The sequence below is a fragment of the Streptomyces sp. NPDC005784 genome (assembly GCF_042871525.1).
Lineage (GTDB): Bacteria > Actinomycetota > Actinomycetes > Streptomycetales > Streptomycetaceae > Streptomyces.
Genome location: NZ_JBIAIQ010000011.1, coordinates 56732 through 112543 on the forward strand (window position 1 = coordinate 56732; position 55812 = coordinate 112543).

The 55812-nt window shown below is 70.0% G+C and carries 55 protein-coding genes (2 of these 55 only partly in view); 36 read left to right on the forward strand and 19 right to left on the reverse strand.

Translation table 11 applies throughout. The features are described from left to right. Positions 1-104, reverse strand: partial view of a hypothetical protein gene (locus tag ACFYR3_RS19580; protein ID WP_355840890.1) — the 5' portion only. 448 nt of this gene lie to the left of the window's left edge; the window shows 104 of its 552 coding nt (coding positions 1-104); the start codon lies at positions 102-104; its stop codon lies beyond the left edge, outside the window. A gap of 604 nt (positions 105-708) precedes the next feature. Between ACFYR3_RS19580 and kdpF the strand changes: the two genes are divergently transcribed. The 6 genes from kdpF to ACFYR3_RS19610 all read left to right on the forward strand — a co-directional run bounded on the left by kdpF (position 709) and on the right by ACFYR3_RS19610 (position 6941). Beyond that, complete coding sequence (gene kdpF / locus ACFYR3_RS19585; RefSeq protein ID WP_033264828.1) at positions 709-798, forward strand: K(+)-transporting ATPase subunit F; 90 nt, start codon at positions 709-711, stop codon at positions 796-798. A 32-nt stretch (positions 799-830) separates the two neighbouring features. Further along, complete coding sequence (gene kdpA, locus ACFYR3_RS19590; RefSeq protein WP_355840888.1) at positions 831-2495, forward strand: potassium-transporting ATPase subunit KdpA; 1665 nt, start codon at positions 831-833, stop codon at positions 2493-2495. Then, positions 2492-4624, forward strand: a complete 2133-nt coding sequence (gene kdpB, locus ACFYR3_RS19595) for a potassium-transporting ATPase subunit KdpB (RefSeq protein WP_389284025.1) — start codon at positions 2492-2494, stop codon at positions 4622-4624. Before kdpA ends, kdpB begins: the two co-directional genes overlap by 4 nt. A gap of 24 nt (positions 4625-4648) precedes the next feature. Then, positions 4649-5317 carry a potassium-transporting ATPase subunit C gene (locus ACFYR3_RS19600; protein ID WP_389284027.1) on the forward strand — a complete coding sequence of 223 codons (669 nt, stop codon included), beginning with the start codon at positions 4649-4651 and terminating at the stop codon, positions 5315-5317. 214 nt (positions 5318-5531) lie between these two features. Beyond that, positions 5532-6215 carry a response regulator gene (locus ACFYR3_RS19605; RefSeq protein WP_355840882.1) on the forward strand — a complete coding sequence of 228 codons (684 nt, stop codon included), beginning with the start codon at positions 5532-5534 and terminating at the stop codon, positions 6213-6215. A 219-nt stretch (positions 6216-6434) separates the two neighbouring features. After that, positions 6435-6941: a GNAT family N-acetyltransferase gene (locus tag ACFYR3_RS19610; RefSeq protein WP_355840880.1), complete on the forward strand. Its 507-nt coding sequence runs from the start codon at positions 6435-6437 to the stop codon at positions 6939-6941. Positions 6942-7006: 65 nt separating this feature from the next. Here the strand turns inward: ACFYR3_RS19610 and ACFYR3_RS19615 are convergent, their stop codons facing one another. Together ACFYR3_RS19615 and ACFYR3_RS19620 are read right to left on the reverse strand one after the other, a co-directional pair. Then, positions 7007-7723 (reverse strand): class F sortase, encoded by a 717-nt coding sequence (locus ACFYR3_RS19615; protein WP_389284030.1) that lies wholly within the window; start codon positions 7721-7723, stop codon positions 7007-7009. Positions 7724-8044: 321 nt separating this feature from the next. After that, the gene (locus ACFYR3_RS19620; protein WP_355840876.1) at positions 8045-8731 is read right to left on the reverse strand and encodes a hypothetical protein; all 687 of its coding nucleotides are present in this window, start codon (positions 8729-8731) and stop codon (positions 8045-8047) included. A 608-nt stretch (positions 8732-9339) separates the two neighbouring features. Here ACFYR3_RS19620 and ACFYR3_RS19625 point away from each other — a divergent pair. From ACFYR3_RS19625 to ACFYR3_RS19635, 3 genes are all read left to right on the forward strand, one after another. Then, complete coding sequence (locus ACFYR3_RS19625) at positions 9340-10077, forward strand: SDR family NAD(P)-dependent oxidoreductase (RefSeq protein ID WP_389284032.1); 738 nt, start codon at positions 9340-9342, stop codon at positions 10075-10077. A 29-nt stretch (positions 10078-10106) separates the two neighbouring features. Beyond that, positions 10107-10298 carry a hypothetical protein gene (locus ACFYR3_RS19630; protein WP_355841006.1) on the forward strand — a complete coding sequence of 64 codons (192 nt, stop codon included), beginning with the start codon at positions 10107-10109 and terminating at the stop codon, positions 10296-10298. Between the two features lie 121 nt (positions 10299-10419). Continuing rightward, the gene (locus ACFYR3_RS19635) at positions 10420-10938 is read left to right on the forward strand and encodes a DUF2231 domain-containing protein (RefSeq protein WP_355840872.1); all 519 of its coding nucleotides are present in this window, start codon (positions 10420-10422) and stop codon (positions 10936-10938) included. Between the two features lie 163 nt (positions 10939-11101). On the opposite strand, the gene ACFYR3_RS19640 is transcribed toward ACFYR3_RS19635, so the two are convergent. Next, positions 11102-11722, reverse strand: a complete 621-nt coding sequence (locus ACFYR3_RS19640) for a hypothetical protein (protein ID WP_355840870.1) — start codon at positions 11720-11722, stop codon at positions 11102-11104. Between the two features lie 384 nt (positions 11723-12106). Between ACFYR3_RS19640 and hemL the strand changes: the two genes are divergently transcribed. The 7 genes from hemL (at position 12107) to ccsB (ending at position 19982) form a co-directional block, all read left to right on the forward strand. Then, complete coding sequence (gene hemL / locus ACFYR3_RS19645; protein WP_355840869.1) at positions 12107-13423, forward strand: glutamate-1-semialdehyde 2,1-aminomutase; 1317 nt, start codon at positions 12107-12109, stop codon at positions 13421-13423. After that, the gene (locus ACFYR3_RS19650) at positions 13420-14136 is read left to right on the forward strand and encodes a histidine phosphatase family protein (RefSeq protein ID WP_355840867.1); all 717 of its coding nucleotides are present in this window, start codon (positions 13420-13422) and stop codon (positions 14134-14136) included. Before hemL ends, ACFYR3_RS19650 begins: the two co-directional genes overlap by 4 nt. A 151-nt stretch (positions 14137-14287) precedes the next feature. Continuing rightward, positions 14288-15550 carry a hypothetical protein gene (locus ACFYR3_RS19655; RefSeq protein WP_355840866.1) on the forward strand — a complete coding sequence of 421 codons (1263 nt, stop codon included), beginning with the start codon at positions 14288-14290 and terminating at the stop codon, positions 15548-15550. A gap of 66 nt (positions 15551-15616) precedes the next feature. Further along, positions 15617-16234 (forward strand): TlpA disulfide reductase family protein, encoded by a 618-nt coding sequence (locus tag ACFYR3_RS19660; protein WP_356784298.1) that lies wholly within the window; start codon positions 15617-15619, stop codon positions 16232-16234. A gap of 50 nt (positions 16235-16284) precedes the next feature. Next, positions 16285-17022 (forward strand): cytochrome c biogenesis protein CcdA, encoded by a 738-nt coding sequence (locus tag ACFYR3_RS19665; RefSeq protein WP_355840998.1) that lies wholly within the window; start codon positions 16285-16287, stop codon positions 17020-17022. Between the two features lie 3 nt (positions 17023-17025). After that, a complete protein-coding gene (locus ACFYR3_RS19670; RefSeq protein WP_356784299.1) occupies positions 17026-18864 on the forward strand; it encodes a cytochrome c biogenesis protein ResB in 1839 nt (612 codons plus the stop codon). Continuing rightward, a complete protein-coding gene (ccsB, locus tag ACFYR3_RS19675) occupies positions 18861-19982 on the forward strand; it encodes a c-type cytochrome biogenesis protein CcsB (RefSeq protein ID WP_389284036.1) in 1122 nt (373 codons plus the stop codon). The genes ACFYR3_RS19670 and ccsB overlap by 4 nt, the downstream gene beginning before the upstream one ends. A 39-nt stretch (positions 19983-20021) precedes the next feature. On the opposite strand, the gene ACFYR3_RS19680 is transcribed toward ccsB, so the two are convergent. From ACFYR3_RS19680 to ACFYR3_RS19700, 5 genes are all read right to left on the reverse strand, one after another. Then, the gene (locus tag ACFYR3_RS19680) at positions 20022-21131 is read right to left on the reverse strand and encodes a hypothetical protein (RefSeq protein WP_389284038.1); all 1110 of its coding nucleotides are present in this window, start codon (positions 21129-21131) and stop codon (positions 20022-20024) included. Positions 21132-21272: 141 nt separating this feature from the next. Next, positions 21273-22223, reverse strand: coding sequence for an isopenicillin N synthase family dioxygenase (locus tag ACFYR3_RS19685; protein WP_389284189.1), 951 nt, complete (start codon positions 22221-22223; stop codon positions 21273-21275). A gap of 289 nt (positions 22224-22512) precedes the next feature. After that, positions 22513-22971: a nucleoside deaminase gene (locus tag ACFYR3_RS19690; protein ID WP_355840856.1), complete on the reverse strand. Its 459-nt coding sequence runs from the start codon at positions 22969-22971 to the stop codon at positions 22513-22515. Between the two features lie 107 nt (positions 22972-23078). Beyond that, a complete protein-coding gene (locus ACFYR3_RS19695) occupies positions 23079-23723 on the reverse strand; it encodes a class I SAM-dependent methyltransferase (RefSeq protein WP_355840854.1) in 645 nt (214 codons plus the stop codon). A 31-nt stretch (positions 23724-23754) separates the two neighbouring features. Beyond that, positions 23755-24747, reverse strand: coding sequence for a zinc-binding alcohol dehydrogenase family protein (locus ACFYR3_RS19700; protein ID WP_389284040.1), 993 nt, complete (start codon positions 24745-24747; stop codon positions 23755-23757). A 150-nt stretch (positions 24748-24897) separates the two neighbouring features. On the opposite strand from ACFYR3_RS19700, the gene ACFYR3_RS19705 reads away from it, so the two are divergent. Both ACFYR3_RS19705 and ACFYR3_RS19710 read left to right on the forward strand, forming a co-directional pair. Beyond that, positions 24898-25233: a helix-turn-helix transcriptional regulator gene (locus ACFYR3_RS19705; protein ID WP_355840850.1), complete on the forward strand. Its 336-nt coding sequence runs from the start codon at positions 24898-24900 to the stop codon at positions 25231-25233. A 245-nt stretch (positions 25234-25478) separates the two neighbouring features. Next, positions 25479-26537, forward strand: a complete 1059-nt coding sequence (locus tag ACFYR3_RS19710; protein WP_389284042.1) for a DMT family transporter — start codon at positions 25479-25481, stop codon at positions 26535-26537. On the opposite strand, the gene ACFYR3_RS19715 is transcribed toward ACFYR3_RS19710, so the two are convergent. Next, positions 26422-27327 carry a LysR family transcriptional regulator gene (locus tag ACFYR3_RS19715; RefSeq protein ID WP_355840846.1) on the reverse strand — a complete coding sequence of 302 codons (906 nt, stop codon included), beginning with the start codon at positions 27325-27327 and terminating at the stop codon, positions 26422-26424. The genes ACFYR3_RS19710 and ACFYR3_RS19715 overlap by 116 nt on opposite strands. 10 nt (positions 27328-27337) lie before the next feature. Further along, on the reverse strand, positions 27338-27736 hold the full coding sequence (locus tag ACFYR3_RS19720) for a PLD nuclease N-terminal domain-containing protein (RefSeq protein WP_355840844.1): 399 nt from the start codon (positions 27734-27736) through the stop codon (positions 27338-27340). Positions 27737-27825: 89 nt separating this feature from the next. On the opposite strand from ACFYR3_RS19720, the gene ACFYR3_RS19725 reads away from it, so the two are divergent. From ACFYR3_RS19725 to ACFYR3_RS19760, 8 genes are all read left to right on the forward strand, one after another. After that, positions 27826-29277: a menaquinone biosynthesis decarboxylase gene (locus ACFYR3_RS19725; protein WP_389284044.1), complete on the forward strand. Its 1452-nt coding sequence runs from the start codon at positions 27826-27828 to the stop codon at positions 29275-29277. After that, positions 29274-30176 (forward strand): menaquinone biosynthesis prenyltransferase MqnP, encoded by a 903-nt coding sequence (gene mqnP / locus ACFYR3_RS19730; protein WP_355840840.1) that lies wholly within the window; start codon positions 29274-29276, stop codon positions 30174-30176. Before ACFYR3_RS19725 ends, mqnP begins: the two co-directional genes overlap by 4 nt. A gap of 31 nt (positions 30177-30207) precedes the next feature. Further along, positions 30208-30897: a UbiX family flavin prenyltransferase gene (locus ACFYR3_RS19735; RefSeq protein WP_355840838.1), complete on the forward strand. Its 690-nt coding sequence runs from the start codon at positions 30208-30210 to the stop codon at positions 30895-30897. Positions 30898-30977: 80 nt separating this feature from the next. Then, entirely contained in the window at positions 30978-31433 is a 456-nt protein-coding gene (locus ACFYR3_RS19740; protein WP_355840994.1) for an Lrp/AsnC family transcriptional regulator, read from the forward strand. 95 nt (positions 31434-31528) lie between these two features. Continuing rightward, the gene (gene mqnE / locus ACFYR3_RS19745; protein WP_261704864.1) at positions 31529-32692 is read left to right on the forward strand and encodes an aminofutalosine synthase MqnE; all 1164 of its coding nucleotides are present in this window, start codon (positions 31529-31531) and stop codon (positions 32690-32692) included. A gap of 1 nt (position 32693) precedes the next feature. Next, on the forward strand, positions 32694-33227 hold the full coding sequence (locus ACFYR3_RS19750) for a GNAT family N-acetyltransferase (protein ID WP_355840836.1): 534 nt from the start codon (positions 32694-32696) through the stop codon (positions 33225-33227). 128 nt (positions 33228-33355) lie between these two features. Continuing rightward, entirely contained in the window at positions 33356-33661 is a 306-nt protein-coding gene (locus ACFYR3_RS19755; RefSeq protein ID WP_355840834.1) for a DUF4229 domain-containing protein, read from the forward strand. Positions 33662-33708: 47 nt separating this feature from the next. Next, positions 33709-34383 (forward strand): TetR/AcrR family transcriptional regulator, encoded by a 675-nt coding sequence (locus ACFYR3_RS19760; RefSeq protein ID WP_355840832.1) that lies wholly within the window; start codon positions 33709-33711, stop codon positions 34381-34383. A gap of 41 nt (positions 34384-34424) precedes the next feature. Here the strand turns inward: ACFYR3_RS19760 and ACFYR3_RS19765 are convergent, their stop codons facing one another. Both ACFYR3_RS19765 and ACFYR3_RS19770 read right to left on the reverse strand, forming a co-directional pair. After that, positions 34425-34787: a hypothetical protein gene (locus tag ACFYR3_RS19765; RefSeq protein ID WP_355840830.1), complete on the reverse strand. Its 363-nt coding sequence runs from the start codon at positions 34785-34787 to the stop codon at positions 34425-34427. Positions 34788-34805: 18 nt separating this feature from the next. Further along, positions 34806-35918 carry a MaoC family dehydratase gene (locus ACFYR3_RS19770; RefSeq protein WP_389284046.1) on the reverse strand — a complete coding sequence of 371 codons (1113 nt, stop codon included), beginning with the start codon at positions 35916-35918 and terminating at the stop codon, positions 34806-34808. Positions 35919-36415: 497 nt separating this feature from the next. On the opposite strand from ACFYR3_RS19770, the gene ACFYR3_RS19775 reads away from it, so the two are divergent. Together ACFYR3_RS19775 and ACFYR3_RS19780 are read left to right on the forward strand one after the other, a co-directional pair. Then, positions 36416-38320, forward strand: a complete 1905-nt coding sequence (locus ACFYR3_RS19775) for a long-chain fatty acid--CoA ligase (RefSeq protein WP_355840826.1) — start codon at positions 36416-36418, stop codon at positions 38318-38320. Between the two features lie 193 nt (positions 38321-38513). Beyond that, positions 38514-40475, forward strand: a complete 1962-nt coding sequence (locus tag ACFYR3_RS19780; protein WP_389284048.1) for a YncE family protein — start codon at positions 38514-38516, stop codon at positions 40473-40475. 150 nt (positions 40476-40625) lie between these two features. On the opposite strand, the gene ACFYR3_RS19785 is transcribed toward ACFYR3_RS19780, so the two are convergent. After that, a complete protein-coding gene (locus ACFYR3_RS19785) occupies positions 40626-40829 on the reverse strand; it encodes a cold-shock protein (protein ID WP_010986243.1) in 204 nt (67 codons plus the stop codon). Positions 40830-41172: 343 nt separating this feature from the next. On the opposite strand from ACFYR3_RS19785, the gene ACFYR3_RS19790 reads away from it, so the two are divergent. Together ACFYR3_RS19790 and ACFYR3_RS19795 are read left to right on the forward strand one after the other, a co-directional pair. Then, positions 41173-42021: a menaquinone biosynthetic enzyme MqnA/MqnD family protein gene (locus ACFYR3_RS19790; protein ID WP_261704873.1), complete on the forward strand. Its 849-nt coding sequence runs from the start codon at positions 41173-41175 to the stop codon at positions 42019-42021. Positions 42022-42172: 151 nt separating this feature from the next. After that, on the forward strand, positions 42173-44041 hold the full coding sequence (locus tag ACFYR3_RS19795) for a serine/threonine-protein kinase (protein ID WP_389284191.1): 1869 nt from the start codon (positions 42173-42175) through the stop codon (positions 44039-44041). A gap of 173 nt (positions 44042-44214) precedes the next feature. On the opposite strand, the gene ACFYR3_RS19800 is transcribed toward ACFYR3_RS19795, so the two are convergent. The 4 genes from ACFYR3_RS19800 to ACFYR3_RS19815 all read right to left on the reverse strand — a co-directional run bounded on the left by ACFYR3_RS19800 (position 44215) and on the right by ACFYR3_RS19815 (position 51443). After that, positions 44215-45318 carry a CU044_5270 family protein gene (locus ACFYR3_RS19800; RefSeq protein ID WP_355840822.1) on the reverse strand — a complete coding sequence of 368 codons (1104 nt, stop codon included), beginning with the start codon at positions 45316-45318 and terminating at the stop codon, positions 44215-44217. Next, positions 45315-46013 (reverse strand): RNA polymerase sigma factor, encoded by a 699-nt coding sequence (locus ACFYR3_RS19805; protein ID WP_355840820.1) that lies wholly within the window; start codon positions 46011-46013, stop codon positions 45315-45317. Before ACFYR3_RS19805 ends, ACFYR3_RS19800 begins: the two co-directional genes overlap by 4 nt. Positions 46014-46175: 162 nt before the next feature. Next, entirely contained in the window at positions 46176-46778 is a 603-nt protein-coding gene (locus ACFYR3_RS19810) for a hypothetical protein (protein WP_355840818.1), read from the reverse strand. Between the two features lie 69 nt (positions 46779-46847). Then, positions 46848-51443 carry an FtsK/SpoIIIE domain-containing protein gene (locus ACFYR3_RS19815; protein ID WP_389284051.1) on the reverse strand — a complete coding sequence of 1532 codons (4596 nt, stop codon included), beginning with the start codon at positions 51441-51443 and terminating at the stop codon, positions 46848-46850. A gap of 277 nt (positions 51444-51720) precedes the next feature. On the opposite strand from ACFYR3_RS19815, the gene ACFYR3_RS19820 reads away from it, so the two are divergent. Further along, on the forward strand, positions 51721-52026 hold the full coding sequence (locus ACFYR3_RS19820) for a WXG100 family type VII secretion target (protein WP_078943692.1): 306 nt from the start codon (positions 51721-51723) through the stop codon (positions 52024-52026). A 68-nt stretch (positions 52027-52094) separates the two neighbouring features. On the opposite strand, the gene ACFYR3_RS19825 is transcribed toward ACFYR3_RS19820, so the two are convergent. Beyond that, positions 52095-52787 carry a hypothetical protein gene (locus tag ACFYR3_RS19825; RefSeq protein ID WP_389284053.1) on the reverse strand — a complete coding sequence of 231 codons (693 nt, stop codon included), beginning with the start codon at positions 52785-52787 and terminating at the stop codon, positions 52095-52097. A gap of 77 nt (positions 52788-52864) precedes the next feature. Between ACFYR3_RS19825 and ACFYR3_RS19830 the strand changes: the two genes are divergently transcribed. The 5 genes in view from ACFYR3_RS19830 to ACFYR3_RS19850 are tightly spaced (at most 44 nt apart) and all read left to right on the forward strand, a layout consistent with a single transcriptional unit that may run on beyond the window. After that, the gene (locus tag ACFYR3_RS19830; protein WP_356782188.1) at positions 52865-53170 is read left to right on the forward strand and encodes a hypothetical protein; all 306 of its coding nucleotides are present in this window, start codon (positions 52865-52867) and stop codon (positions 53168-53170) included. Then, entirely contained in the window at positions 53167-54450 is a 1284-nt protein-coding gene (locus ACFYR3_RS19835; RefSeq protein ID WP_389284055.1) for a putative T7SS-secreted protein, read from the forward strand. Before ACFYR3_RS19830 ends, ACFYR3_RS19835 begins: the two co-directional genes overlap by 4 nt. Before the next feature lie 44 nt (positions 54451-54494). Beyond that, on the forward strand, positions 54495-55073 hold the full coding sequence (locus ACFYR3_RS19840) for a hypothetical protein (RefSeq protein ID WP_389284057.1): 579 nt from the start codon (positions 54495-54497) through the stop codon (positions 55071-55073). Further along, positions 55070-55738, forward strand: a complete 669-nt coding sequence (locus ACFYR3_RS19845) for a hypothetical protein (protein ID WP_389284059.1) — start codon at positions 55070-55072, stop codon at positions 55736-55738. The genes ACFYR3_RS19840 and ACFYR3_RS19845 overlap by 4 nt, the downstream gene beginning before the upstream one ends. Beyond that, positions 55735-55812, forward strand: partial view of a hypothetical protein gene (locus tag ACFYR3_RS19850; RefSeq protein WP_356782184.1) — the 5' end (the start) only. Its footprint extends 486 nt past the window's final position; the window shows 78 of its 564 coding nt (coding positions 1-78); its start codon is at positions 55735-55737; the stop codon falls past the right edge of the window. Before ACFYR3_RS19845 ends, ACFYR3_RS19850 begins: the two co-directional genes overlap by 4 nt.

Consider the following 55812-nt stretch of genomic DNA (forward strand, 5'->3'; position numbering starts at 1 on the left):
CGCAGCGAGCTGACCAGGTCCCGGGCCCAGAGAAGGTCGTGCGCGACCTCCTCGGCCGGTGGGGGTACCTCGGCCGCTGCGCACGGGTCGTTGCGGCGTTCCATATGTCCGACGGTAGTGAACCGCAGGGCCGGAAGCGGTCTGCCTTGACGGGTCTTTGATGAGCCGTGGCGTCAACGTTGCGTCAAGGAGGGAGAGATCGGCGCGAAGATCCCGCAAGGGGTGCTCGAGCGGGGCCGGGGCGGGAAACAACCTGGGCGCAGCCGCACACCGCCTCCCCGCGTGTTCGGCTCCTTCGGCGAAGGCCCCGTGAGGTGTTTCGCCCCGAGTCGAGGAGCACCCGCCCCATGTCCGTCCTGACCGCAACCCCCGGTGCCGCCCGGTCGCGCACGCGGTGCGCCGGGACACGGACGCGGTGATCTGCCGCCTGCGGTTCCGGCTGTCCTGACGCGCTGTCCCGACCCGCTGACCTGACGCGCGCCTCCGGCTCCGGCTGCCCCGACTCGTAAGGGATGCGTCAAAGGCGCGCTGTGCCCCGTATGGGAGGCGTCAACGGTGGCCGGATCCGGCCGGTGAGGCGTTTTGCTCTAACAGTCAGTTCAAATCCGAACCTCTTCTAGGAGCTCCGATGGCCGACGTGGCCTTCGTCGTCACCACGATCGCGGTGTTCGCGCTGGTGGCCCTCGTCGCCAAGGGGGTGACGAAGCTGTGACCGCCGAGAACATCGTCGGCCTGGTCGTGGCCGTCGCCCTGCTGGGCTATCTCGTCCTCGCCCTTGTCTTCCCGGAGAGGTTCTGACTGTGACATCAACTGCTGTCGCAGCGGGCGATATGAGTCCCGTTCTCGCCGGCGTGCTCCAGTTGCTGGCCCTCATAGCGGCACTGGCACTCGCCTACCGTCCCCTCGGCGACTACATGGCCCGGGTCTACTCCTCCGACAAGCACCTGCGCGTCGAGAAGTGGATCTACAAGGCCATCGGCGCCAACCCCGACACGGAGATGCGCTGGCCCGCGTACCTGCGTGGTGTCCTGGCCTTCTCCGCCGTCAGCGTCCTCTTCCTCTACGTCCTCCAGCGCGTCCAGGGTCACCTGCCCGGCTCGCTGGGCTTCGCGGCGATCGACCCGGACCAGGCGTTCAACACCGCCGCGTCGTTCGTGACGAACACCAACTGGCAGTCGTACTACGGCGAGCAGGCCATGGGCCACGTCGTGCAGACCGCCGGTCTGGCCGTGCAGAACTTCGTCTCCGCGGCCGTCGGCATCGCGGTGGCCGTGGCTCTCGTCCGCGGCTTCGCGCGCTCACGCACCGGTGAACTCGGCAACTTCTGGTCCGACCTGGTGCGTGGCACGGTCCGCATCCTGCTGCCGCTGTCCGTGGTCGCCGCGGTCGTCCTGGTGGCCTGTGGTGCGATCCAGAACTTTGCCGGTATCCACTCGGTCGGCCAGTTCTTCGGCGGCTCGCAGCAGTGGAACGGTGGCGCGGTGGCCTCGCAGGAGGCGATCAAGGAGGTGGGCACGAACGGTGGCGGTTACTTCAACGCCAACTCCGCGCATCCCTTCGAGAACCCGACACCGTTCTCGAACCTGTTCGAGATCTTCCTGCTGCTGGTCATCCCGTTCGCGCTGACCCGCACCTTCGGTGTCATGGTCGGCTCGGTCCGCCAGGGCTACGCGATCCTCGCCACGATGGTCACCATCTGGATCGGTTTCACCGCGCTGATGATGGCGACCGAGTTCCACCACCACGGTCCCGCGTTCGACATCGCGGGCGGGGCGATGGAGGGCAAGGAGACCCGCTTCGGGGTCGGCGCCTCGTCGATCTTCGCCGTGGCGACCACGCTGACCTCGACGGGTGCGGTGGACTCCTTCCACTCCTCGTTCACCGGACTCGGCGGCGGCATCACGATGCTGGGCATGCAGCTCGGCGAGATCGCGCCAGGTGGTACCGGATCCGGCCTCTACGGCATGCTGATCATGGCGATCATCGCGGTGTTCATCGCCGGTCTGATGGTCGGCCGCACCCCGGAGTACCTGGGCAAGAAGATCGGCACCCGCGAGATCAAGTTCGCGGCCTGCTACATCCTCATCACCCCGGCGCTGGTGCTCGTCTTCACCGCCGCGGCGATGGCGCTGCCCACCCCGGGCCACTCGATGACCAACTCCGGGGCGCACGGATTCTCCGAGATCCTCTACGCCTACACCTCGGGCGCCAACAACAACGGCTCGGCCTTCGCCGGTCTGAACGCCGACACCCAGTGGTTCAACACCACCATCGGGCTGGTCATGCTGCTCGGCCGCTTCCTGCCGATGGTGTTCGTCCTCGCGCTGGCCGGTTCGCTCGCCCGGCAGCAGCCGGTCCCGGCGACCGCAGGCACCCTGCGCACCGAGAAACCCCTGTTCACCGGGCTGCTGGTCGGCGCGATCCTGATCATCACCGGCCTGACCTACTTCCCGGCCCTCGCCCTGGGCCCGCTGGCCGAGGGGCTGGCGTCATGACCACACGTACAGAGAACCAAGAGGACGCGATGTCCACAGCCACCCCGACCCGGGCGCCGCACAGCGATGTGCCCACCGGCCACAAGGACGAAGGAAAGGTCGGCGCGGGCCTGTTCGACGCCAAGCAGCTTCTCAGGTCGCTGCCGGACGCGTTCCGCAAGCTCGACCCGCGGGTGATGGTCAAGTCGCCCGTGATGTTCGTCGTCCTCGTCGGCTCGGTGCTGACGACGGTGTTCTCCTTCAAGGACCCGGGCGACTGGTTCGGCTGGGCGATCAGCGCCTGGCTGTGGCTCACCGTCGTCTTCGCCAACCTGGCGGAGGCGGTGGCCGAGGGACGCGGCAAGGCCCAGGCGGACACCCTCAGGAAGGCCAAGACCGACACGGTCGCGCGCCGCCTCTCGGTGGACGGCCGCTCCGAGGAGCAGGTGCCGGGCACCGAGCTGCGCGTGGGTGACCTGGTGGTCTGTGAGGCGGGCGACATCATCCCCGGCGACGGTGACGTCGTCGAGGGTGTCGCCTCGGTCGACGAGTCGGCCATCACCGGCGAGTCGGCCCCGGTCATCCGGGAGTCCGGCGGCGACCGGTCCGCGGTCACCGGAGGCACGAAGGTCCTCTCCGACCGTGTCGTCATCAAGATCACGACGAAGCCGGGGGAGACGTTCATCGACCGGATGATCGCCCTGGTCGAGGGCGCGGCCCGGCAGAAGACGCCCAACGAGATCGCGCTGAACATCCTTCTCGCGTCCCTGACGATCGTGTTCCTGCTCGCGGTGGCCACCCTGCCGCCGTTCGCGAACTACGCGGGCACGCACCTGACGATGGTCGTCCTGGTGGCCCTCCTGGTCTGTCTGATCCCGACCACCATCGGCGCGCTGCTCTCCGCGATCGGCATCGCGGGCATGGACCGCCTGGTCCAGCGCAACGTCCTGGCGATGTCGGGCCGTGCGGTCGAGGCGGCGGGCGATGTGTCGACGCTGCTGCTGGACAAGACCGGCACCATCACCCTCGGCAACCGGCAGGCGTCGGAGTTCGTGCCGGTGACGGGGACGACCGAGGCCGAGGTCGCCGACGCCGCCCAGCTGTCCTCGCTGGCCGACGAGACACCCGAGGGCCGTTCCATCGTGGTCCTGGCGAAGGAGAAGTACGGGCTGCGCGAGCGCCACCAGGGCGAACTCGCGGGCGCCGAATGGACCACCTTCACCGCCCAGACCCGGATGTCCGGCGTGGACATCGACGGCCGCAGGATCCGCAAGGGCGCGGCCGGTTCGGTCATCACCTGGGTCAAGGAACAGGGCGGCACCGTCTCGACGGACGCAGACACCCTGGCCAACCGCATCTCCGAGTCGGGCGGCACCCCGCTGCTGGTGGCCGTCCACGACGGCAGGGGCGCCCGGGTCCTGGGGGTCATCCACCTCAAGGACGTCGTCAAGGACGGCATGCGTGAGCGGTTCGACGAACTGCGCCGGATGGGCATCAAGACCATCATGATCACGGGTGACAACCCGCTGACCGCGAAGGCGATCGCCGAGGAGGCGGGCGTCGACGACTTCCTCGCGGAGGCGACCCCCGAGGACAAGATGGCGCTCATCAAGCGGGAGCAGGCGGGCGGCAAGCTCGTCGCGATGACGGGCGACGGGACCAACGACGCCCCGGCGCTGGCGCAGGCCGACGTGGGCGTGGCCATGAACACCGGAACCTCGGCCGCCAAGGAGGCCGGGAACATGGTGGACCTGGACTCCAACCCCACCAAGCTGATCGAGATCGTCGAGATCGGCAAGCAACTGCTGATCACCCGGGGCGCGTTGACGACGTTCTCCATCGCCAACGACGTCGCCAAGTACTTCGCGATCATCCCCGCGCTGTTCGCCGCGGTCTATCCGGGCCTGGACAAGCTCAACGTCATGCACCTGTCCTCGCCCGACTCCGCGATCCTCTCCGCCGTCATCTTCAACGCGCTGATCATCATCGCGCTGGTGCCCCTCGCCCTGCGCGGTGTGCGGTACCGCCCGGTCAGCGCCGACAAGTTGCTGCGGCGCAACCTCGGGATCTACGGCCTCGGCGGCCTGGTGGCACCCTTCATCGGCATCAAGATCATCGACCTGCTCATCTCCCTCGTCCCCGGGCTGTAACTCCTCGAAAGCGTGCTGATCCTCATGAACAACTCGGTAACCAACACAGGCCGGTTGCTCTGGGCCGGCCTGCGTGCCCTGCTCGTCCTGACCGTCGTGTGCGGTGTGCTGTATCCGCTCGCCGTCACCGGTATCGCCCAAGGGATCTTCCCCGGCAGGGCGAACGGCTCGGAGATCAGGGCGGACGGCAAGGTGGTCGGCTCCTCGCTCATCGGGCAGGCCTACAACCTGCCGCCGAAGAAGGGCCAGCAGACCCCGGAGCCCGACCTGAAGTGGTTCCAGGGCCGCCCGCAGAACGGCCTCGGGACCAACAGCGTCAACACCCAGTACAACCTGATCCTGTCCGGCGCCACCAACCGTTCCGGTGACAACAAGGACCTCATCGACTGGGTGACCGCCGCCAAGAAGGCCGTCATCAAGGACAACTCGGTGAACGGCTACACGGTCAAGCCCTCCGGCGTGCCGGCCGAGGCGGTCACCTCCTCCGGCTCGGGCCTGGACCCGGACATCTCCCCGGACTACGCGGACATCCAGGTGCACCGGGTCGCGGAGAAGAACGGCCTGCCCGTCGCCCAGGTGCAGAAGCTGGTCGACGAGCACACCGACGGCCGCACCCTCGGCTTCATCGGCGAACCCCGCGTCAACGTCCTCGAACTCAACATCGCACTCAAGGAACTTGTGGCGAAGAACTGACGGATGTACGTACGCCACGCGGGAGTTGGCGACCGAAAGTCGCCCGGAATCGCCAACTCCCCGACTGGTGAGACAGGTTCGCACGTCACTGTCGTCAGCCGTCACCGTTCCTCACCCCGCCCCCGCCCCCGCCCCCGCCCCCGCCCCCGCCCCCGCCCGTGATCAGGAAGGGGCACCGCTCGACCCCCTCCCCGCGACAGGAAAGGCCACACCGATGACCCGGGTGCTCGTGGTGGAGGACGACCGCCGGCTCGTGCGGGCGCTCCTGATCAACATGCAGGCGCGCGGATACGGGGTCGACGCCGCCCCCGACGGCACCACCGCGCTGCGGATCGCCGCCGCGCGCCGACCCGACGTGGTCCTCCTGGACCTCGGGCTGCCCGACATGGACGGCACGGACGTCATCAGGGCCCTGCGCGGCTGGACCCGCGTACCGATCCTGGTGCTGTCGGCGCGCCGGGCCTTCGACGAGAAGGTAGCCGCGCTCGACGCGGGCGCCGACGACTACATCACCAAGCCGTTCAGCATGGACGAACTGCTGGCCCGGCTGCGGGCCGCCGTCCGCCGCACCGAGACACCGGCGCTCGCCCCCGAGACCGTCCTGGTCACCACCGACCAGTTCACCGTCGACCTGGCCGCCAAGAAGGCGACCCGCGCCGGGCGCGACATCCGTCTCACGCCCACCGAGTGGCAACTGCTGGAGATCCTGGTCTGCAATCCGGGCCGGCTCATCACCCAGCGCCGGCTCCTCCAGGAGGTGTGGGGTGTCTCGGTCGGCAACCGGACCAATTACCTGCGGGTGTACATGGCCCAGCTCAGACGGAAGCTGGAGGCGGACCCGTCCCACCCCCGCCATCTGATCACCGAGCCCGGCATGGGCTACCGCTTCGAGGCGTGAGGGGAGGGGCGGGGCGGCTGCGGAGGAGGACGGGCGCGGGCGTCGGAGAGTAAGCGTGGGGAGCGGGTGATGGGGACCGGACGGCGAGAGGGAGCGGGCGAGGGCGCCGAGGGAGCAGGCGGAGAGGGCGCGGGCGGAGGGGGGCGCGGGCGGAGGGGGAGCGGGCGTCGGGGAAAAAAGGGGAGGTGTCACGGCCTGGGCGGTTGGAGACTCGGGCGCATGACCGAACTCATGACGCCACCCCGCCTCATCCAGCCCACGACGGCCGTGCGGGACTCGTATCTGGCCGGTGAGCGGGCCGACTGCGTGGCCGAGGGCAGGAGCACGGAGTGGCTCGGCCCCGCAGCCGACGACTTCGCGGCCTTCGTCGAGCAGCGGCGCGGTGTGCGGACCCGCTGGGGCGTCCCGTCCACCCTGTTCTGGTACGTCTCCGGCGCGCACTACCTCGGCGGCCTCGTCGTCCGGCACGGCCTCACCCCGGAATTGGCCGAGGTCGGCGGCCATGTCGGCTACCACGTGGTCAACCCGTGGCGCCGTCAGGGGCACGCCACGCGGATGCTCGCGGCGGGCCTCGGCGAATGCCGCCGCCTCGGACTCGACAGCGTGCTGCTGACCTGCGCCGCCGACAACGAGAGCTCCCGTCGCGTGATCCTGGCCAACGGCGGTGTCCCCGACGGCCGTTCGCGGGGTGAGGACCGTTTCTGGATCGACCTCGGGAGCCTGTGAGCGGCCCGGCCCTAGCCCCCTCGGCCGGCAGATGAACGCCCTGCCGGTGCCCCGTGCTCGTCCGGTCAGACGAGGTGGGCGAAGACCACCAGGTTGTCGGTGTAGTCCCTGACGGTGCGGTCGTAGGTGCCGGCGCACGTGATGAGGCGGACCTCGGCGTCGGGTGTGTCGGCGTACACCCGGTTGTCGGGGAAGTCGTCCTTCGCGAAGGTCTCCGCGCTGTCGACGACGAAGGACGCCGTCCTGCCGTCGGACCGCTCGACGCTGAACTTGTCGCCCTTCTCCAGGTCGCCGAGACCGGCGAACACGGCGGCGGAGGTCGTCGTGTCGACGTGCCCGGCGATGATCGCCGCACCCGTCTCACCGGGGGAGACGCCCTTGGCGTACCAGCCGACCAGGTTCGTGTCGCCCGCCGGCGGGGGCTGGAGTTTGCCCGTGTCGTCGATGGCGAGGTCGGTGAAGGGCGCGTCCACCGAGATCTTCGGGATGAGCAGCCGGGTCGGCGCGGACCGCGGGAGATGCTTCCCGGCCGGGCGATCGTTCGAGGGCGAGGCGGAGGACGTAGCCGGGTGCGAGGGTGCGGCCGGGTGCGAGGGCGCGGGGGCCGCGGCGGCACGGGAAGTGGGGGAGGGCCCGGACGGTTCGTCGTGGCGGTGGAGCAGGTTCGTGGCCAGCAGGACCGCGACACCGGCGCACCACACGACCCACGTCACACGACGCCGGAAGTTCCGCTCGGGCGACGTGTACGGGGTCTCGGCAGGAGAAGACAACCGGGCTGCCATCGGGCACCACCTCATCGGGTCGGGGCAGCAGAGCGGACTGGGCGGAAACAGCGGGACCAGCAAGAGCAGCAAAAGCAGCGGTAGAGGCAGAAGCAGGAGAAGCAGAAGCAGAAGCAGGAGAGGCAGAAGCAGGAGAAGCCAAGGCGGGACGAGCAGGAGCAACAGGAGGCGGGTCGGCGACTGGAGTGGGGGTCGGGAGACGAAGAGCGGGCCGGTGCGGGAGAGGGGGATCGGGCCGGGGTGGGAGGGGGAGACCGGCCGGGCCGCCAGGGGGTGAGTGGGTGGCGGCCCGGACCGCTATCGCTATGTCGTCAGGCATGGTCAGGCCACACCGCCCTGCGCGCTTCTACGGCGCAGCATGTACACGCCTGCGGCTGCGAGGCCCAGGACCCCGACTCCGCCGGCCGTGATGCCCGACGACGTGGCGAGACCGCCGCCACCGGTGTGCATGCCGCCGTGCGGCTTGTCCTCCTCCTTGCTGCTCGAGTCCCACGAGCCCTTGTCCTGCTTGCTGCTCGAGTCCCATGAGCCCTTGTCCTGCTTGCTGCTCGAGTCCCATGAGCCCTTGTCCTGCCCGGAGTCCCAGGAACCGCTGCTGCTGTCGGAGCTGGAGGAACCCTTGTCCTTGTAGGTCTCCGGGTCGTACTTCTTGTCGCCCTTGGACGAGTCGTCCGTCTTGACGGACATCAGCGCACCGCCGCCGGTGTGCACGCCGCCTTCCGGCTTCTCGTGGCTCCAGGAGCCCTTGTCGTGGTCGCTGTCCTTGCCGTGCTCCTTGCCGTATCCGGAGTCTTCGTGCTCCTTGCCGTACCCGGAGTCCTTCTGCTCCTTGCCGTATCCGGAGTCCTCGTGCTCCTTGCTGGAGGAAGAGGAGGACGAAGAGGAAGAGGAGGAAGAGGAGTCGTCGTGGCCCCAGTCGCCGGCCGAGACGGCGTACGCGCCGGGGGCGGCGATCGCGAGAGCGGCGGTGGCCGTCGCGGCAGCCAGGAGCATGCGGGCAGATCGCATTGGCGGAGTCCTTCCGTCAGGACCAGGCAGCTGACCTCTTGTCAGCAGACAAAAACCCGGCCCGACGTGATCCACCGTCAATCCGAAGAGCGAAGCGCACCACCCGGGAAGCTCACCCGGCCTACCACCGAGGCCCCGCCCGTCGGCCTCCCTGACGGCCGTCCACGGGCGGACCGACCTTTCTGACCTGCTGATTCACCGTGCCTGACAGGTGGTCGGCGGCCCTGTGCGGAGCCCCACGCATGACCCGATCGGCGGCGACACGTCTGCTTCGCCCGGATGAGCGGAGGGGGGTGCCGCCCGGCGTCAGATCCCGGTGTCCCGGCGGCTCTTGTCCTTTGGAGAGCCATGGGCGATTCATGAGCGAGTCATGTCTTCCGGCGACTCAGGGTGTCCGCGGACGCGGGAGACGGGAGCCGAACGCGAGTGCAGCCGCCACCTCGGGCTGCCCGCTGACTTGGCGGTCGGCCGAAGGGCTGCCTGCTGACTTGGCGGTCGGCCGCCGGGCGCCCGTCATCCACCACCGCGGCCCCCACTCCGACCGGCCGCCCCTGGTCCCCGGCCGTCCCCTGGCACACTGATCGTTTGCGTGGACAAGAGAGGCGATCATGCGAAACGGACGGAAGGTCACGGTGGTGACCGGCGGCAGCCGCGGTATCGGTGCCGCCGTCTGCCGACGGCTGGCGCTGGAGGGCCATGACGTCGTCATCGGCTACCGGTCCGATCGCGCGGCGGCCGAGAAGGTGGCGGACGCCGTCGCGGACGCGGGCCGGCGCTGCCTGCCGGTGGCCGTGGACACCTCCGACCCCGCCGCGGTCGACGGGCTCTTCGACGCGGCGGCCGCCGAACTCGGCCGCGTCACCGCACTGGTGAACAACGCCGGCGTCAGCGGACCCAACGGGCCGCTGGCCGAAGCCGACCCGGACGGCATGCGGGACGCCCTCGCGGTCAACGTCCTCGGCTATCTGCTCTGCGCGCGCCGCGCCGTACGGGACATGACCGCGGCCGGCGGGGGCGCGATCGTCAATGTCTCGTCCGCGGCGGCGACCCTCGGCAGTCCGGGCCAGTACGTCCACTACGCCGCCGCGAAGGCGGCTGTCGACGCCCTGACCATCGGCCTGTCCAAGGAGGTGGCGGCCGACGGCATCCGGGTGAACTGCGTCGCCCCGGGCACGGTCTGGACCGACTTCCACGAGGACCCGCAGCGCCCGGCCCGGGTGGCCGCGGGCATCCCGATGGGCCGCGCGGGCCGACCGGAGGAGATCTCCGGCGCGGTGGCCTGGCTCCTGTCGGACGACGCCTCGTACACGACGGGTGCGGTACTGCGGGTGGCGGGCGGGCTCTAGAAACTCCTGTCGGGGTTCCCGGCTACCAGGTGACTGGGCGAACCCGAGAGAACGCCCAGGTCGCAGGCGGCGTCGTCGTCCTGGCCGGCGAGTCCGCCCAGGTCGAGCGCGGCACGCACGAGCCCGTACGCAGTGGCGTCGTCAACGCGGGCGGTGTCTTCGAGCTCCGGGCGACCGCCGGCGCGCAGGACAGCACGTACGCGGAGATCGGGTGCCGATGAGGCTCAGAGGCAACTGAGAAGTCCCTGTGAAAGGGTGCCGACGTTCTTCGTGGCGGCTGGAGATCCAGTCCGCGCGCCTACGGTCCGGCCAACCCCCCAACTCCCCGTGGAGAAAGCCCCCATGAGTCTCACTGTTGTCAACGGACTGCCCGCACACATCTTGTTCGTGCACTTCGTCATCGTGCTGGTGCCTCTGAGCGCCCTGGCGCTCATAGTGTGCGCGGTGTGGCCCGGCGCGGCCCGGCGGCTCGGCCTGCTGCTGCCCGTCCTCGCGCTCGTGACGCTGGCGACGGTGCCGGTGTCCACCCACGCGGGGGAGTGGCTGGAACAGCACGTCGGCAGCGACCCGCTGGTGCGCAAGCACGCCGAACTCGGCGACGGCCTGCTGCCGTGGGCTCTCGGCCTCTTCGTGATCTCGGCCGTCATCTGGTGGACGGCCCGCAGCTCGGCGCCCGCCGCGGACGGCACGGCGGGTGGCTCCTGGTCGTCCTCGGCACTGGCTCGGGGCGCGGTCGTGATCGTTTCCCTCGCCGTCGCGGTCGGCGCCGTGGTGGACGTCTACCGGATCGGTGACTCGGGCGCCAAGGCCGCCTGGCACGACAACTACTCGAAGACGGCCACGCAGCACGGCGACGGCTGACGGTCGAGGCCGCCGGCGAACGGAGATCCGCACGCCGCCCGGGGCACATCGGTGCCCCGGTGAAACCGATGGGCCCTTCAAAGCGCCCCGGCCGCCTGATGGCCCCTCTCGGCACGGAAAAGGGCGAGGTCCGAAGACCTCGCCCTTTTCCGTGCAACCAGGCTCACGGCCAGACCAAGCAATAAGGCTGATGCCCCGCCTCATGCAGCCGGTGTGAGAAGTCCTGCCACTCGTGCAGCAGCTGGTAGACGTTGAAGGCGTCCCGTGGGCCGCCCCGGTCCGGGACGGTGGACCAGATGAAAGCGGCCGCGCCGACGGCCTCCTCGCCTATGCCGCGCAGCGGGTCGACGACGGTCATCGGGAGCTTGACCACGGCGTAGTCGGGGTGCAGAACGACCAGTTCGAGCGGCGGCACCTTGTGCAGGGGGACGCCTTCTATGCCGGTGAGGACCATCGCGGCCATCGTCTCCGGCTTGATCTTGGTGAACATGCCGTTCATGCCGAGCTCGTCGCCGCCGAGTTCCTCGGGGCGCATCGAGATCGGGACCCGGGCCGCCGTCGCGCCGTCCGGCGCGCCGAAATATTTGTACGTCACCCCCACCCGGCCACCATTCCCGCTCTCCGCTCGCAGTCGCTCGATCCGCTCGGGCTCACCCTGCGATCCCTGTGCCTGTCCCGCTCTGGCTCCGGCGGCTTCCTCCGCCTCGCGCCGGTGCTTCCCCCGCCGGGCACGCCGAGGGTTGAGGTCATCGGTCCCCTCGCCCAGTCCGCCACCGCGATGCATATCTCCACCCGACTGCTTTTCTAAGTCGCGAGACCCCCGCCACGCAACCCGATCATCGTGACAGTGACCTCCCCCACGGTCGCACGCCGAAACGTACGCCGAAACACCTGTCCGCGGGATCTTCGCGGCCCCTGAACACCGTCGTTCATGTGAGCTGTCCGTTCGTAGCCCAGTTTCGCAGATGGCCGGGGGAAGGAACCCGTTTGTCGTACCGGGCTCCGTCACACTGGCTCCGCGATGGCCGGGATCATTCCTCTGTGGAGCCGTACGTCGGGCCGGGTTCATCCGTTCACAGTCTCCCGTTCTTCCCCTCACGGCTCCCCTGGGCCCCTGGCCTACCCTGAGGAGGTCACTAGCCCCCCGGAGTCGGAGACGTCGCAGGTCATGACCGAACTGCCTTATCCCTATGCAGCCCCAGCCTCGCAGTCGCTGTTCGACCGTGCGACGGCCGTCACGCCAGGTGGCGTGAATTCTCCGGTGCGCGCCTTCCGCGCCGTGGGCGGTACGCCCCGGTTCATGGTGTCCGGTACCGGTCCGTATCTGACCGACGCCGACGGCCGTGAGTATGTCGACCTCGTCTGTTCCTGGGGTCCGATGATCCTCGGGCACTCCCACCCCGAGGTCATCGCCGCCGTTCAGGAGGCCGTCTCGCGCGGTACGTCCTTCGGCACACCCGGTGAGGGAGAGGTCGCCCTCGCCGAGGAGATCGTCGCCCGCGTCGAGCCCGTCGAGCAGGTCCGGCTCGTCTCCAGCGGCACCGAGGCGACCATGTCGGCCATCCGGCTGGCCCGCGGGTTCACCCGGCGGTCGAAGGTGATCAAGTTCGCCGGCTGCTACCACGGGCACGTCGACTCGCTGCTCGCCGCGGCGGGCAGCGGGCTGGCCACCTTCGCGCTGCCCGACACGCCCGGTGTCACCGGTGCCCAGGCCGCCGACACCATCGTCCTGCCCTACAACGATCTCGAAGCCGTGCAGGCCGCCTTCCACGCGCACCCCGGTGAGATCGCCTGTGTGATCACCGAGGCCTCGCCCGGAAACATGGGTGTGGTTCCTCCCGCGCCCGGCTTCAACCAGGGCCTCAAGGACGCCTGCGCGAAGAACGGCGCCCTCTTCGTCTCCGACGAGGTCATGACCGGCTTCCGCACCAGCAGGGCCGGCTGGTACGGGATCGACGGCGTACGTCCCGACCTGATGACCTTCGGCAAGGTGATGGGCGGCGGCTTCCCGGCCGCCGCGTTCGGTGGCCGTGAGGACGTCATGGCGCATCTCGCGCCGGCCGGGCCGGTGTACCAGGCGGGCACGCTCTCGGGCAATCCCGTCGCCACCGCCGCCGGGCTCGCGCAGCTGCGGCTGCTCGACGAGGCCGCGTACGGCAAGGTCGACGCGGTGTCGGAGCGGATCCGGACGCTGGTGACCGAGGCGCTCACCAAGGAGGGCGTGACCCACCGTCTGCAGAGCGCCTCCAACATGTTCTCCGTCTTCTTCACGGGACGCGAGGTGCGCGACTACGAGGGCGCGAAGGCGCAGGAGTCCTTCCGCTACACCGCGTTCTTCCACTCGATGCTGGCGCAGGGCGTGTATCTGCCGCCGTCCTCGTTCGAGTCGTGGTTCGTTTCGACGGCCCATGACGACCAGGCGGTTCAGCGGATCGCCGACGCCCTTCCGGCGGCGGCTCGGGCAGCGGCGGAGGCCACGGCATGAGCGAGACCATCGGTACGAACGGCGACAGCGGCAGCACCGGCGACGACATCACCGTCGTCCACCTGATGCGGCACGGCGAGGTCGCCAACCCGGGCGGGGTGCTCTACGGGCGGCTGCCCGGGTACCACCTCTCCGAGCTCGGACGGCAGATGGCCGACCGGGTGGCCGAGCACCTCACCTCGCGCGATGTCACGCATGTCGTGGCCTCGCCGCTGGAGCGGGCGCAGGAGACGGCCACGCCGATCGCGAAGGCCCACGGGCTCGACCTGGCGACCGACGGGCGGCTCATCGAGGCCGACAACGTCTTCCAGGGCAAGACCTTCGGTGTCGGGGACGGCGCGCTGCGGCGGCCGGAGAACTGGAAGCACCTCGTCAACCCCTTCAAGCCGTCCTGGGGCGAGCCGTACGTCGACCAGGTCGTCCGGATGATGGGGGCGCTGGACGCCGCCAAGGATGCCGCGCGGGGCCATGAGGCGGTGCTGGTGAGTCATCAGCTGCCGATCTGGATCGTCCGCAGCTATGTGGAGAAGCGGCGGCTCTGGCACGATCCGCGCAAACGTCAGTGCACGCTGGCGTCTTTGACCACCTTCACCTACCGCGGCGACAAGATCGTGTCCGTGGGCTACACCGAGCCCGCCCGTGATCTGGTTCCGGCTCATCTCCTCGCGGGCGCCAAGCCGGTGAAGGGCAAGAGCAAGGCTTTCGGGGCCTGACGGTCAAAAGCGGAGAGCCGGGCCAAATGGGCGCATCTTCGTAAAATCACATAAATCTGCGCGCGTTAAACGGAACCCGCGACTTCATCGCGCCCTCTCATGGGATACAAGCTGAGAGTCAGCTGAGAGGGTGCGATGAAAAGAGGACCGTATGCGCGACGTCAGCCGAAGGGGAATGATCGGCCTCGGTGCGGGTGCGGCGACCGCGCTCGGACTCGCCGCGTGCGGCACCACCTCGGGCAAGGGAGCCGAGCGGCATCCTGACCCTTCCGCCACGGCCGGCACCGGCCGGCCCGGCGCCCCGAAGAAGCCGGCCGTGCGTCTCATCGGCGACGGCTCCACCGCCTACACCGGCAAGCAGCCGCGCCAGCCCCAGGCCCCCGTGCCGCTGGAACCCGGCGAGACCCCGCCGCAGTTCGTGGTCTTCTCCTGGGACGGCGCCGGAGAGGTCGGCACCGGTCTCTTCGACCGCTTCCTCCAGCTCGCCAAGGCGAACGACGCCCACATGACGTTCTTCCTCTCCGGGCTGTATCTGCTGCCCGAGTCGAAGAAGCGCGCGTACGACCCGCCGAACAACCCCCGCGGCGCCTCGGACATCGGTTATCTCAGCGACGAGCACGTCCGTTCCACGCTGAAGCTGGTCCGTCAGGCCTGGCTCGACGGCCACGAGATCGGCACCCACTTCAACGGCCACTTCTGCGGCGGCTCCGGCTCGGTCGGCAACTGGACGCCCCGGCAGTGGCACAGCGAGATCGAACAGGCCAAGTCCTTCGTCACCGAGTGGCGCACCAACTCGGGCTGGACCGATCTGCCCCCGCTGCCCTTCGACTACGAGAAGGAACTCATCGGCGCCCGCACCCCTTGCCTGCTCGGCCAGAACAACCTGCTGCCCGCCGCCAGGGAGCTCGGTTGGCGTTACGACGCCTCCTCGCCCGGCGGTGTCCAGCGCTGGCCGCAGAAGAAGGAGGGGCTCTGGGACCTGCCGCTGCAGGCGATGCCCTTCCCCGGGCACCGCTTCGAGGTCCTCTCGATGGACTACAACATCCTCGCCAACCAGTCGGTCGCCTCCACCCGGGCGCCCTCGTACAACTACCCGGGCTGGCGCACCCAGGCGTCCGCGTCGTATGTCGCCGGTTTCAAGCGGGCATACGAGACGAACCGGGCCCCCTTCTTCATCGGCAACCACTTCGAGGAGTGGAACGGCGGCATCTACATGGACGCCGTCGAGCACGTGTTCACCCACGTCGCCCGGGAGAAGGAGAAGGGCGCCGACGTGCGCATGGTCTCCTTCCGTCAGTTCGTGGACTGGCTGGACGTACAGCGGCCCGAGGTGCTGGCGAAACTCCAGTCGATGGACGTGGCGGAGCAGCCGGACGGAGGCTGGCACTCCTTCCTCCGGGGGCAGGCCGCCTGAAATGCGGGTTTCCGCCCGCAAGGGGGGTGCGGAAGATCCCCGAAACGGGCATGCGAAACTTTTCACATGAGTGCCGCCTGCCGCGCAGACCAGCGCCCGAACCGCACCCGCGCCGCCCTGTACACCGCAGGGGCCGCCATCGCCGCGCTCGTCCTGTCCGCGTGCGGATCCGGCGGCACCTCCGGCGGTGCGGGCAACAGCAACTACGTCTCCGGCAAGGACGGCATCTCCACCGTCGCCAAGGGGTCCAGGGACGCCGTCCCGGACCTCTCCGGCAAGACCGTCGACGGCAAGCAGCTCGACATCGCGGACTACAAGGGCAAGGTCGTCGTCCTCAACGTGTGGGGCTCCTGGTGTCCTCCGTGCCGCGCCGAGACGCCGAACTTCGTCAAGGTCGCCAAGGAGACCGCCGGGCAGGGCGTGCAGTTCGTCGGCATCAACACGCGTGACGCCAGCACCGCACTGGCGAAGGCCTTCGAGACGGAGCAGAAGGTCACGTATCCCAGCCTGTACGACCCGACGGGCAAGCTGATGCTCCGGTTCAAGAAGGGCACGCTCAACCCGCAGACGATCCCCTCCACGCTCGTCATCGACCGGGACGGGAAGATCGCGGCCCGCACGCTGCAGGCGCTCAGCGAAGACAAGCTGCACGAGATGCTCGACCCCATCGTCGCGGAGAAGTGACCGGCGTGTCCCTTCTCCTGGCCTCCACGGACCTCGCCGCCCCGACCGGCATGAACACCACGGTCTACAGCGGCGCCCTGCTGCTCGCGCTGCCGATCGCGGTGCTCGGCGGGCTCGTCTCGTTCTTCTCACCGTGCGTCCTGCCGCTCGTGCCCGGCTATCTGTCGTACGTCACCGGAGTCAGCGGCACGGATCTGGCGGAGGCCAGGCGGGGACGGATGGTCGCGGGGGCCAGTCTGTTCGTGCTCGGCTTCACCGCCGTGTTCGTCTCCGGCGGGGCGCTGTTCGGGTACTTCGGCTCGACGTTGCACGAGTACAACGGCATGCTCAGCAAGGTCCTCGGTGCGCTGATGATCGCGCTCGGTGTGTTCTTCATGGGGCTGATGCCCTGGCTCACCCAGCGCGAATTCCGCTTCCACCGGCGGCCGGTGACAGGGCTCGCGGGGGCGCCGGTCCTGGGCGCGCTCTTCGGCATCGGCTGGACGCCGTGTCTGGGCCCGACACTCACCTCCGTCAACATGCTCTCCATGGACCAGGCGAGCGCCGGGCGGGGGGCCATACTGACCGTCGCCTACTGCCTCGGTCTGGGAGTGCCCTTCGTCCTCGCCGCGGTCGCCTTCCGCAAGGCGCTCGGCGCGTTCGGCTGGGTGAAGCGGCACTACACCTGGGTGATGAGGATCGGTGGCGGAATGATGATCGTGACCGGCCTGCTCCTGCTCACCGGCGCCTGGGACGGCATCGTGCAGCAGATGCAGACCTGGTCCGACGGCTTCACGGTAGGGATCTGATCCATGAGCACGACCGACACCGGCAACACGTCCGAGTCCGCCGCGACGCCGGAGGACGGCGGCGCGCCGGACCCGGTGAGCACCAAGCGGCACATCGGGGTGAGCGCCGACGGCGAACTCGGCGAGGCCGGGTCCCAGTTGTCCACCGCGCCCGTGGAGACGGCGGTGCCCGGCTCCTTCGGCGGCGCGCGGACACCCGGCGCCCTGGGGTGGCTCGCGTGGACCGCCCGCGAGGTGACCGGCTGGGCCCGCTGGTTCTGGCGCCAGCTCACGTCGATGCGGGTCGCGCTGATCCTGCTCTTCCTGCTGTCGCTCGGCGCCATCCCCGGATCGCTGATCCCGCAGTCCGGCACCGACGCGGCGAAGGTGCAGGACTTCAAGGACGCCCACAGCGTGCTCGGTCCGGTCTACGACCGGCTCGGCCTGTTCCATGTGTACAGCTCGGTGTGGTTCTCCTCGATCTACATCCTGCTGTTCGTCTCGCTCATCGGCTGCATCGTGCCCCGCACCTGGCAGTTCGTCGGACAGCTCCGCGGCCGTCCGCCGGGCGCCCCCAAGCGGCTGACCCGGCTGCCCGCGTACGCGACCTGGCGCACCGGGGCCGAGCCCGAGCAGGTCCGCGAGATCGCGCTCCAGGTGCTCAAGCAGAAGCGGTTCCGGGCGCACATCGAGAAGGACGCCGTCGCCGCGGAGAAGGGCTATCTGCGCGAGACCGGCAACCTGCTCTTCCACATCGCGCTGATCGTGATGCTCGTCGCCTTCGCCTGGGGCCAGCTCTTCAAGTCCGAGGGCGACAAGCTGATCGTCGAGGGCGACGGCTTCTCCAACACACTGCTGTCCTACGACGACTTCAAGTCCGGCAACCTCTTCAGCACCGACGACCTGACGCCGTTCAGCTTCGATCTGAAGAAGTTCACCGGTACCTACGAGCGGACCGGCCCCAACAAGGGCACCCCCCGCACGTACCAGGCGGCCGTCACCTACAGCGTCGGCGCCTACGGCAAGGACCGGAAGACGCTCGTCAAGGTCAACGAGCCGCTGGTGATCGGTGACACGAAGGTCTATCTCACCGCCCACGGCTACGCGCCCACCGTGACGGTCCGGGACGGCAAGGGCAACGTCGTCTTCCACGACGCCGTGCCGCTGCTGCCGCTCGACTCGAACGTCACCTCGCAGGGCGCCGTCAAGGTCATGGACGGCTACCGGAACGCGCAGGGGACGAGCGAACAGCTCGGCTTCTCCGCCTTCTTCGTGCCGACCTTCGCCGGGGCCGGCAAGGGCGACATGTTCTCCCAGTTCCCCGCGCTCGACTACCCCGTGCTCGCGCTGAGCGGCTTCCACGGCAGCCTGGGGGTCGACGCGGGCCTCCCGCAGAACGTGTACCAGCTCGACACGACCCACATGAAGCAGTTCAAGGACGCCAAGGGTGCGATCGTCAAGGCGCGGCTGCGGCCCGGCGAGACGATGGCGCTGCCGGACGGCGCCGGCTCGATCACCTTCGACAAGGACATCAAGGAGTGGGCGAACTTCCAGGTCACCCAGCAGCCCGGCAGTGACTGGGCGCTGGCCGGGGCGTTCACCGCGATCTTCGGACTCGCCGGGTCGCTGTTCATCCAGCGCCGCCGGGTCTGGGTGCGCGCGACCACCGGCGCCGACGGTGTCACCGTCGTCGAGATGGCCGGGCTCGGCCGCAGCGAGTCCGCGAAGCTTCCCGAAGAGCTCGGCGACCTGGCCGCGCTCGTGCACGAACAGGCACCCACCAAGCCCGACGAAGACGCGGCACCCACCGACGCCGACGCCGAACCCCCCGTACCCGCCGCTGAAGGGTCTGAGAAGCAGTGACGCTCGCCACCGCACACGACCTGGGCGCCGTGACCGATCTGGCCACCGCGACCAACGAACACCTCGCCAACATCAGCAACACGCTGATCTACTCCGCGATGGCCGTCTACACCCTGGCCTTCTTCGCCTTCATCGCCGAGTGGCTCTTCGGCAGCCGCAGCAAGGTCGCCCGCACCGCCAACGCGCTCACCGCGAACGGTGCGAAGACGGCCGCGGCGGCCCCCGAGGTCACCGTGCAGAAGGCCGGCGGCACCGCCGTGCTGGAGCGGCCGAAGGTCGTCACCCGGTCCGCGGCGGGCGCGCGGGACGTACCCGACGGGCCCGGCGCGCACGGCGGGGACGAGCAGGGCGACCTCTACGGGCGTATCGCCGTGTCCCTCAGCGTGCTGGCCTGGGCCGTCGAGGCGGCCGGTGTGCTCGCCCGCGCCATGTCGGTCGGGCGCGCCCCGTGGGGCAACATGTACGAGTTCAACATCACCTTCTCCACCGTCGCCGTCGCGGTGTTCCTCGTCCTGCTCGCGCTGAAGAAGAACGTCCGCTGGCTCGGCCTCCCGCTGATCACCACGGTCCTCCTCGATCTCGGTCTCGCCGTCACGGTCCTGTACACCGCGAGCGACCAGCTGGTTCCCGCGCTGCACTCGTACTGGCTGTACATCCACGTCTCGACCGCGATCCTGTGCGGCGCCGTCTTCTACGTGGGCGCCGTCGGCACGATCCTGTACCTCTTCAAGGACTCGTACGAGAACAAGCTGGTGAACGGCGGACAGCCCGGCAGCTTCGCCACCTCCGTCATGGAGCGGCTGCCCTCCGCGGCCTCGCTCGACAAGTTCTCCTACCGCGTGAACGCCGCCGTCTTCCCGCTGTGGACGTTCACGATCATCGCGGGCGCGATCTGGGCGGGCGACGCCTGGGGCCGCTACTGGGGCTGGGACCCCAAGGAGACCTGGGCGTTCATCACCTGGGTCGCCTACGCCTGCCACCTGCACGCGCGCGCCACGGCCGGCTGGAAGGGCCGCAAGGCCGCCTACATCGCCCTGATCGCCTTCGGCTGCTGGCTGTTCAACTACTACGGCGTCAACATCTTCGTCGGCGGCAAGCACTCCTACGCAGGAGTCTGACCCGCCCGGACACCTCAAGGCCGGCCCCGGTGACCCGAGTCACGGAGGCCGGCCTTCGTCGTACGCGCGGGGCGTCGTCGGGGACAGCGGCGGCAGCGAGACGAGCAGGGCCCGCGAGGACGGCGAGATGCCGGGCCGCCAGCCGGTCTCCCGGGCCGCCTCGGGCAGGGCGAGCCGGCCCGCGTTGCGCAGCGCCGGATGCGCGTAGCCCCGTAGCGCGGCGAAGAAGACGGCCTGGTCCTGGATGCCGTCGGCGCGGTCGCGCAGGACCGGCTCCAGGAGTCCGAGGCCCGCGGGCTCCTGGACGTTGTCGATCAGCAGGACCGGGCGTCCGCGCCGGTGCGAGCGCTGCACGGCCCCCGCGTAGGCGTCGTCGAGGTCGGCCAGCAGCGCCCGTACGAGATGGCGTTCGGCGTGTCTGCGGGCGTCGCCGCCCGCCCGGAAGTGCCGGGAGAGCAGGATCAGCGCGAGCTTGGGGCTGCCGTCCGCGTTCGGGTAGTCCCGGTACCAGGTGGCGGCCTTGCGGAGCCGGCGGTGGGCCGGGGAGACGCCCTCCGTGAACGCCTCCAGGGCCGCCTCGATGGTCGGCTCCACCACCGGACCCGTCCCGCTCATCGACGCGACGAGCCTGGAGATCACCTTGCTCACCCAACGCCCCGCGAACCCCGACAGCCAGGAGTCGGTCTCGTTGAGCAGCAGGATCCGCTCAGCCTCCAGCCGGACGCGCGGCACGTCGCGGTCGCCCCAGCCGGCCGCCGCCACGGCCAGCAGCCCGGACGACAGCCGCGGAAAGGCGATCCTTCCGGCGCCCTTGACCGGTTCGGCGAGCTGCTCCGCGGCCGTGGTGAGCGCCTGCCCGACCGGCGACCAGGACTGCGCCGGACGTTCGGCGGGCGGCACGGTGAACTGCCGTTCCTCGCCGTCGATCAGGGCGATGGGAGTGTGCCCGCGATAGGCGTCGCGCAGGGCGAGGAGCACGGCGGTCTTGCCCTGCCCCCGGCCGCCCGCGAAGACCACGAAGGGCGGCTCCGCGGGGTGTTCGTACGGTGTGGCGCCGAGCTGGTGCGGACGCAGACCGACCAGTCGTGACGCGAGTCCGGGCGGATCGGCGTCGAACAGCGACCCCCGACTGTGCAGCTCTGTGTGCACCGCATCTCCCCCTGGTCAGCGGTCCGGTCCGAAGTGCTGCTGTGAGGTGTATCAACAACTGGTGAAGAAGGGGCAGTTGGTTCGGGATAGGCCGCTCGGCGCCCGCTCGGTGTGCGTTCGCTTACGAAAGTGTTCCGCCGTTCAACCGACAGTGATCGAATCGAGTTTCTGGCGCAGATAGACATGGGAGTCGACGGGTTCGTGCGCGACGCGGCCCACCGGGGCGGGCACCGACTCGACCCGCGTTCCCGGTGTGCACTCGCCGAAGTACACGAGCGAGATCAGCTCCTCGGCGGGCGCGTCGGCCGGCGGCGGCAGCACCCGGTGCCGCCCCGAGCGCCAGCGGTCGCCGGTCCAACGGGCCATGAGATCACCGATGTTGATCGTGAACGCCGCCGGGTCGAAGGGCGCGTCCTGCCAGCCATCCTCGTCCGTGAACACCTGGAGCCCGCCCTTGCCGGCCTGCCGGTCGAGGATGGTGACGGTGCCGAAGTCGGTGTGCGGCCCGATGCGGAACTGGCCCGGCAGCGGCTCGCCGACGACCTCCGTGCCCGGATACCAGTTGATGTTGAAGCCGTACGTCGGGTGGTCCATGTGCTGGGTGAAGAAGTCCGGTTCGAGGCCGAGCGCCTCGCCGAGCAGCTCCAGCAGGTGGTTCTCCAGGCCGCCCATCGCCGCCAGGTACTCCTCGCAGAGCTCGCGCAGGTCCGGGGCCTCGGCGGGCCAGACGTTCGGCGCGTACCACTCCGCGTTGGTCTCCGGGTCCTCGAACGGCTCGCTCGTCGCGAACGTCAGTGACTCCTTGAGGTCCGGCGGGGTCTCGGTGCCCTCCGCGTAGCCGTTGGCCTCGGCGCCCGGCCCGAGCCAGCCCCGCCCGCCGACCCGGGCGGCGTACGGCTGCTTCGTCGCGGCGGGCAGCGCGAAGAAGGCGCGGGCGGCCTCCCGCAGGCGGCGGCGCAGCTCCGGGTCCACGCCGTGGCCGGTGACGAGCAGGAAGCCGGCGGTCCGGAGGGCGTCGTCGACGGTGCGGGCGACGGCGGCGCGGGCGGCGGGGTCCCCGGAGAGCCAGGGGCCCAGGTCGACGGTGGGGATGCGGGATGCCGCGGGGGCGACGGGACCGGGCGGGCCGGCCGCCCTGCCGGGGCGGGCCCCGGCGGCTTCCCGGGGAAGGGCCGACTCCACCGACTCCGCCGACTCCGCAGCAGGACCGGCCGGGTCCTCGGGACGGGCCGGATCCTCGGGATGGGCCGGATCGTCGGGATGGGCCGGATCGTCGGGACCGGCCGGTTCTTCGGGACCGGCCGGTTCTTCGGGGCCGACCGGACCGCCTGCCGGGTTCGTGCGACCGGCCGGTTCGTCGGGAAGCGCTCCCGCCCTCGGGTCATTCACCGATGTCCTCGTTCCAGAGAGCCGGGTTGTTCTTGATGAAGTCGCGCATCAGTGCCGTGCACTCGGGGTCGTCGAGCAGCACGATCTGTACGCCGTGCTCGGCGAGCCAGTCGTGGCCGCCGTGGAAGGTGGCCGCCTCGCCGACGATCACCCGTGAGATGCCGAACTGCCGGACCAGACCGCTGCAGTACCAGCACGGCGACAGGGTGGTCACCATGGTCGTACCGCGATACGTGCGCTGCCGTCCCGCGGCGCGGAAGGCGGCCGTCTCGCCGTGCGCCGAGGGGTCGCCGTCCTGGACGCGGCGGTTGTGGCCGCGGCCGAGGAGGGTGCCGTCCGCGCCGTACAGCGCCGCCCCGATGGGGATACCGCCCTCGGCGAGCCCCGCGCGGGCCTCCGCCAGGGCGGTGGCGAGCCACGCGCGGGCCTGTGCCTGATCGATGCGCTCCATGTCCCCACTCTCGTGTGGGACAACAGTCTCGTGTGACCGGAACACGAGGGCAACGCGCGGAAGCACTCTCCTGCTGCGCCGGGTTCGCCCGGCGCGGCGGGGGTGGGTCAGCCGCTCTCCGGCCTGCGGGCCAGGATGAAGGCCTGCGGGGTGTTCTCCCGGTCGGCGGCCTCGCGGACGAGGCGGGCAACCTCGAACAGGCCCGCGTTCCGCAGGAGTTCGGCGACCCGCTCGGGCGGGAAGCGGTGGACGTCGAGGTCGACGTCATGACCGTACGCGTGCTCCAGGCGGACGCGTTCGGCGCCGACCTTGAAGGCGATGAGCAGATGGCCGCCGGGGGCGAGGACGCGGTGGAACTCGGCGAACATCACGGGGAGTTCGTCGATCGGCGTGTGCACGGTGGAGTACCAGACGAGGGCTCCGGCGAGGGAGCCGTCGGCGAGGTCGAGGTCCGTCATCGTGCCCACCGAGAAGCGGAGATGCGGATACTCCCCGCGGGCCACCGCCACCATCCCCGGCGACAGATCGATCCCGAACGCGTCGAGCCCGAGCTTCTCCAGATGGATCGTCACGCGCCCTGGCCCGCATCCGAGGTCGGCCACGGCCCCGCCCCCGCCGGCCCGCACCCGCTCCGCGAACGCCGTCAGCATCGCGAGGTCCAGCGGTCCGCCCAACTGGTCCTTGAGCAGCTCGGCGTAGCTGTCGGCGACGGTGTCGTAGGAGGCACGGGTGGCGTGGAGGCGAGTCGTCATGGCGGGGAACGGTAGACCGGGGGTCCGACACTCACGGCCGTGACCGATCCGAATCCGCCACCCGCAGCAGCAACTTGCCCGTGCTGGTCCGCGACCCCATCAGCGCGTGCGCCTCCCCGGCCGCCTCCAGGCCGAACTCCGCCGTCACCGGCAGGGTCACGGTGCCGTCGGCCACCGCCTCGAACGCGCGCGCGGCGATGTCGCGGAGGGCGGCCGGGGCCGTCCTGGCCAGACCGAGGATCGAGAACCCCGCGACGGACAGACCGGTGGGGTAGAGCTCCGGCTGGCCCACCGTCCAGGGCTCCGCCGAGCTCGCGTTGCCGAAGGAGACCAGACGGCCGAAGGGGGCGAGGGAGGCGAGGCTGCCGCGGAGGGTCTTGCCGCCCACCGGGTCCAGGGCCAGGTCCACTCCACGCCCGGCGGTCGCGGCGCGGACCGCGTCCTCGAAGGAACCCACGAACACCTCGTCGTAGCCGTGGGCGAGGGCGTACTCGGCCTTCGGGCCGGCGGACACGACGCCGTACACCGCGCCTGCCCCGGCCGCCTTCGCCAACTGGCCGAGCACCGTGCCCACGCCGCCCGCCGCACCCTGGACGAGCACCGTCTCGCCGGGCTGGAGCCGGCCCACGGTGTGCAGGAGCGCGTACGCCGTGGGCACGACGGTGGGGAGCGTGGCGCCGGTGCGCAGACCGACGCCGTCGGGCAGCGCGAAGACCGTCACGGCCTCCGCCACGGTGACGTCCGCGTACGCTCCGCCCTCCGTCAGCGCCGCGACCTCCTGGCCGACCCGCAGTCCCGTGACGTCCGGGCCGACCGCCCGGATCCGGCCCGAGACCTCCAGACCCGGCACGAAGGGCAGGCGCGGCACACGGTAGCCCTCCGACCTCGCCTTGAGATCGGCGAAGTTCACGCCCGCGTAGGCCACGTCGATGCTCACCTGCCCGGGGCCCGGATCGGGGACCTTCGCCTCCACGACCCGCAGGACCTCGGGACCGCCGTACTCCTGGAATTCGACCGAACGCATGGCTCACTCCTGGCTGGTACTCGGCTGGACAGCCGACGGCCCGCGCGGACCGGCCGCCGCGCAGACTGTTCAATGAAAAGCGAACACTCGTGAGTGTATGGTTTTCATCGAACACTCGGCAAGCGGATCAGGGGAACCAGGGAGGCCGGCGTGGCGGAGCGGACCAGTCATCGGGCGGCGCCCGAGCACACTCACCCCGACGAGGTCCCCGTGCCGGCCGCCCTCACCGCCCTCGCCGATCCCGTGCGCATCCGGATCGTCAGGGAGCTGGCGGGGTCCGCGGAGTGGAGCCGCAGCTGCGGCAGCTTCGACGTGCCCGTCGGCAAGGCGGCTCTCAGCCATCACTTCGCCGTACTGCGCGGCGCCGGTCTCGTCGAGCAGCGCGACGAGGGCCCCAAGCGCGTCAACCGGCTCCGCCGGCCGGAGTTCGACGCCCGCTTCCCGGGCCTCCTCGCCCTCGTCCTGCGCGAGGAGCCGCCCCGCTAGGGCCGGCGCCTGAGCGTCGCGCCGGGTCGGGGACGGGCCCGAGCCCGGCCCGTCGCCGTCCGGCATCGGTGGCACGGATGGGGGCGGGCCGGCAACCGACGGGCGCGGGCCGAACGCGTCGCCGGCGCCGATGGGCGGCAGAGAGCGACGCCTGCCGGTACGCATCGGCGGCGCCGATGGGGCCATCGGCAGGACGCCCCACTGGCCCGTGGCCCGCCACCGGTCCCCGCTCCTACCTTCGGGGCATGACCTCCGCCACCGCAGTCGCGAACGCCGAGAACAAGGGCGCCGCCCAGCTGACCGCCGCCATGATGCTCTCCGGCACCCTCGGCGTCTTCGTCGTCGAGTCCGGCGCCTCGCCCTTCAACGTCGTCTTCTTCCGCGTCCTGTTCGGCGCGCTCGCCCTCGGCGGCTACGCGCTGGCCCGGGGATACTTCCGGGGCCACGGCTTCACCCCGCGCACGCTCGGACTCGCCGCGCTCGGCGGGGTGTTCATCGTCTTCAACTGGGTCCTGCTCTTCCAGTCGTACGAGAACACCTCGATCTCCGTCGCCACCGTCGTTTACCACACCCAGCCGTTCTACGTGGTGCTGCTGGGAGCCCTGCTCTTCCGCGAACGGCTCACCGCCGCCAAGGCCGGCTGGATCGCGCTGGCCTTCGCCGGTCTGGTCCTCGTCTCGGGCGTCACCCCGGCCGACTTCGCGAACGGCGGCACGTACCTCACCGGCGTCGGGCAGGCCCTCCTCGCCGCGCTCCTCTACGGGCTGTCCACCCTGGTCACCAAGCGCATCACCGGTGTCCGGCCGCACCTCATCGCGCTCGTCCAGGTCCTCGTCGGCATCCCGCTGCTGCTCCCCTTCGCCGACTTCGGCGCGATGCGCGGGACCGGCGCCGACTGGGGCTGGCTGGTCGGGCTCGGAGTCGTCCACACGGGCCTGATGTACGTCCTGATGTACGCCGCGTACGCCAAGCTCCCGACCGCGAAGATCGCCGTGCTCGCCTTCACCTACCCGGCCGTCGCGATGGTCATGGACTGGGCGGTGTACGGCCACCACATCGGCCTCGTCCAGGCCCTCGGCGTCCCGCTGATCGTGACAGCCAGCCTGAAGGTCACGCTCCCCAGGGCCGCCGGGACCACCGCGACCGATGGGGCCGCCGGGGCCGTCGGGATCTCTCGATTTGCCCGGATCACTCGGACCGGCCGGACTCCTCGGACACCAGTTGCCGTGCCCGCTCCACGAACAGCCGCGCATGAGCCGGAAGCCGCTTCCCGGCCCGCCACGCCAGTTGCGTCCGAAGCGTGAACGGCGGTTCCCAGCGCAGTCGTACGAGCTCGCCCCGCGCCAGTTCCGCGGCGACCGTCACCTCCGGCAGCAGCGCGATGCCGAGGCCGGCCGCCGCGGCCCGTTTGGTCGCCTCGATCGTGCCGAACTCCGTGAAGTCGACGGAGGAACCTTCCGGGACACGGGAGTTGAGCTCCCGCTCGAACAAGTCCCGGTAGGCGCAGCCGGGTTCGGTGGCGAGCAGCGACCGGCCCGCGAGATCGGCGGTGTCCGGTGCCGTGTCGGCGAGCGGATCGCCGGTCGCGGCGACCAGCGCCAGTGGCTCCACCGCCAGCACGGCGACCTCCAGACCCGCGTGCTCCGTCTCCTCCTCCATCAGGAAGCCGACGTCGTACGTGCCCTGGAGCAGCGCCCGGCGGGTCTCGTCGCCGATGGTCGTGCGCAGCGACAGCCGGACCCGGGGGTGACGGTGGTGGAAGAACTCCAGGAGCGGCAGCAGCCGGTACGAGGTGAGGGACTCCATCGTGCCGACGGTGAGGGTGCCGGAGGGCTCCTCGGTGCCGACGACCGCGGCCCGCGCCTCGTCGGTCAGCTCGATGATCTGCCGGGCGTAGGGCAGCAGTCTCTCGCCCGCCTCGGTCAGCCTGATCCTGCTGCCCAGCCGGTCGAAGAGTTCCGTGCCGAGCGAGGTCTCCAGGGCGCGGATCTGGCTGGTCACACTGGACTGCGCGTACGCCAGCTCGGCCGCGGCCCGGGTGAAGCTCAGTACGGTCGCGACCTTCTCGAAGGTCACCAGCAGGCGCAGTTCCATGTCAGGACTCTCACGACTCTTCGTCGGACCTGCTCTGTTCCTCACGCCGCTTCAGTTCCTCCTCGCGGCGCCGCAGGTCGGCCTCCCAGTCCTTCAGAAGGGCCTCGTCCTTGCGGTTCTCCGCCTTCAGGGAGTTGAGGAACTCGGGGTTGTCGTCGGGAGCGACGAATGTCGTCCGGTGGCTGCGGTGCCACTCGGAGGGAGTGGCGCCGCCGGCCGGATCCCTGCGGGCGCGGCCCGCGATGAGCCAGGCGACGGGACCGACCAGGATCTCGCCGAAAAGCAGGATGATGAAGACCCAGGCCAGCTTGGGCAGGCCCCTGACCTCCTCCTCCGGCGTGTTCAGGCAGTCGATGAAGGCGTAGATCATCAGCGCCAGGACCAGCAGAAACGGCAGATACCTGAGCATGGCCGAACGTTCCCCCAGAGAACAGTGGCGGGGCGGCACGGGCCCCCCGGTGACGGGCACAGGGTAGCGGGTGGCCGATACTTGGACACATGGCTTACGACGATCTTCGCTCCCTGCTCAGGGCGCTGGAGCGCGAGGGAGACCTCAAGCGCATCAAGGCCGAGGTGGATCCGTACCTGGAGGTCGGGGAGATCGTCGACCGGGTGCAGAAGGCGGGCGGCCCCGCGCTGCTCTTCGAGAACGTGCGCGGGTCGGCGATGCCGCTCGCGATGAACGTCTTCGGCACCGACCGGCGACTGCTGAAGGCCCTCGGCCTGAAGTCGTACGGCGAGATCTCCGAGAAGATCGGCGGACTGCTCAAACCGGAGCTGCCGCACGGCTTCGTGGGGGTGCGCGAGGCCTTCGGGAAGCTCGGCGCGATGGCGCACGTACCGCCGAAGAAGGTCAAGGACGCGCCGGTGCAGGAGGTGGTGCTGCGGGGCGACGACGTCGACCTCGACGCCCTGCCCGCCCTGTTCACCTGGCCCGAGGACGGCGGCTCCTTCTTCAACCTCGGGCTCACCCACACCAAGGACCCCGAGTCCGGCATCCGCAACCTCGGGCTCTACCGGCTCCAGCGCCACGACAAGCGCACCATCGGCATGCACTGGCAGATCCACAAGGACAGCCGGAACCACTACCAGGTCGCGGCCCGCAGGGGCGAGCGGCTGCCGGTCGCGATCGCCTTCGGGTGCCCGCCCGCCGTGACGTACGCCTCCACCGCCCCGCTGCCCGGTGACATCGACGAGTACCTCTTCGCCGGGTTCCTCCAGGGCAAGCGGATCGAGATGGTCGACTGCAAGACCGTGCCGCTCCAGGTGCCCGCGAACGCCGAGGTCGTCCTCGAAGGCTGGCTGGAGCCGGGCGAGATGCTGCCCGAGGGGCCGTTCGGCGACCACACCGGGTTCTACACCCCGCAGGAGCCGTTCCCGGCGCTGACCATCGACTGCGTGACGATGCGACGGCGGCCGCTGCTCCAGTCCATCGTGGTGGGGCGGCCGCCGACCGAGGACGGACCCCTCGGCCGGGCGACGGAGCGGTTCTTCCTCCCCCTGCTGAAGATCATCGTGCCGGACATCGTGGACTATCACCTGCCGGAGGCGGGCGGTTTCCACAACTGTGCGATCGTCGCGATCGACAAGAAGTACCCGAAGCACGCCCAGAAGGTGATGCACGCCGTCTGGGGCGCCCACATGATGTCCCTGACGAAACTCATCATCGTCGTCGACGCGGACTGCGACGTCCACGATCTGCACGAGGTGGCCTGGCGCGCGCTCGGCAACACGGACTACGGACGTGACCTCACCGTCGTCGAGGGCCCGGTCGACCACCTCGACCACGCCTCCTACCAGCAGTTCTGGGGCGGCAAGGCGGGCATCGACGCAACGAAGAAGTGGCCCGAGGAGGGCTACACCCGGGACGGCGGCTGGCCCGAGATGGTGCTGTCCGACCCGCAGACGGCGGCGAAGGTCGACCGCCGTTGGAAGGAGTACGGGCTGTGAGTTCAGCTTCCGCGGCGCTTCCGCAGCCGGGCCGCACCAAGGCGTTCCTGCGCCTCGTCATGATCGAGCACTCGGTGTTCGCGCTGCCCTTCGCCTACATCGCGGCGCTCACCGCGATGTTCGCGTGGGACAAGAACATCCACTGGGGAAAGCTGCTCCTGGTCACCGTCGCGATGGTGGGCCTGCGCACCTTCGCCATGGCGGCGAACCGGATCATCGACCGCGAGATCGACGCCCGCAACCCCCGTACGGCCCATCGTGAACTGGTCACCGGCGCGATGAGCGTGAAACATGCCTGGACGGGCGCGCTGGTCGCCCTGGTCGTGTTCCTCGCCGCCGCCGCCCTGCTCAACCCGCTGTGCCTGGCGTTGGCGCCCATCGCGGTCATCCCGATGGTCGTCTACCCGTACGGCAAGCGGTTCACGAACTTCCCGCAGGCCATCCTGGGTCTCGCCCAGGCGATGGGTCCGATCGGCGCCTGGATCGCCATCACCGGCACCTGGTCCTGGGACGCCGTCGTCCTCGGCCTCGCGGTCGGCGTGTGGATCGGCGGCTTCGACCTGATCTACGCCTGCCAGGACGTCGAAACAGACCGTGAGATCGGCGTGATGTCGGTGCCGGCGCGCTTCGGCATCCCGGCCGCGATCCGGGGTGCGCGGGCCTGCCACGCGGTGACGACGGCGCTCTTCGTCTGGTACGGGGTGGCCACCGGCGCGGGTGCCTTCTTCTGGCTCGGCCTGGTGATCGTCTCGGGCGCGTTCCTGTACGAGCACTCCATCGTGAAGCCCCACGACCTGACCCGGCTGAACCGCGCGTTCTTCCAGGTCAACGGTTTCATCGGCATCGCGCTGTTCGTGTGCGCCCTGCTCGATCTGCTGGTGCGCGGGCTCACGGTCTGAACATGGGCGGTGGCCGGATAGGCTCGACATCATGAAGCCAGGACAGACGCAGCGCCGGCCTTGGATCGTGGGGGTGTCCGGCGCGTCCGGTACGCCGTACGCGGCCGCGGTGCTGCGTTCGCTGCTGGAAGGGGGGGAGAGCGTCGACCTGGTCGTCAGCAGGGCCTCACGGCTGACGCTGCTCGACGAGACGAACCTCCCGTTCCGCGACGCCCACTGGCGGGACGACCTGCGTGAATGGCTGGCGCGGGGCGCCGACGGCAAGCCCGGCGCCTTCGACGCCTTCGAGGAGCATCTCGACGGCGTACGGCACTGGAGCGCGGGCGACCTGGCGGCGGGGCCCTCGTCGGGCTCGTACCCGGCCAAGGGCATGCTCATCGTGCCCGCGTCCACCGCCTGCGTGGCCGGAGTCGCCCTCGGCCTCTCCAAGGATTTGTTGCAGCGGGCCGCGAGCGTCACCCTCAAGGAGGGACGCAAGCTGGTCGTCGCCGTACGGGAGACCCCGCTGAACGGGCAGACGCTGCGTCACCTGGTCTCCCTGGACGACGCGGGCGCGACCGTGCTGCCCGCCTCGCCGGCGTTCTACGCGGGCGCCACGCACATCCAGGACCTGGTGGACTTCGTCGCCGGACGGGTCCTCGACGCGGCGGGTGTCGAACACGGCCTGTACCGCCGGTGGAAGGGCGAACTCGGGAGCGGTTCCCGGGGCGACACCACCTGAGGGGCCTCGCAGCACCTCAAGACCTCTCATCTCAACACCTCAAGACCTCTCAGACCTTTTCAGTGGAAGGCTTCGATCGCATGGACGCGGTGGACAGGCAGCTCATCCAGGCCCTGAGGGAGAACGGCCGGGCCTCCTACGCGGAGCTGGGGCGCCTCGTCGGTCTGTCGGGACCCAGTGTCACCGACCGCATCAACCGGCTGGAGACGGCCGGTGTCATCACCGGGTACCGCGCGACAGTCGACTCGGCCTCGCTCGGTCTCGGCGTCACCGCCCTGATCGGCATCTCGCTCTCCGACGCGGCCGACCACGAGGACGTGGCCCGGCGGCTGCGCGACCTCAGTGAGATCGAGGACTGCTGGTTCATCGCGGGCGACGACTCGTTCATGCTCAAGGTGCGGTCGAGCGACGTCGACGGACTGGAGAAGACCATCCGGCGGCTGTCCGGGACCAAGGGCGTCTCCCGCACCCGTACGACGATCGTGCTCTCCACGAAGTGGGAGAACCGGGTCGGAGAGCTGCCCGAGGAGGACTAGGGACACCCCGGGTGCGAAGGCCCTGATGGGGGGCCTTCCGCCGGAAGGCGGGGGAGTACGGTTGGCAGCGTTTCGTCACAGGGAGAGGTAATCGCATGGATGTCGGGCTCAAGCGCGAGCTGGAGGACAAGGTCCGGGCCGGTGAGCGGCTCAGCCGCGAGGACGGCATCGCGCTGTACGAGTCGGACGACCTGGCGTGGCTCGGCGGGCTCGCGCACGAGGTGCGCACGCGGAAGAACGGCGACGTCGTCCACTTCAACGTCAACCGTCACCTCAACATGACGAACGTGTGCACCGCGTCCTGCGCGTACTGCTCGTTCCAGCGCAAGCCGGGCGAGAAGGACGCGTACACGATGCGCATCGAGGAGGCCGTCCGCCTCGCCAAGACGATGGAGGGCGAGAACCTCACCGAGCTGCACATCGTCAACGGCCTGCACCCGAACCTGCCGTGGCGTTACTACCCGCGTTCGCTCAGCGAGCTGAAGAAGGCCCTCCCGGAGGTCTCGCTCAAGGCGTTCACGGCCACGGAGATCCATCACTTCGAGACCATCTCGGGGCTGTCGGCCTCGGAGATCCTCGACGAGCTGATCGAGGCCGGTCTGGAGTCGCTGACCGGCGGCGGCGCGGAGATCTTCGACTGGGAGGTCCGCCAGCACATCGTCGACCACCGCACCCACTGGGAGGACTGGTCGCGCATCCACCGCCTCGCGCACGAGAAGGGTCTCAAGACCCCGTGCACGATGCTGTACGGGCACATCGAGGAGCCCCGTCACCGGGTCGACCACGTGCTGCGGCTGCGTGAACTCCAGGACGAGACCGGCGGCTTCCAGGTCTTCATCCCGCTGCGCTACCAGCACGACTTCGTGGACATGAAGGACGGCAAGGTCAGGAACCGCCTCCAGGCGCGCACCCAGATGGCGACCGGCGCCGAGGCCCTGAAGACCTTCGCGGTCTCCCGGCTGCTCTTCGACAACGTCCCGCACGTCAAGGTCTTCTGGGTCATGCACGGCGTCCAGACCGCTCAGCTCGCGCTCCAGCACGGCGCCGACGACATGGACGGATCGGTCGTCGAGTACAAGATCACGCACGACGCCGACAACTACGGCACCCCGAACAAGCTGACCCGCGACGACCTCCTCGACCTGATCCGCGACGCCGGCTTCCGCCCCGTCGAGCGCAACACGCGGTACGAGATCATCCGCGAGTACGACGGACCGGACCCGGCGCGACGCGAGTCGCCGCAGCCGATGCGGGTCTGACGTGGGGCTGCTCTTCGAACTGGACCCGGCCGTCACCCCCGATCTCCGGGACGGTGTCGTCGCCCTCTGGGTGGACGTCTCGAACGCGGGCGGCTCCGTCGGCTTCGTGCCGCCGGTGGCCGCCGGCGACGTGCGCCCCGAACTCGTGAAGCACTTCGTCGCCATGGCGGAGGGCCGCACCCGGCTCCTGGTCGGCCGTGACGAGGAGGGCGGCGTCGCCGCGACCGCCTTCCTCACGCACAACACCCACCGGCTGATGAGGCACTGGGTCTGGCTGTACACCGTGATGATGCACCCCCGGCACCAGGGCAAGGGGTACGGCCGGGACCTGCTCGCCGCCGTCGAGGACGCCGCGGGCAGCCTCGACGGCATCGAGGCGATCCGGCTGACCTGCCGGGGCGGCGAGGGGCTGGAGCGCTTCTACGCCTCCTGCGGCTACAAGGAGGTCGGCCGGGTGCCCGGCGCGATCCGCGTCGCGCCCGGCGACGAACGGGACGACATCACGATGCTGCTGCCCCTGGCACTCCGCGGCTGAGGACCCCGCGCTCCGCGGCCTAGGACCCCCTCACTCCGCGACCGAGGACCCGCTGCAAGATCGCCGCCCCGGCGTGCTTCACTGGACAGAGTTCTTTGGGAACATTCGGAACGGAAGAGTGGATTGAGATGTTCCGCTACACACTGATGCGCCTCGGTATCTTCGTGGGCTGCCTCGTGGTCGTCTGGGGCCTCGTCTACTCGGGCATCGCCCCGCGCGGCCTCGGCGACTCCAACTACATGTGGGTCGTCCTGCTCTCCCTGGTGATCTCCGCGCCGATCAGCTTCGTCGTCCTGCGCGGCGAGCGCGACCGCGCCTCGGCCCAGGTCGTCGCCCGCGTGGACCGCGCCCGGGCCAACCTGGAGCGCAACCGCAACCAGGAGGACGCCGTCCTGGACGAGACCGCCCAAGGCACCCCGAACCAGGCCTCCTGACACCGCTGTGCGCCCGGCCGGGCTTCGGCCCCTCGTAGGCTTGGCGCATGGGTGCTGTGAAGAACAAGCGGATGCCGCGTGCGGTACGCGAACAGCAGATGCTGGACGCGGCCGTACGGACCTTCGGGCAGCGCGGGTACCGGGCCGCGTCGATGGACGAGATCGCCGAACTGGCGGGCGTGTCCAAGCCGTTGGTGTATCTGTACCTGAACTCGAAGGAAGACCTGTTCACCGCGTGCATCCGGCGTGAGGCCAAGGCGCTCACCGCCGCCGTCCGCGCCGGTGTCCGTCCCGGACTGCCCGCCGACCGCCAACTCTGGGAAGGGCTGCGGGCGTTCTTCACCCACACCGCCGAGAACCCGGACGGCTGGTCGGTGCTGCACCTCCAGGCCCGTACGCACGGTGAGCCCTTCGCGGCCGAGGTCTTCGCGATGCGCGAGGAACTGGTCCAGTTCGTCACGCAGTTGATCGTCGTCGCCGCGCGCGAGGCGCACCGTGACCCGTCGCTGCCCGCCCGGGAGGTCGCCGGGCTCGCGGAGGCGCTGGTCGGCGCCGCCGAGTCGATGGCCGCGTGGGCCAACGTCACCCCGGGCGTCTCGGCCCGGCAGGCCGCCGCCACCCTGATGAACTTCGCCTGGGCCGGACTCGGCACCATGATGCAGGGCCGCCCGTGGTCCCCGCCGGCCACGGGGATCCCGCCCCAGGCCACCGCGGAGGTCTGACACACCTGGCCGGTGCGAGTTCCTGTCCGCTTCGGCCGGGGTCAGCTCTGGCCCCAGCGGCGCAGTGCGGGAGCGACCCTCTCGCGGCCCACGCGGTAGAGGGACTTGGCGCCGCCGCGCGCGGCCCGTCGGACGACCGCCCGCAGCGGGCCCGTTCCGCCCCCGCCCGGCGCGGGAGCCAGCGGCCTGCCCTTCTCGTCGAGGCCGTTGCGCTCCAGGATGCCGCCGAGATACGCGCCCGCGCGCTGCGGCGAGTAGTACGGCCGAAGCGCGGGCAGCCGTCCCGCCGCACCCAGCGCCGCGACCCGGGCACGGGCGGCGCCGTACGGATCGGTCCTGCCGATGCCCTGCCGTGCCACCCGCGCCGGGATGGCAGCCGGCGCCGCGGCGAGGTCTTCCGCCATGCGGTGTTCGCCCGAAGTTCACTCGCCTCCCGCGCGAAGTGGCCTTATGTCGCCTGCCAGATGGATCCGGTCGCCGGTGCGGAGCTCGAACGACGGGCCCTTCGCGGCGTACGTCACCGTCCCGGGCAGCAGCACCGGCGCCCTGAACTCGGCCCGTACTCCCACCGCTTGTTGCGGCCCGTACGCGGCGAGGCAGCGGGCGACGGTCCACATGCCGTGCGCGATGGCACGCGGGAAGCCGAAGAGCCGGGCGGTGAGGGGGTGCAGATGGATGGGGTTGCGGTCCCCGGAGACGGCACCGTAGCGGCGGCCGACGTCCTGGGCGAGGCACCACTCGGCGACGACGGGCAGTGGCTCCGGCCCCTCGGGTGACGGGAACGGCGTGACCCCCTGGGGAGCCTCCGGCGGGGCTCCTTCCGAGGGCGCCCGAGGGCCGCGTCGCGAGACGTGGCGCGGCATTTCGGGCGAAGCCTCTCCCCCGGCATTCCGCGCGTCCCGGTCCTGGCCCCGGCCCCGGTCCTGGTCCCGGTCCCGGTCCTGGTCCCGGCCCCGGTCCTGGTCCTGGTCCCGGTCTCGGTTCTGGTCCCGGTCCCGGTCCCCGTCCCGGTTCTGGCCCGGGTCTCGAGGTCGGTGTCGGGCGAGGTAGGTGCTTCTCGACTCCCATACGAGTCTGCCGTCGGCCCTTGCCTCGGTCAGCACGGTCGCCTCCGTACCGCGTCGGTGCGGCGCCAACTTCTCGACCAGTACGCCGAGTTCGTACTCCGCTGTCGCGGCGGACTCCTCGTACTGGGTGATCTCGATCGATGTGTGCACCAGACCGAGCAGCGGCAGCGGGAACGCGCGCCCCGCCATGATCCGCATCGCCAGCGGAAAGGCGAGCACATGCGGATAGGTGCCCGGCAGGGCGTCCGCGCCGGTCGCGAACCCGCACACCCGCTCGTACGCGGCGAGATGGGCGAGGTCGACCCGCACGCCGGAGAGGGCGAGCCGGGTGGCAGGGACGGGGGCGTCCGGGCGGGGGTGCTTGAGGGGGGAGAGCAGGGCGCCGCGGGCCAGCAGCGGAACGAGGGAGGGGGGAGCGGCGAGGGTGCGGGTCCGGGGCTCGGGGCGGACGGGCGGCTGAGTGCGCATCGAGGTCTCCAGGCGGGTGGGGAAGGTGCGGCTCTCGGCAGGTGGGGAGGGTGCGTCTCGCGGCGGGGGATTGTCCGACTCCCGGCTCGGACGTGCATTTACTCCGGAGTAAGTTACCCGGGGTAAGGGTACGTCGGAGTGGGGGGCGGGTCGAGATGAGCGCGGCAGTCTCCCGAAGGCCGACCCTTGGCGAGGGGTTGCGGGGACTCCGGCGTACCGGCGCCGGGGCGTTCCGGCATCGGGGTCGTCGGAGTCGTCGACGGCGGGGCGCCGGGGTCCGGAAGAAGCCACAGCTACCCCGGGTAACCCGCACCTCGCCTGCCGCAAAGCGACACAAACCCCACACTTCGGCGCCGTAGGCTCCCCGTCTCACCGGGTTGCCGAGACCCTGAACCCCCCGCTCCCCAGGGCCGTATGAGGATTCGCGCCCCCGCGCTCCTCCGAGCCCGTACACGCCTTGCACCCGCCCCGGCCTCCGGCCGACAAGGAGCCGCCCCGTGTCCAGCCCGTATTCCCCCGACTCCGTCCCTCCACTTCCGGAGCCCGAGATCAGGCGGCTGGACGGTGTCGTGCGCGAGGTCTCGGTGCCGCCGATCGCGGGCCAGGTGACGCACGGCTCCCTCGCGGACATCCCGTTCGACAACGCGGCCGTCGCCCCGCTGGAGCCGGTCCTCAGCCGGAAGACCCCGGACGGCGACGGCTGGACGGACGTGACCGCCGCCGAGTTCGCCGGCCAGGTCCTGGCGGTGGCCAAGGGGCTGATCGCGGAGGGACTGGTGCCGGGCGACCGGATCGCCATCATGGCCCGGACGACCTACGAGTGGACGCTCCTCGACTTCGCCGCCTGGGCCGCGGGCCTGGTCACCGTGCCCGTCTACCCGACCTCGTCCGTCTTCCAGACCCGCTGGATCCTCCAGGACTCGGGGGCCGCCGCGCTCGCCGTGGAGACCGTGGCGCAGGCCGCGGCGCTCGGCCCCGAGCGCGAGCGCATCCCCGATCTGCGACACATGTGGGTCTTCGAGAAGGGCCATGTGGAGCGCCTCGCGGAACTCGGCCGCGAGGTCCCGGACCAGGAAGTGACCGTACGGCGCGGAGTGCTGGGCCCGGACACGCTCGCCACCGTCATCTACACCTCGGGCACCACAGGCCGCCCCAAGGGCTGTGTCCTGACCCACGGCAACTTCTTCGCCGAGGTCGACAACGCCGTGGAACTGCTCTACCCGATCTTCAAAGCCCGCAGCAAGGAGCCCGCCTCCACCCTTCTCTTCCTCCCCCTCTCGCACGTCTTCGGCCGCATGGTGGCCGTGGCCTGTCTGCGCGCGCGGGTGAAACTCGGTCACGCCCCGAGCCTCCAGACCGAGGACCTCCTCGCGGACCTGGCCTCGTTCAAGCCGACCTTCCTGCTCGCCATCCCGTACGTCCTGGAGAAGGTCTTCAACACCGGCCGCGCCACGGCCGAACGGATGGGCCGCGGTTCGTCCTTCGACCGGGCGGCGCGGATCGCCCAGAAGTACGGCGAGGCGGTCGAGGCCAAGCAGCATGGCACCGGCCCCGGTCCGAGCCGGGCCCTGCGCGCGGCCCGCGCCCTCTACGACCCCCTGGTCTACCGCCGTATCCGCAATGCCCTCGGCGGCAAGGTCCGGCACGCCATCTGCGGCGGCTCCCCGCTGGGCCGCCGGCTCGCCGCCTTCTACGCGGGAGCCGGAATCGAGATCTTCGAGGGGTACGGCCTGACGGAGACCACGGCCGCCGCGACCGTCACGCCCCCGCAGAAACCGCGCCTCGGCACGGTGGGTCGGCCGCTGCCCGGCACCCGGGTGCGGATCGCCGCCGACGGGGAGGTGCTGCTGTGCGGCGGCCAGGTCTTCCGCGGCTACTGGGACCCGCACGCGGGCGGTGTCGTCGACGCGGCGCCGGACGGCTGGTTCGCGACCGGCGACATCGGCGAGTTGGACTCCGGCGGCTACCTCGCCATCACCGGCCGCAAGAAGGAGATCCTGATCACCGCGGGCGGCAAGAACGTCGCCCCGGCGCCCCTGCAGGACTGGCTCCGCTCCCATCCGCTGATCGCCCAGTGCATGGTCCTGGGCGACGGCCGCCCGTTCATCTCCGCGCTCTTCACCCTCGACCCGGAGGGCATCGCCCACTGGCGCCGGATGAACGGCAAGCACCCGGTCCCCGCCGAACTCGTCATGGACGACCCCGAGTTGCTCGCCATCCTGCAACGCGCCGTCGACGAGGCCAACAGCTTCGTCTCGCGTCCCGAATCCATCCGGCGCTTCACCGTCCTGCCCGTCGACCTCACCGAGGAGTCCGGTCATCTGACGCCCACGATGAAGCTGAGGCGCGCGGCGATCGAGAAGGACTTCAGCAGGGAGATAGAGGCCCTGTACGCGACGTAGCTGTCGCCCCCCGGCCCGGTTGACCGAGTTGTCAGTGACATGACTTAGTCTTCACTCATTCGCCACATGGGCAGCGGCACAGATCACGCACAGCTTCGGGCGTCCGTCCTCTGTCGTCCGCGGTCTGTCGTCCGTCGTCCGCATGTCCGGTGGCCTCATATCTTCGTTCCGGGGGGTTCGAATCAGCGTGCGTATGCGCACTCTCACGGCTGCCACCGCACTGGCGGTCCTTTTCGGCTCGGTGGTGCTCGCCGCCGTACCGGCGTCTGCCGACGCGTCCAGGCCCATCGCGGTCTCGGGTCCGTCCGACACGGTCGTCGACGGCGTCCACCAGCGGCTGTTCTTCAGTGACAGATACCTGGACAAGATCGTCGTCACCGATTACGCCGGCAGGCCCGTCACCACACTGACCGGCCTGCCCCAGGTCCGGGATCTCGATCTGAGTCCGGACTCCAAGACCCTGTACGCGGCGGTCTACGGCGCGGACAAGATCGTCGCCATCGACACCGCGACGCTCAAGCAGACCGCCGAGTACCCGACCGGCGCCAACACCACCCCCTCCCGGGTGGCCTACGCCGACGGCAAACTGTGGTTCGGATACGGCGACCAGTGGGAGTCCGGGCTCGGCTCGGTCGACCTGACCGGCGAAACACCCACGGTGACCCTGGACCTGGCGGCCGGACACGACTTCGCCACTCCGCCCGACCTCTACGCGGACCCCGACAACCCGGGCACGCTGCTCGCTCTCGACCCAGGCATCAGCTCGGGTCCGATCGTGGTCTACGACATCTCCTCCGGCACGCCGGTGATCCGCGTGACCGAGAACAAGGGCGGCTTCTACCACGACGCGGCACTCACGCCCGACGGGCAGAACGTCGTCGTGGCCGGGCCCGGAAACCGTGCGCTCACCGAGTACCGGCTCTCCGACCTGCAGCAGGTCCGTACCTTCCCCGTCGCCTCCGAACCGGAGACGGTCAGCGTGGCCCCCGACGGAACGGTCGCGGCCACCGTCCTCGACACCGACGACCTCGGCGACACCTACGTCTTCAGCACCGACCCCGCCCGGCCCGCCAGTGTGCGCAACATGTCGCACAACTGGATGCTGTGGGGCGGCCACGCGACGAACTGGTCGGCCGACGGCGGGAAGCTCTTCCTGCTGACCGAGGGCGGCGACAACGACTCCTCCACGTTCAACGTCGTCGACGAACCCCGCAAGTACGCCACCACGTTGAAGGCCGACACCCCGGCGACCGCCACGCGTGCCAAGTCCCTCACCGTCAAGGGCTCGCTCAAGGCCACGCTCGCGCTGCCCGCCGGGACACCGCTGACCGTCGTCCGCACCGACATGGAGTCACCGAACGGCAAGTCGCTCGGCACCAGGCCCCTCGGCACGGGCGGCGCGTTCTCCTTCACCGACACCCCGCCGGCCGGCGGCAAGGTGAAGTACACGGTGACGTACGCGGGCGACGCGTCGCACACCCCGGCGACCGCCTCCGACACGGTCGAGGTCTCGCGCGCGACCCCCACGCTCACGCTGAACAACAACGGCAAGGTGTACTCGTACGGCGCGGACGTGAAGTTCACGGCGCACCTCGGTTCGACGTACAAGAACCGCAAGGTCGAGATCTGGGCCGACCCGTACGGTTCCGACAAGCCCAACACGCTGGTGAAGTCGGGCAACGTCGACTCGTCCGGCAATCTGTCGGTCACTCTCGACCTCAAGCGGGACGCGACGGTCACCGTGAAGTTCGCGGGCGACGCCCGCTACGGCTCCAGGTCGGTGGCCAGCAAGGTCGGCGCCAGGGTCAGCGTGTCGACGGCGGTCGGCAAGTACTACACGACGAGGTCGGTGTACGGCCACACCTATTACTACTTCCACCAGTCCACGGACCCCGTCTTCACGACGACCATGACGGCGTACCCGGGCCGCAAGCAGCGCCTGCAGATGCAGGCCTACTCCCAGGGCTCCTGGGCGACGACGGGTACGCAGTACTTCACGCTGAGTTCCTCGGGCAAGTCCCAGGTGACCGTGACGGGCACCCCGCCCAAGAACGTCCGCTTCCGGGTGCGTGACTCGTACATCAACGGCTCATCGGGCGACACGGTGAACTCGACGACGGACGGCGCCTGGAAGTACTTCCTCTTCACCGGCTGACCTGGTTGACCGGCTGACCCTGCCGGCCGGTCGGAGCCCCGGCCGGCCGGGCAGCGGCAAAGGCAGGAGCCCCACGACCGGCTGGCGTGGGGCTCCTTGGGTACTGCTATCCGTTCCGGATCAAAGCATTGGGCTCATGGAGCCGAAGGCTTAGAGCGGGGTGACGTTCTCCGCCTGCGGGCCCTTCGGACCCTGCGTGACGTCGAAGGAAACCGACTGGTTCTCTTCGAGAGAGCGGAAACCGCTCGCGTTGATCGCGGAGTAGTGGACGAAGACGTCCGGGCCGCCGCCTTCCTGGGCAATGAAACCAAAGCCCTTTTCGGCGTTGAACCACTTCACGGTTCCGGTAGCCATAAGCCCTCCTTGGGCCCAAAGGGTTGCCCTGCTCCAGAACCTGCGATTGTGTAAACAACTGCATACGTCTGAAAACGACGAGAGCCCGCGGTCACATGCTCCGCAGGCTCTGTACTGCAAGGGAAACCAAACTGCAACTTGCGGCGAGCCTAGCACGCAGGCAGCCGAAAGCAATAGAGGCAAAGATCACGTCATCCGGAAGGGTGGCCCGTGCGGTCGAGGGGTCTGACGTGCGTTGACTTCGTGGTGTCACAACAGTTGACATGAGGGGTCGGGATGGTTTCCACCAGCACACGCCGACCCTGAAGCCTGCTCCGTATCGCACGAGGGCTAGCCTCGCGATGTGGACAATTCTCGCACCCGGCCGCGCGTCGGCCACATCCAGTTCCTGAACTGCCTGCCCCTGTACTGGGGGCTCGCGAGAACGGGCACGCTCCTCGACTTCGAGCTCACCAAGGACACCCCGGAGAAGCTCAGCGAGCAGTTGGTGCGGGGGGATCTCGACATCGGGCCCATCACGCTCGTCGAGTTCCTCAAGCACGCCGACGACCTCGTCGCCTTCCCGGACATCGCGGTCGGCTGCGACGGCCCCGTGATGTCCTGCGTGATCGTCTCGCAGGTTCCCCTCGACCAGTTGGACGGCGCCCGCGTCGCCCTCGGCTCGACCTCGCGCACCTCGGTGCGGCTCGCGCAGCTGCTGCTGGCCGAGAAGGTCGGGGTCCAGCCCTCGTACTACACGTGCCCGCCCGATCTGAGCCTGATGATGCAGGAGGCGGACGCCGCCGTCCTCATCGGCGACGCGGCGCTGCGCGCCAACCTCCTCGACGGGCCGAAGTTCGGTCTCCAGGTGCACGACCTCGGCGCGCTGTGGAAGGAGTGGACGGGTCTGCCGTTCGTCTTCGCCGTGTGGGCGGCCCGCCGCGACTACCTGGAGCGCGAACCGCTCGTCACCCGCAAGGTGCACCAGGCCTTCCTCGCCTCCAGGGACCTCTCCCTCGACGAGGTCTCCAAGGTCGCCGAGCAGGCGGCCCGGTGGGAGGCCTTCGACGAGGCCGTCCTGGAGCAGTACTTCACGACGCTCGACTTCCGCTTCGGCGGCCCGCAACTGGAGGCCGTGCGGGAGTTCGCCCGCCGGGTCGGCTCGACCACCGGGTTCCCGGCGGACGTGAACGTACGGCTCCTCCAGCCGTGAGGCGCAGGTCGCCACGAGGCTGACGGGTACGAGCCGGGAGACCTGACGGGTACGAGCCGACAGATACGGGGCGACAGTCGCGCGGCTCCGGGCGCGCACGGCACTACGCTGCTGGGCAGTGTGTACGGGGGAGGGGTGAGCCGTGAGTGCCATGCAGCCGCTCGGAGTCGACGAACCCACGGTCGTGGGGCCCTACCGGCTGCTCGGCCGGCTGGGTTCCGGCGGCATGGGGCGCGTGTATCTGGGGCGCAGCGCGGGCGGGCGTACGGTCGCGGTCAAGATCGTGCATCCGCACTTCGCGCTCGACGAGGAGTTCCGCGCCCGGTTCCGCCGCGAGGTCGAGGCCGCGCGGCGGGTGGGCGGCGCCTGGACGGCCCCCGTCCTCGACGCGGACCCGGAGGCGCCGGTTCCCTGGGTCGCCACCGGCTACGCGGCCGGTCCCTCGCTGACGGCCGCCGTAGCGGACGGCGGACCGCTTCCGGTCCACTCCGCGCATGTCCTCGGCGCCGGTCTGGCCGAGGCGCTCACGGCGGTCCACTCGCTGGGCCTCGTCCACCGCGACGTCAAACCCTCCAACGTGCTGCTCACCCTCGACGGCCCGCTGCTGATCGACTTCGGCATCGCGCGGGCCACGGACGGCACCGCCTCCCTGACCTCGACGGGAGTCTCCGTCGGCTCCCCCGGTTACATGTCCCCCGAGCAGATTCTCGGCAAGGGCGTCACGGGAGCCGCGGACGTCTTCTCGCTCGGCGCGGTTCTCGCGTACGCCGCCACCGGCGAACCGCCCTTCCCCGGCGACTCCTCCGCCTCCCTCCTCTACATGGTGGTGCACGAGGAGCCCCGACTCGACTCCCTGGAAGGCGAGTTGCGCGAGCTGGTGGCGGCCTGTCTGGCCAAGGAGCCCGCGGCGCGGCCCACTCCGGGCGAGGTGGCCGTCCGGCTCGCACCACAGGGCGCCGCCCGGCTGGTGTCGGCGGGCTGGCTGCCGGGCGCCCTGGTCGAGCGGGTGAGCCGAAGTGCCGTACAACTGCTGAACCTTGAGGCGGCGGGGGCCGCGGAGACCCCGCCCTCCGGGCCGGTGGGGTTCAGCAATCCGTCGGTGGATGCCGGTCGGGCGGCCGGGAGCGGCGCCGGGTCCGGAGAGGTGGCGTCCGGTGGGGTGGCGTCCGCTGGGATGGCCTCCGGCGAGGTGGCCGGGGGGCCGGGGACGGGCGGGGGGTTCGGGCCGCCCCCGCAGGGCTTCGGGCCGCCGCCTCAGATGCCCACGTACGTACCCGGTCAGCGCGAGAGCCGGGCCGCCGGGCCCGAGGACGCCGTACACCGCGAGGGCACGCCGGGGACGCCGGAACAGCAGCCGTACGACCGTCCGGGCAAGGTCTCCGTCAGTGTGGCGGCGACCTCAGCGCCCGGGGCCGACGGGCGTGGCCGCAGGATGAGTTGCACGGTCGCGCTGGCGGTCGCGGGCGCGCTGGCGGCGGTGACCGTGGGCTCGGCGTTCCTGTTCGACCTGCTGCCGGGCGGCGGCACGAGCGAAGAGGGCAGCGCGGCGGGCGGGCGCCCGTCGGCCGGGCCGAGCCAGACCCTTCCCGACACGCGTCCGTCGACGAGCGCGAGCGCCCCCGGGCCCGGGTACACGGCAACCACCCCCGACCCCGGTGGGCAGCCGTCCACGATCCCGGCCTCCTACCTCGGCGCCTGGGAGGGCGACGGACTCGCCCTCAACGGCACCCTCCCCATGGGCACCTTCCGCGTCACGGTCCACCAGGCAGCCGTGGGACAGGAGTTGGGAACCTTCCGGCAGACCGACCAGATCGGCGGCATCTGCGACGACGTCCTCATCCTCAAGAAGGTCACGAAGAAACAGCTCGTGGCCACGAGCGTGGCCGCGGAGTCCAACCGCGACGTCTGCACCAAGGGTCGGCACGAGGTCCGGCTGACTCCCGTCGGCAGCGACCTCACCTACGCGACGGACAACGCCGAGGCGGGGGACCCGGTGGCCCGGATGACGAAGGTCGGCTAGCGCCCTGCCTCGCTGGTTCCCGCCAGTGCACTGCGCGGGAACCAACGAGGCAGGACAGCGGCGGCGGCGCACGACAAGCACCGAGGCCCGCACGGTCCTGTGGCCGCCGTCCTGGGACGGCGGCCACAGGACCGTGCGGGCCTCGGTGGGCCTCAGCCTGTGGCGGTGGGGCCTCAGCCCTTCTGCTCGGGGGTCTGCTTCATGCCGTCGACGATCGCGCGCTTGGTGATGGCGCTGATGCCGCGGACGGTGCCGGGCTTGATGGCGACCCCGTCCTGGGAGACCGACTTGACCTGCACGGTCCGCTCGCCGAGGAAGACGTGGGTCTTCTTGTCGAAGATCCACTCCTCGCGTGCGCCGCTGGTCTCGTCCAGCCGCCCCACCGCGACGCCCGAGCGGCCGAGGGCGTCCTTGGCGTCGTTCACCACGACCACGCCCGGGATCTTCGCGGCGGCCTTGAACAGGGCCGAGTAGAGCTTCGCGGGCGGGTAGCTCTCGCCGAGCAGGTCACCGATCGTGGTGAACGCCTCCTGGTCGGGGGTGTTGCCCTGCGTCGCGGTCTCCTTGTAGATCAGCTTCAGCAGCTTGTCGGGGTCGGTGGTCAGCCGGGTCAGGGAGTCGTACGACGGGTGGTTCAGGCCGGCCTCGGGGGTGTTGCCCTGCTCGTCGGGCAGGCTCAGCGTCTCGCCCTCGGAGCTGTCATTGACGGCCGCGTCGATCAGCCAGCCCTTGGTGCCGTCCGCGGACCGCCAGATCTGGCGCCGGTGCAGCGCGTAGCTGGCGAGGCTGCTCTCGTCGCCGTCCGTCTTCACGAAGGTGCCGGAACCCTGGGACTCGACGTAGACGTACTGACCGGGCTTGACCGTGGGGTGGGTCTCCTCGGCCGCCGCCAGTGAGACCTGGTCGATCAGCTGCGGCAGGCCCTTGGTGGTCGTGGCGCCGACGGGGATGATCGCTGCGGGCCCGGTGGCGAGACCACCGCTGTGTACGCCGCTGTCGATCAGCATCGTCCCGGCGAAGACCGCGCCGGCCGCGGCCAGTGCCATCGCGGGTATCGCGAACGCCGGGCGCAGCAGGCGGAACCCTTGCGGCTTCGGCAGGGTGGGGGCGGCCGTCGTGGTGCTCGCGTCCCGCTGGGTGTCCTGCTGGATGTGGGCCATCAAACGCTCCTTGTGGAACTGGTGACGGCCCGCCGGGAGATCGCGCACAGTCTGGGGGAGGAGAGGCGCGCTCTCCTCCCACTCGGCCGGACTCTGCCGGGACTGGGTCGCTTTCATCGATTTCCTTCCGATACGGGCCGGATCGAGTGGATGTGTTCTCCTCTTGTCTGTCGATCCGGCAGGCCGAGTTCCCGATTTCCTCGTACGGGTTTTCCCGCGAGTTCTTCGGCGCGGTCGTCCGTGTACGGGACCGGCGCCGCCCGGGCGGCAGGCCGGCGGCCCAGTTCGGCCTCGGTGAGTTTGCGCAGCTTGGCGCGTGCCCGGGAGAGGCGTGAGCGCACCGTTCCGACGGCGATGCCGAGCGCCTCGGCCGCGGCCGTGTACTCCAGCCCCTCCCAGAGGCACAGCGTCAGGACCTCGCGCTCGGGTCTGCGCAGTGCGGCAAGCGCGCGCAGGGCGGCGGCGATACGCCGTCGGTCGTCGAGCCGGCCCGCCACCTCGTCGGCGTGGTCGGGCAGCGCCGTCTCGGCCTCCGCGGCGGCGTTCGCCGCGGCCCGGTAGCGCCGGTTGCTGCGATGGTGGCCACGGGCGACGTTGATCGCCACGCCCAGCAGCCACGGCCGCAGGCTGCCGCCCTCGGCGTCGACCCGGTCGCGCAGCCGCCACGCTTCCATGAAGGTCTCGGCCATCACGTCCTCCGCCGCGGACCAGTCGGCGGTGAGGCGGAAGGCGTGGTTGTACACGGCGCGTGCGTAGCTGTCGTACAGCTCGGCGAACGCGCTCGGATCCCCGGCACGTATCCGGGTACGCATGTCAGTGCTCACCTTCATTAACTGCCGATCCACGCACCCCGGGTTCCCGTGATCCGCGTCACACGGGGCGACAGGGATGCCGTCCAGCCGCCGGATGCCGGACGCCGGACGCCGGACCAGGGACGGCTCGGAGCGGAGACGGGAGGCGCGGGGGCGCGGGGCTCAGGCGGACGGGGTCTTCTCGCGGGCGTTCGCGATCCTGATGAGCACGGCGATCAGTGCGGCGGCGACGAGCACGGTCGAGAGCAGGCCGACGGCCCAGACATAGGGGTACTCGACGTGGACCCAGCAGGGGTTGCCCCGGCTGTGGCAACCGGAGTCCCAGTCGCGGTGGTGCTTGGGGCGGAAACTCGCGAAAAAGACCACCGCCCACACGAAGAGGGCGGCGACTCCGGGCAGGGAGGCGGCCACCCAGCCCAGCGAGCGGAGAGGGCTCCTCTTCCAGTTCATCCGAGTCAGGGTCGCGATCACGGCGGCCGACCCGAGTGGCAGGAGGGCACCGACACCGGCCGCGAAGCCGTATCCGCCGCCGGGCGAGGCGGGGGCGACATGGCCCCAGAGCTCGGATCCCCAGGTCCCGACAATGAGCGCGAACCCGACGAACGCCGCCATGGCGGCCAGCAGGAACAGGCAGCCGAGGAACGACTCCCCTCGGGGCGCCTTCTTCTTCACCTGCTGCCACGCGGACGGCCGCCGCCGCACATGCTCATAGCGCAGCGCCGCCCCCGCGGCCCTCCGCCGCTTCGGCTTCGCCGATCCGCTCACCGGGCCCGCCCCCTCTCCCTACTCGCCCTGTTCCACTTCCACTTTCTCTTGGTATCCCGGCCCGTCGGGTCACATCGGTGTCGTCACCGTCAGAGGCTCGCCGTCGCCGAGGTGCAGCAGGCCCTTGCCGGGGACGACCGGCCCGCCGACCATGCTCCGGTTCGTACGGATGCCGATCAGCTCGCCCGCGGAGGAGTCCTGCGGAGACAGCAGGATGCCGCGGCGGCCCTTCTTCATCTCGACCTGCCAGCCGGAGAACCCGCTGCACACGTCTTCCTCGTCACCGGCGATGACCAGTCCGAGGCCGCGTTCGGTGCCGCGCTGCACGATCCGCTTGAAGACCGTCTCGGCGTCGCAGTCCTCCAGGACCTCACCGTCGTCGACCAGCACCACGATCGGCTCCTCGGGTGTCGCCGAGTCGATGGCCTCGCGCAGGTCGTCGCTCTCGATGTCGTCCTCGTCGAAGACCTTCAGCACACCTTCCCGGCCGTCCAGTTCACGCAGCGGCGACGGACGCGGAGCGGCGACGACCAGGCGTACGCCCTGGGCCAGATACGACCGGGCCATGTTCATCAGCGTCGTACTGCGGCCGGACTTGGCCGGGCCCGCGACGACGAACGTCGGCACACCCCGGGAGAGGTCCGGGCCGAAGCCCATGATGTCGTCGCCGCCGATGCCCACCAGGCTCCACAGCCTGGAGCGGGAGGCGTCCGGGTCGCGCATCTCCCAGGCGTCGGTGAAGCCAATGCGGGTGGGTAGCACGTCGACCCGGAACGGGCGCCGGGCGCGCGGGAGTTCGGCGTCGCGCGCGGCGGCTGCCTCGCCGATCGCCGTGAGCGCGGCGGCCTGGCCCTGGCCGGTGGAGTCCTCGGTGAGCAGGGCGAACTGGGTCTCGGTGCCGTGCTCGTTGCGGTAGCCGCGGCCGGGCGGGATCTCCTCGGGGATCTTGCGGGCGTTGACGCCGATCAGCGAGAAGTCGGAGCGGTCGGCGAGCCGCAGGGCGTACTTGTCCTCGGTGAGCGAGCCGATCCGGGTGGAGAGGATCTGCCGGTCACCCGTCATCACCATGTGCAGACCGACGCTCGCCCCCTCCCGCATCATCGCGGTGAGCTGGTCGGTCAGATCGCCGTGGTCGTACTCGCCGAGCGTCGGCAGCCAGCCCTCCCACCGGTCGAGCAGCACCACGATGTGCGGGAGCCGCTCGCCCTCCGGCTCCGCGGCCCGCTGCTCGCCGATGTCCGCGAAGCCCTTGTCCGCCAACAGGTCCTGCCTGCACGTCAGTTCGCCCTTGAGGCGGGCGATCAGGCGGACCGCGCGCTCGGTCTGGTTGCGTCCGACGACGGCCCCGCAGTGCGGCAGCCGGGTCAGCGCGTTGAGCGCGCCGTTGCCGCAGTCGATGCCGTACAGATGGACGTCGGCCGCCGAGTGGGTACGGGCCAGCGAGCCCGCGATCGTCCGCAGGACCTGCGAGCGGCCACTGCGCGGAGCGCCGCCGATGAGCAGATGCCCGAAGGAGGCGAAGTCCACCACGACGGGCCGGCGGGCCTGGTCGGCGGGCAGGTCCTCGACACCGTACGGGGCGGGCGGCAGCTTGCCGGGACCGCCCGCGAACGCGGGCACCTGGACCTCGTCGAGCAGCAGGGTCTCGGAGAGCGCGGGCAGCCAGGGGCTGTGCTGGGGCGGGAGACCGAGGGCGTGGTTGGCCTCGCGCACCGCGTCGACCAGCACCTTGAGGTCGGTGATCTCCTCCTCCTCGCGCTGCTCGGCCTTCGGCTTGACCAGCGCGGCCCGCCCGAGGTCCGCCCAGCCGAGCGGTCCCGCCCAGGGCGCGAGCGCCGTCGGATCGGCGGCACCGGGCCGGCGGCCACCGACGCGGCCCGACTGGAACGGCACGAGCGAGGCGTGCCCGAGACGGACGTATGCGCGGCCCGGCGTGTTCTTGGAGATGTGCCCGGCCTCGGGGGAGTCGATGACATCGCTCGACTCGCCGCCGTCGGTCACCCGCAGCGCTATGCGGAGGTTGGTGTTGGCCCGGATCTCGGGCGAGACGACACCGCTCGGGCGCTGGGTGGCGAGCAGCAGATGGATACCGAGCGAACGGCCCCGCTGGGCGATGTTGACCAGACCCGTCACGAAGTCGGGCAGGTCGCGCACCATGGACGCGAACTCGTCGATGACGATGAGGAGTCGGGGCACGGACGCGTGCGAGGGGTCACGGCGTACGAGGTCCTGGTAGTCCTCGATGTCCTTGGCGTCGGCGGCGCCGAGGATGTGTTCGCGCCGCTTGAGTTCCGCGCCCAGCGACTCCAGGGCGCGCTCGACGAGATGGGCGTCGAGGTCGGTCACCATGCCGACGGTGTGCGGGAGTTTGACGCAGTCCTTGAACGCCGAGCCGCCCTTGTAGTCGACGAGGACGAACGTCATGTTCTCGGGAGTGTTGGCCACGGCCAGCGACGCCACGATGGTCTGGAGCAGCTCCGACTTGCCGGAACCCGTCGTACCGGCGATCAGACCGTGCGGGCCGTCGCGCCGCATGTCGATGCCGAACGGACCGTCGTACGACTCACCGATGACCGCCGTCGTCGACTGCCCGCCCATCCGCCAGCGCGCGCTGATCGCGTCGCCGGTCGGCGGTTCCAGTTGCAGCACGTCGAGCAGTCGGCTGGCACCCGGGAGGGCCGAGTCCTCGGTCTCGCCGCTGATGTCGCGCAGCGCGGACAGGGCACGCGCGAGCCGGGAGCACCAGGCAGCCGATACGAGGTCCGGCCGTACGTCCCGTACCCGCGCGATGCCCGTCTGCTGGACGCGCAGCCGTAGTTCGAGCGCCTTCTGCGTACCCGTGGACGAGTCGTCGGCCTCGGTGGCGTGCCAGGCGTGGAAGGAGGGGAAGCCGCCGGGGGAGGCCGGCGCGGCCTTGGCGGCCTGCTGCGCGGTCGCGTGTTCCTCGGGTCTGGGTTCCGCGATGACGATGGCCTGGCACTCGCCGGGCAGGAACCGCTCCTCGGCGTCCAGACAGATCGCGTACATGGACATGGCCGGGCCCTCGCGCAGCAGCCGGACCACACCCGGCATGGACCGCAGCCGTCTGGACCCGTCCCAGACGACGATGATGTCCGGATCGCTGAACGAGGCCTTGTTGCCGTTCTGCTTGGCGGCCTTCTGCCGGGCGTCGAGGAGCTGGGTCAGCTCACCGATGCGGGCGCCGACCGTCTCGGCGTCCGTGCCGATGAGGACGTTGGCGTCCTGGGCGCCGGCGGGCCTGCTGTGCGGCAGCCAGCGCACCCAGTCCCAGCTGTCCTGGCCGCTGTTCTCCGTCAGGACGTAGAACTGGACGTCCAGCGGGCTGTGCAGCACCGCGGTCTGCGCGACGGCCCAACGGCCCAGCGCCTGGGCCGAGTCACCGGGTCCGGCGATGCCGATGACACCGCGCTCCCCGAGCGGCAGGGCGACCGGCGCGTCCTCGATGGTCCAGGTGACCTGGCGCTTGTGGTCGTCCTGCTCCGGGTCGTCGAGCACGACCTCGGAGGGCAGCTGTCCGGTGCCGACCCGCAGCAGCAGATGGTCCGCGTCGGTGCGCCGGCGCTCCCACAGCCGGGTGCGCGGTCCGGTGCCCAGCGAGAGCACGGTCGCCGGATCGGGGACCGCCCGGCGCCGGTCGAGCCGCTCGGCGAGCAGCGCCTCCTGGGCGTCCTTCTCGATCCGCGCCTTGTGCTCGTTGTACTCCTTCACCTGCTTGGCATGGGACTTGCGCCCCTGCTTCTTGTCCATCAGGTAGTTGCCCAGCATGATCAGCGGGCTCATCAGAGCCATGATCATGTAGTACCAGCGGCCGAAGACCAGCACCATGACGATGGCACTCACCAGCGGCGTCAGCGCCATCAGCCAGGGCAGCGGCCGGGCTTCGTAGTCCCGTACGGGGTTCGGCAGCCGGAACTTCGTCTCACGCTCCGGCGGATGCAGCCGCGGCGGCCGGTTGTAGTCGAGTCCGGCGCCGTCGTCCGACCACTTGAGCGCGGCGTCGGGCGGCGTGTAACGGTCAAGCTGGAGAAGGGTGTTGCCGACGGCGACCTGGCTGCCGAGCGGCCACTCGTCGTCCTCGCGCGCCTCGAAGGGCTCACCGTCGAGGGTGACGCCTTCCTTCTCCCCCTTCTCGCCTCTCGCTGCCTTCTCTCCGTGCACGGCGACACGGCACGTTCCGTCCGTTGCAACTGACAACGTCAGCGCCCTTTGCGGAAGTTCGGGATCGTCGACGCGGATGTACGACGCCGCTCCGGAGCCGATGTCGTACCGGCCGATTCCGAGCCGGTGCACGGCACCGGCCGCCGGACCCCCGGCCACCCGCAGTTCGACCAGTCCGGTCGGCTCGCCGGGCAGGCATCCGGCGGGGTCGTGCAGGCTGACGACGGCACCTTCGCGCAGCGGCGAGGTGCCGATGGTCGCGGCCGGATCGACGGGATACCCGTCGACGTACGCGACCGGCGCGCCGCCGCCCGCGGCCCCCTGGTGGTGCCCCAGGGGAATGATCTGCGCGCCACCGCCGCCGTAACCGATGTGCTCCGCAAGCTCCTTGGCGATGTCCCCCACCGAGGACTCGGGATCCGCATCAAGAACCACGTCGGCGGTGGCGCCGCCGAGCGGGTCGACGACGGTCAGAGTCAACCGCACGTTGGTCCTCCCCCAGGTACCGAAGGCCGCTTCCGGAACGCGGGCCACAGTGCTCTCGACGATAGCCGCTCACCGCTTCCCGCAGGCAACGGCCCGTGTGAGGGAACCACGAAGGCCCGGGCCGTACACCGCCCTTGGTGCGGGCTCGTGACAGAACCGGGGTGTGCTGCTGCAAGCGTCGTAAGTAAGCTGCTTGCTCAATGCGGACGGTCGCACCATCCGCATCAGGAGCCACGGGGGTTGGCCCTGCGGCGAGTTGAAGCATGGAGGACGCCACATGGCCGGCGGCAAAGACGCAGACATCACTTACGAGAAGATGCGGCACGCTGCTAAGCGACTCGGCCACGAGAAGGAGAAGATGGAGGACAAGCTCCACGGCCTCGACAGCTACATCGACGGCCTCGTCGCCGACGGCTACACGACGTCCAAGGGCTCCCAGGCCTTCGACGACTCCTTCAAGGAGTTCACCAAGGGCATGAAGGACACCCTTGAGGGCCTCAAGGGAATGGCCAAGTTCCTCGAGGACGCCGCGAAGGCGTACGAGGACCTTGATGATCAGCTGGCCAAGGGTGTCAAGGGCTAGGACGGTTCGCGGTCAGTGTGCCGCTTGAGTGCGATGGGGCACAAGCCGTGTCCCATCGCACCGTCGTTTCAGACGTCGAAGACGCCGGAACCCGCGGCCCGCGACTGCCGCATCAGGTGCGTGTGGAGTTCGCTGCGCTGCTCTTCGGTGGTCAGCATCAGCCAGGAGCCGTCCGTGAAGAGCACACGCAACTTCCGGTTGTCGTACGCGGGCAGGGGGTCCTCGATGACCGCCGTACCCGCGGGGATCTCGGCTACGACGCGCATGCGGTCCTCCCTGCGGACGGACACGCGCTTGGGCGGGGCCGCCAGCACGATGCGGCCCTCCGTCAGCAGGACGAAACGTTGATGGTGGGAGGAATGTCCGTACCAGCGCAACAAGAACTGGCCCGCGGCCTTGTTCCAGTCGCCGTCGAAGGTGGCGTCGAGCCCCTGTTCGGCGATGGCCTTGTCCCGACTGTCGAGGTCCAGGTCCTCGGCGCGGGCACGGTCGCGCTCCTCCTTCGTCGACAGGAGGCGTTTGAGCGCCTCCTCGCCGGAGGCGAGAAGGCTGAACAGCATGGCGATGGGCATGAGCGGCGCGACGAGAACGGCGCCGAGCATGCCGAGCGGCGGCAGGAACGCCGGCCGCAAAGGTCCCTCTCCGGCGGCCTGGTGAACGCCCGGGGGAGGCTCCGGAATCCGGCCTATCGCGCACCACGCACCGGCGTCCGGAGCTACGCCGAGGCGGTTGCGTGCTGTGCGGTCGCTGCTCCTGGACAACGCGTCCCACCTTCCTCGCTGACTGCGGGGCGAAGTATCGCAGCAGTGTCTCATGTTCACGATGGGGGAATTCATCAATGGGTGACAAGACCGCTTACGACCTGGACCTGATCAAGGACTGTTCGCGTTCGCTGGGAAAGATCCACCGTGAGTTCGAGCAGCACGGAAATCCGGCGGACGGTTACAACGATGCACTCGGACATGGTGGTTTGAAGGATGCCTTCGATGATTTCGGCGGCACATGGAAGAAGACGCGCAAGAAACTCATGAAGGAAATAAAGAAGCTCGCCGAAGCCACGTCGGTCGCGGCTCAGAAGTATGAGGAGATCGACCACGAACTGGCGAAGGCCATTTCGGGAGCGAAGGGGAAGAGCAAGCAGTGAGCAGGCGATCCAGTGACTGGCCGCCCCTGTGGGACGAAGACCCGACACCGGGCGACCCCCACGAAGTGGCGGCGCTCGGGCGCAAGTTGCGCGAGACGGCCGAGATGATCGATGAACAGGCCAGAGTCATCAAGGCGTTGTCCTCCGTGGACGGGTGGGACAGCGATGCCGGGCGCGCCTTCAACGAAGTGGCCGACGGCGCGGGTGACCGGCTGAAGAAGGCGTTCGAGCGGTACGACGAGGCCGCGAACGCGCTCGGCGAGAAGGTCGTCGACGGGGAGTCGAAGGAGTTCGCCGGAGAGCTGCACCGGGCGCAGCAGAAGGCCGACAAGGCGCTGGCGGACTACCGGGAGGCCAAGGACGACCACGACCTGGCGGAGCAGGAGGTGAAGAAGTTCACGGACAAGCACCTTGTCACCGAGATCCCGGAGGCGGACAGGCCCGAATACGAACGCTGGAAGAAGAAGCAGAACGAAGCGCTGGGCAGGATCGGACAGGCGCGCAAGGAGGTGAAGGACGCCCGGGACATCTTCGACGACGCCGGAGACCGTGCGGCGCGGCACATCAGGGACGTTGTCCACCACGATGCCGTCCGGGACCCCGGCGGATTCATGAACTGGCTTGCCGACTGGGCGGATACGTTCTCCAACCTCTCGGCGATTTTCTCGGTGCTGGCGGTCGTCTGCGCGTTCGTCCCACCCCTGGAGTTCCTGGTGCCCATCTTCGCGACGCTCGCCGTCCTCTCCAGCGCCGCGGCTCTGGCCGGCCACGCCTACGACATGTCTGTGCGGGGCGGGAAGGTCAGCTGGCTGAAGCTGGGCACCGACGCCCTGGGCATCCTTCCTGGACTGGGGTCCCTCAAGGGCTTCCGGGCCTTGGTGGGCCTCAAGGGCGCTGCGAAATTGCGGGCGTTCGGGAAGCTCGGTACTTTTGGATCATTCAGAGGCATCGCCGCTGTGGACGGTATCGGCCACAACTTCCTCAATGGCCTGAGCGTGACGTTGACGAACAAAACCTTGGCCGGAGGGCTCAAGCTGGGCCAGAAGCTCGGTATTTCCGGCCTTCCGGAAAAATTCGTCCCCATGGGCGGCAAGGAGATCACGGCCGCCATCAAGGGAACCGGTCTCGCGAGCGCCCTGCACCGGATGTTCAGTGGGGAGAACGGAGGGACGACCGGATATCAGCCGCCCGCCCAGAAGCCCTCACCGACGCCGATGCCCACACCGAGCCCTTCCCCCGGCGCCTCGCCGAAGCCCTTCCACGCCGCGTTGGCCGCATAGCCCGGTGTCCGCGGTGGACACCGTACGAGAGGAGAAGGGCGCAAATGAGTGAGTCGAGCGACCTGGGGGAGTGGGAGTTCATCGGCCGCAGAGGTGGGGAGCCGGTTCGGCTGGTGCCCGGCGAGGTGATCGCCGCGGTTCCCGACGCGCGGAGGCTGGCCGAGGACGCGAACCGGGAGGTCGGATTCGACCTTCTGGACGACGGGGCTGTTCTCCGGATGCTGCGGCTTCGGCATCAGGACGAACAGGAGATGTTCAACGCCGGTTTCCGGACCGGGGTTCCGCTCGCACTCGTCGGTTTCGGAGCCACTGTGTACTGGGGCGGTGTGGCGCAGTACTGGGAGTCGAGCAGAGCTCAGTTGATCTATCTCTCCGTGACCGGAGCGGCTGTGTTGGTTCTGCTGGGCCTGTGGATTCGAGCCGCGCTGGCTCATTGGGGGGACCCCGCGCGGCAGAATCTGCGGGCGAGGGCTCGGAAGTACCGTGACGTGGCACATACCGCCCGTAGAGGGGGAGCGGACATTCCGGCCCACTATCCGCACTACGGTCCGTACCCCTTCGCCGCCACATACCGTCCCGACGCAGGCGAAGTGAGATTTCCTGATGGAGAAGACCGGTCATGACCGCGATATCAGTTGAAGGCGAACTCCGGAGTTCGGCCGACGAGAACGGCCTGGACGTCCGGTGGATCATGCCGGACGGCTTCTTCGAGATTCCGCTGGACGCGGAAGATCTGGACGAGACCGCCGAGCAGTTGATGGAACTCGCGCGGAGCGCGATGCCGGAAGCCGACTTCGACGTACAACTCCAGTGGGCCGTCATGTGTGCCGCTCACTACGACGCCTTCGTGGAAGCCGGAGTTCAGTACGCGGGGTTCGTTCTCACCGAAGTGGAGGGCGCACGGTGCACGGCCACGGTGACCGTGAGCATGATCGACCTCGACGCTCAGGCAGGGCCCAACCCTGTTGGATTCATGGGTTCTTCGTTGCGCCACCTCGGTATCGGGCAGGTCAGTGAGATCGAGCTGCCCTGCGGCCCGGCTGTCTGCTGCGTCGGAGACCGGAAGGGAAGCCTGGACGGCAGCCTCACTGCGTCGGGCGAGGACGAGACGGTCCGGACGTCCTTCATCCAGGTCCAGTTGCCGTTGACGAACGGGACTGCCGTGGTCCTCGAGATGGGCACTCCCACCTCCGAGGGGTGGGAGGTGTTCTCGTCCATGTTCGCCGGTGTGGTGAAGAGCGTGCGCCTGTTCGACATCGAGGGTGAGCCGGTCGTGATGCCGGGATGACGACCGGACCGGATGTATCGGCTCCGCCCAAGGATTACCGACTGCTCGTACCGCGCGAGTGGTTCAGGATCGAT

What these genes read in the sequence shown, in the direction of transcription:
- mqnE (WP_261704864.1), top strand. Translation starts at nt 31,529, where the DNA reads ATGGATGTCGGGCTCAAGCGCGAGCTGGAGGACAAGGTCCGGGCCGGT.
- ACFYR3_RS19840 (WP_389284057.1), top strand. Translation starts at nt 54,495, where the DNA reads ATGAGTGAGTCGAGCGACCTGGGGGAGTGGGAGTTCATCGGCCGCAGA.
- ACFYR3_RS19760 (WP_355840832.1), top strand. Translation starts at nt 33,709, where the DNA reads ATGGGTGCTGTGAAGAACAAGCGGATGCCGCGTGCGGTACGCGAACAG.
- ACFYR3_RS19695 (WP_355840854.1), bottom strand. Translation starts at nt 23,723, where the DNA reads ATGACGACTCGCCTCCACGCCACCCGTGCCTCCTACGACACCGTCGCC.
- ACFYR3_RS19635 (WP_355840872.1), top strand. Translation starts at nt 10,420, where the DNA reads ATGAGTCTCACTGTTGTCAACGGACTGCCCGCACACATCTTGTTCGTG.
- ACFYR3_RS19700 (WP_389284040.1), bottom strand. Translation starts at nt 24,747, where the DNA reads ATGCGTTCGGTCGAATTCCAGGAGTACGGCGGTCCCGAGGTCCTGCGG.
- hemL (WP_355840869.1), top strand. Translation starts at nt 12,107, where the DNA reads ATGACCGAACTGCCTTATCCCTATGCAGCCCCAGCCTCGCAGTCGCTG.
- ACFYR3_RS19780 (WP_389284048.1), top strand. Translation starts at nt 38,514, where the DNA reads ATGCGCACTCTCACGGCTGCCACCGCACTGGCGGTCCTTTTCGGCTCG.
- ACFYR3_RS19845 (WP_389284059.1), top strand. Translation starts at nt 55,070, where the DNA reads ATGACCGCGATATCAGTTGAAGGCGAACTCCGGAGTTCGGCCGACGAG.
- ACFYR3_RS19795 (WP_389284191.1), top strand. Translation starts at nt 42,173, where the DNA reads ATGCAGCCGCTCGGAGTCGACGAACCCACGGTCGTGGGGCCCTACCGG.
- ACFYR3_RS19805 (WP_355840820.1), bottom strand. Translation starts at nt 46,013, where the DNA reads ATGCGTACCCGGATACGTGCCGGGGATCCGAGCGCGTTCGCCGAGCTG.
- ACFYR3_RS19610 (WP_355840880.1), top strand. Translation starts at nt 6,435, where the DNA reads ATGACCGAACTCATGACGCCACCCCGCCTCATCCAGCCCACGACGGCC.
- ACFYR3_RS19615 (WP_389284030.1), bottom strand. Translation starts at nt 7,723, where the DNA reads ATGGCAGCCCGGTTGTCTTCTCCTGCCGAGACCCCGTACACGTCGCCC.
- ACFYR3_RS19625 (WP_389284032.1), top strand. Translation starts at nt 9,340, where the DNA reads ATGCGAAACGGACGGAAGGTCACGGTGGTGACCGGCGGCAGCCGCGGT.
- kdpA (WP_355840888.1), top strand. Translation starts at nt 831, where the DNA reads ATGAGTCCCGTTCTCGCCGGCGTGCTCCAGTTGCTGGCCCTCATAGCG.
- ACFYR3_RS19620 (WP_355840876.1), bottom strand. Translation starts at nt 8,731, where the DNA reads ATGCGATCTGCCCGCATGCTCCTGGCTGCCGCGACGGCCACCGCCGCT.
- ACFYR3_RS19820 (WP_078943692.1), top strand. Translation starts at nt 51,721, where the DNA reads ATGGCCGGCGGCAAAGACGCAGACATCACTTACGAGAAGATGCGGCAC.
- ACFYR3_RS19665 (WP_355840998.1), top strand. Translation starts at nt 16,285, where the DNA reads ATGAACACCACGGTCTACAGCGGCGCCCTGCTGCTCGCGCTGCCGATC.
- ACFYR3_RS19605 (WP_355840882.1), top strand. Translation starts at nt 5,532, where the DNA reads ATGACCCGGGTGCTCGTGGTGGAGGACGACCGCCGGCTCGTGCGGGCG.
- ACFYR3_RS19660 (WP_356784298.1), top strand. Translation starts at nt 15,617, where the DNA reads ATGAGTGCCGCCTGCCGCGCAGACCAGCGCCCGAACCGCACCCGCGCC.
- ACFYR3_RS19800 (WP_355840822.1), bottom strand. Translation starts at nt 45,318, where the DNA reads ATGAAAGCGACCCAGTCCCGGCAGAGTCCGGCCGAGTGGGAGGAGAGC.
- ACFYR3_RS19720 (WP_355840844.1), bottom strand. Translation starts at nt 27,736, where the DNA reads ATGCTCAGGTATCTGCCGTTTCTGCTGGTCCTGGCGCTGATGATCTAC.
- ACFYR3_RS19710 (WP_389284042.1), top strand. Translation starts at nt 25,479, where the DNA reads ATGACCTCCGCCACCGCAGTCGCGAACGCCGAGAACAAGGGCGCCGCC.
- ACFYR3_RS19830 (WP_356782188.1), top strand. Translation starts at nt 52,865, where the DNA reads ATGGGTGACAAGACCGCTTACGACCTGGACCTGATCAAGGACTGTTCG.
- ACFYR3_RS19770 (WP_389284046.1), bottom strand. Translation starts at nt 35,918, where the DNA reads ATGCGCACTCAGCCGCCCGTCCGCCCCGAGCCCCGGACCCGCACCCTC.
- ACFYR3_RS19725 (WP_389284044.1), top strand. Translation starts at nt 27,826, where the DNA reads ATGGCTTACGACGATCTTCGCTCCCTGCTCAGGGCGCTGGAGCGCGAG.
- ACFYR3_RS19690 (WP_355840856.1), bottom strand. Translation starts at nt 22,971, where the DNA reads ATGGAGCGCATCGATCAGGCACAGGCCCGCGCGTGGCTCGCCACCGCC.
- ACFYR3_RS19755 (WP_355840834.1), top strand. Translation starts at nt 33,356, where the DNA reads ATGTTCCGCTACACACTGATGCGCCTCGGTATCTTCGTGGGCTGCCTC.
- ACFYR3_RS19740 (WP_355840994.1), top strand. Translation starts at nt 30,978, where the DNA reads ATGGACGCGGTGGACAGGCAGCTCATCCAGGCCCTGAGGGAGAACGGC.
- kdpB (WP_389284025.1), top strand. Translation starts at nt 2,492, where the DNA reads ATGACCACACGTACAGAGAACCAAGAGGACGCGATGTCCACAGCCACC.
- ACFYR3_RS19715 (WP_355840846.1), bottom strand. Translation starts at nt 27,327, where the DNA reads ATGGAACTGCGCCTGCTGGTGACCTTCGAGAAGGTCGCGACCGTACTG.
- ACFYR3_RS19600 (WP_389284027.1), top strand. Translation starts at nt 4,649, where the DNA reads ATGAACAACTCGGTAACCAACACAGGCCGGTTGCTCTGGGCCGGCCTG.
- ACFYR3_RS19735 (WP_355840838.1), top strand. Translation starts at nt 30,208, where the DNA reads ATGAAGCCAGGACAGACGCAGCGCCGGCCTTGGATCGTGGGGGTGTCC.
- ACFYR3_RS19640 (WP_355840870.1), bottom strand. Translation starts at nt 11,722, where the DNA reads ATGCATCGCGGTGGCGGACTGGGCGAGGGGACCGATGACCTCAACCCT.
- ACFYR3_RS19785 (WP_010986243.1), bottom strand. Translation starts at nt 40,829, where the DNA reads ATGGCTACCGGAACCGTGAAGTGGTTCAACGCCGAAAAGGGCTTTGGT.
- ACFYR3_RS19765 (WP_355840830.1), bottom strand. Translation starts at nt 34,787, where the DNA reads ATGGCGGAAGACCTCGCCGCGGCGCCGGCTGCCATCCCGGCGCGGGTG.
- ACFYR3_RS19655 (WP_355840866.1), top strand. Translation starts at nt 14,288, where the DNA reads ATGCGCGACGTCAGCCGAAGGGGAATGATCGGCCTCGGTGCGGGTGCG.
- ACFYR3_RS19670 (WP_356784299.1), top strand. Translation starts at nt 17,026, where the DNA reads ATGAGCACGACCGACACCGGCAACACGTCCGAGTCCGCCGCGACGCCG.
- ACFYR3_RS19650 (WP_355840867.1), top strand. Translation starts at nt 13,420, where the DNA reads ATGAGCGAGACCATCGGTACGAACGGCGACAGCGGCAGCACCGGCGAC.